General features: G+C 39.1%; 48 protein-coding genes (1 of these 48 running past the window's edge). 24 read left to right on the forward strand and 24 right to left on the reverse strand.

Annotated features, from left to right (window positions below; all coding sequences use genetic code 11):
* A protein-coding gene (locus tag GQR55_RS05050) for a diguanylate cyclase (RefSeq protein ID WP_166419691.1) crosses the window boundary here: on the forward strand, nt 1–319 show its 3' end. Its footprint begins 581 nt before the window's first position; 319 of the gene's 900 nt are visible here — the last part of the coding sequence; the start codon falls outside the window, past its left edge; its stop codon occupies nt 317–319.
* A gap of 64 nt (nt 320–383) precedes the next feature.
* Here the strand turns inward: GQR55_RS05050 and GQR55_RS05055 are convergent, their stop codons facing one another.
* A complete protein-coding gene (locus GQR55_RS05055; protein ID WP_166419692.1) occupies nt 384–764 on the reverse strand; it encodes a DUF3192 domain-containing protein in 381 nt (126 codons plus the stop codon).
* Between the two features lie 185 nt (nt 765–949).
* Entirely contained in the window at nt 950–1894 is a 945-nt protein-coding gene (locus GQR55_RS05060) for a D-2-hydroxyacid dehydrogenase (RefSeq protein WP_166419693.1), read from the reverse strand.
* A gap of 397 nt (nt 1895–2291) precedes the next feature.
* On the opposite strand from GQR55_RS05060, the gene GQR55_RS05065 reads away from it, so the two are divergent.
* Together GQR55_RS05065 and GQR55_RS05070 are read left to right on the forward strand one after the other, a co-directional pair.
* Nucleotides 2292–3425 (forward strand): 1-acyl-sn-glycerol-3-phosphate acyltransferase, encoded by a 1134-nt coding sequence (locus GQR55_RS05065; RefSeq protein ID WP_166419735.1) that lies wholly within the window; start codon nt 2292–2294, stop codon nt 3423–3425.
* A 117-nt stretch (nt 3426–3542) separates the two neighbouring features.
* The gene (locus tag GQR55_RS05070; RefSeq protein ID WP_166419694.1) at nt 3543–3788 is read left to right on the forward strand and encodes a DUF1289 domain-containing protein; all 246 of its coding nucleotides are present in this window, start codon (nt 3543–3545) and stop codon (nt 3786–3788) included.
* Here the strand turns inward: GQR55_RS05070 and GQR55_RS05075 are convergent.
* A complete protein-coding gene (locus GQR55_RS05075; protein ID WP_166419695.1) occupies nt 3785–4483 on the reverse strand; it encodes a transporter substrate-binding domain-containing protein in 699 nt (232 codons plus the stop codon). The two genes, GQR55_RS05070 and GQR55_RS05075, sit on opposite strands and share 4 nt — an antisense overlap.
* A gap of 118 nt (nt 4484–4601) precedes the next feature.
* Here GQR55_RS05075 and GQR55_RS05080 point away from each other — a divergent pair, with 118 nt between their 5' ends.
* Genes GQR55_RS05080 through GQR55_RS05090 form a run of 3 tightly spaced genes read left to right on the forward strand, consistent with a single transcriptional unit; the run spans nt 4602 to nt 9752 of the window.
* Complete coding sequence (locus tag GQR55_RS05080; RefSeq protein WP_002962585.1) at nt 4602–4805, forward strand: DUF3283 family protein; 204 nt, start codon at nt 4602–4604, stop codon at nt 4803–4805.
* A gap of 14 nt (nt 4806–4819) precedes the next feature.
* Nucleotides 4820–5221, forward strand: coding sequence for a GNAT family N-acetyltransferase (locus GQR55_RS05085; RefSeq protein ID WP_166419696.1), 402 nt, complete (start codon nt 4820–4822; stop codon nt 5219–5221).
* A 25-nt stretch (nt 5222–5246) separates the two neighbouring features.
* Nucleotides 5247–9752 carry an EAL domain-containing protein gene (locus GQR55_RS05090; protein ID WP_166419697.1) on the forward strand — a complete coding sequence of 1502 codons (4506 nt, stop codon included), beginning with the start codon at nt 5247–5249 and terminating at the stop codon, nt 9750–9752.
* A gap of 13 nt (nt 9753–9765) precedes the next feature.
* Here the strand turns inward: GQR55_RS05090 and GQR55_RS05095 are convergent, their stop codons facing one another.
* Complete coding sequence (locus GQR55_RS05095; protein WP_166419698.1) at nt 9766–10719, reverse strand: ion transporter; 954 nt, start codon at nt 10717–10719, stop codon at nt 9766–9768.
* On the reverse strand, nt 10712–13387 hold the full coding sequence (locus tag GQR55_RS05100; protein WP_166419699.1) for a bifunctional acetate--CoA ligase family protein/GNAT family N-acetyltransferase: 2676 nt from the start codon (nt 13385–13387) through the stop codon (nt 10712–10714). Before GQR55_RS05100 ends, GQR55_RS05095 begins: the two co-directional genes overlap by 8 nt.
* Before the next feature lie 114 nt (nt 13388–13501).
* Here GQR55_RS05100 and GQR55_RS05105 point away from each other — a divergent pair, with 114 nt between their 5' ends.
* Complete coding sequence (locus tag GQR55_RS05105; RefSeq protein WP_166419700.1) at nt 13502–14218, forward strand: SIMPL domain-containing protein; 717 nt, start codon at nt 13502–13504, stop codon at nt 14216–14218.
* 274 nt (nt 14219–14492) lie between these two features.
* A complete protein-coding gene (locus GQR55_RS05110; protein WP_166419701.1) occupies nt 14493–14936 on the forward strand; it encodes a hypothetical protein in 444 nt (147 codons plus the stop codon).
* On the opposite strand, the gene GQR55_RS05115 is transcribed toward GQR55_RS05110, so the two are convergent.
* The 8 genes from GQR55_RS05115 to GQR55_RS05150 all read right to left on the reverse strand — a co-directional run bounded on the left by GQR55_RS05115 (nt 14919) and on the right by GQR55_RS05150 (nt 21952).
* Complete coding sequence (locus GQR55_RS05115; RefSeq protein ID WP_166419702.1) at nt 14919–15587, reverse strand: hypothetical protein; 669 nt, start codon at nt 15585–15587, stop codon at nt 14919–14921. The two genes, GQR55_RS05110 and GQR55_RS05115, sit on opposite strands and share 18 nt — an antisense overlap.
* A gap of 89 nt (nt 15588–15676) precedes the next feature.
* The gene (locus tag GQR55_RS05120; protein ID WP_166419703.1) at nt 15677–17512 is read right to left on the reverse strand and encodes a DUF885 domain-containing protein; all 1836 of its coding nucleotides are present in this window, start codon (nt 17510–17512) and stop codon (nt 15677–15679) included.
* Nucleotides 17513–17593: 81 nt separating this feature from the next.
* Nucleotides 17594–18730 (reverse strand): radical SAM family heme chaperone HemW, encoded by a 1137-nt coding sequence (gene hemW / locus GQR55_RS05125; RefSeq protein ID WP_166419704.1) that lies wholly within the window; start codon nt 18728–18730, stop codon nt 17594–17596.
* Nucleotides 18727–19326 carry an RdgB/HAM1 family non-canonical purine NTP pyrophosphatase gene (rdgB, locus tag GQR55_RS05130; protein ID WP_166419705.1) on the reverse strand — a complete coding sequence of 200 codons (600 nt, stop codon included), beginning with the start codon at nt 19324–19326 and terminating at the stop codon, nt 18727–18729. Before rdgB ends, hemW begins: the two co-directional genes overlap by 4 nt.
* A gap of 4 nt (nt 19327–19330) precedes the next feature.
* Entirely contained in the window at nt 19331–19774 is a 444-nt protein-coding gene (locus GQR55_RS05135; protein WP_166419706.1) for a DUF4426 domain-containing protein, read from the reverse strand.
* A gap of 64 nt (nt 19775–19838) precedes the next feature.
* Entirely contained in the window at nt 19839–20372 is a 534-nt protein-coding gene (locus GQR55_RS05140; RefSeq protein WP_166419707.1) for a YggT family protein, read from the reverse strand.
* Nucleotides 20373–20399: 27 nt separating this feature from the next.
* Entirely contained in the window at nt 20400–21221 is an 822-nt protein-coding gene (gene proC, locus GQR55_RS05145; protein ID WP_166419708.1) for a pyrroline-5-carboxylate reductase, read from the reverse strand.
* 17 nt (nt 21222–21238) lie between these two features.
* Nucleotides 21239–21952, reverse strand: coding sequence for a YggS family pyridoxal phosphate-dependent enzyme (locus tag GQR55_RS05150; protein WP_166419709.1), 714 nt, complete (start codon nt 21950–21952; stop codon nt 21239–21241).
* 2 nt (nt 21953–21954) lie between these two features.
* Between GQR55_RS05150 and GQR55_RS05155 the strand changes: the two genes are divergently transcribed.
* Together GQR55_RS05155 and GQR55_RS05160 are read left to right on the forward strand one after the other, a co-directional pair.
* On the forward strand, nt 21955–22995 hold the full coding sequence (locus tag GQR55_RS05155; RefSeq protein ID WP_166419710.1) for a type IV pilus twitching motility protein PilT: 1041 nt from the start codon (nt 21955–21957) through the stop codon (nt 22993–22995).
* Nucleotides 22996–23004: 9 nt separating this feature from the next.
* A complete protein-coding gene (locus tag GQR55_RS05160) occupies nt 23005–24141 on the forward strand; it encodes a PilT/PilU family type 4a pilus ATPase (protein WP_166419711.1) in 1137 nt (378 codons plus the stop codon).
* Nucleotides 24142–24229: 88 nt separating this feature from the next.
* On the opposite strand, the gene ruvX is transcribed toward GQR55_RS05160, so the two are convergent.
* The 6 genes from ruvX to GQR55_RS05190 form a co-directional block, all read right to left on the reverse strand.
* Nucleotides 24230–24679 carry a Holliday junction resolvase RuvX gene (gene ruvX / locus GQR55_RS05165; protein WP_149593912.1) on the reverse strand — a complete coding sequence of 150 codons (450 nt, stop codon included), beginning with the start codon at nt 24677–24679 and terminating at the stop codon, nt 24230–24232.
* A gap of 38 nt (nt 24680–24717) precedes the next feature.
* Nucleotides 24718–25275 (reverse strand): YqgE/AlgH family protein, encoded by a 558-nt coding sequence (locus GQR55_RS05170; protein ID WP_166419712.1) that lies wholly within the window; start codon nt 25273–25275, stop codon nt 24718–24720.
* A 115-nt stretch (nt 25276–25390) separates the two neighbouring features.
* The gene (gshB, locus tag GQR55_RS05175; protein ID WP_166419713.1) at nt 25391–26341 is read right to left on the reverse strand and encodes a glutathione synthase; all 951 of its coding nucleotides are present in this window, start codon (nt 26339–26341) and stop codon (nt 25391–25393) included.
* 54 nt (nt 26342–26395) lie between these two features.
* Nucleotides 26396–27130 carry a 16S rRNA (uracil(1498)-N(3))-methyltransferase gene (rsmE, locus tag GQR55_RS05180; RefSeq protein ID WP_166419714.1) on the reverse strand — a complete coding sequence of 245 codons (735 nt, stop codon included), beginning with the start codon at nt 27128–27130 and terminating at the stop codon, nt 26396–26398.
* A 69-nt stretch (nt 27131–27199) separates the two neighbouring features.
* A complete protein-coding gene (locus GQR55_RS05185; protein ID WP_240916826.1) occupies nt 27200–27679 on the reverse strand; it encodes a hypothetical protein in 480 nt (159 codons plus the stop codon).
* 81 nt (nt 27680–27760) lie between these two features.
* Nucleotides 27761–28654: a hypothetical protein gene (locus GQR55_RS05190; protein ID WP_165727194.1), complete on the reverse strand. Its 894-nt coding sequence runs from the start codon at nt 28652–28654 to the stop codon at nt 27761–27763.
* A gap of 77 nt (nt 28655–28731) precedes the next feature.
* On the opposite strand from GQR55_RS05190, the gene glnE reads away from it, so the two are divergent.
* Nucleotides 28732–31527 (forward strand): bifunctional [glutamate--ammonia ligase]-adenylyl-L-tyrosine phosphorylase/[glutamate--ammonia-ligase] adenylyltransferase, encoded by a 2796-nt coding sequence (gene glnE / locus GQR55_RS05195; RefSeq protein ID WP_166419716.1) that lies wholly within the window; start codon nt 28732–28734, stop codon nt 31525–31527.
* An 83-nt stretch (nt 31528–31610) separates the two neighbouring features.
* On the opposite strand, the gene GQR55_RS05200 is transcribed toward glnE, so the two are convergent.
* The 3 genes from GQR55_RS05200 to tolC all read right to left on the reverse strand — a co-directional run bounded on the left by GQR55_RS05200 (nt 31611) and on the right by tolC (nt 34620).
* Nucleotides 31611–32183, reverse strand: coding sequence for a toxin co-regulated pilus biosynthesis Q family protein (locus GQR55_RS05200; protein ID WP_166419717.1), 573 nt, complete (start codon nt 32181–32183; stop codon nt 31611–31613).
* Nucleotides 32184–32224: 41 nt separating this feature from the next.
* Nucleotides 32225–33154, reverse strand: a complete 930-nt coding sequence (gene lpxL / locus GQR55_RS05205; RefSeq protein ID WP_166419718.1) for an LpxL/LpxP family Kdo(2)-lipid IV(A) lauroyl/palmitoleoyl acyltransferase — start codon at nt 33152–33154, stop codon at nt 32225–32227.
* A gap of 110 nt (nt 33155–33264) precedes the next feature.
* Complete coding sequence (gene tolC, locus GQR55_RS05210) at nt 33265–34620, reverse strand: outer membrane channel protein TolC (protein ID WP_166419719.1); 1356 nt, start codon at nt 34618–34620, stop codon at nt 33265–33267.
* 151 nt (nt 34621–34771) lie between these two features.
* On the opposite strand from tolC, the gene GQR55_RS05215 reads away from it, so the two are divergent.
* From GQR55_RS05215 to GQR55_RS05260, 10 genes are all read left to right on the forward strand, one after another.
* On the forward strand, nt 34772–35398 hold the full coding sequence (locus tag GQR55_RS05215; protein ID WP_166419720.1) for an NUDIX domain-containing protein: 627 nt from the start codon (nt 34772–34774) through the stop codon (nt 35396–35398).
* A gap of 50 nt (nt 35399–35448) precedes the next feature.
* Nucleotides 35449–35907, forward strand: coding sequence for a DUF1249 domain-containing protein (locus tag GQR55_RS05220; protein WP_166419721.1), 459 nt, complete (start codon nt 35449–35451; stop codon nt 35905–35907).
* Complete coding sequence (locus GQR55_RS05225) at nt 35894–36679, forward strand: metallophosphoesterase (RefSeq protein WP_166419722.1); 786 nt, start codon at nt 35894–35896, stop codon at nt 36677–36679. Before GQR55_RS05220 ends, GQR55_RS05225 begins: the two co-directional genes overlap by 14 nt.
* Complete coding sequence (locus tag GQR55_RS05230; protein WP_166419723.1) at nt 36664–37224, forward strand: YqiA/YcfP family alpha/beta fold hydrolase; 561 nt, start codon at nt 36664–36666, stop codon at nt 37222–37224. Before GQR55_RS05225 ends, GQR55_RS05230 begins: the two co-directional genes overlap by 16 nt.
* 108 nt (nt 37225–37332) lie before the next feature.
* A complete protein-coding gene (gene parE / locus GQR55_RS05235) occupies nt 37333–39222 on the forward strand; it encodes a DNA topoisomerase IV subunit B (protein ID WP_166419724.1) in 1890 nt (629 codons plus the stop codon).
* A 29-nt stretch (nt 39223–39251) separates the two neighbouring features.
* Complete coding sequence (locus GQR55_RS05240; protein WP_166419725.1) at nt 39252–40346, forward strand: PQQ-dependent sugar dehydrogenase; 1095 nt, start codon at nt 39252–39254, stop codon at nt 40344–40346.
* Between the two features lie 10 nt (nt 40347–40356).
* Nucleotides 40357–42651 (forward strand): DNA topoisomerase IV subunit A, encoded by a 2295-nt coding sequence (gene parC / locus GQR55_RS05245; protein WP_166419726.1) that lies wholly within the window; start codon nt 40357–40359, stop codon nt 42649–42651.
* Nucleotides 42652–42855: 204 nt separating this feature from the next.
* Entirely contained in the window at nt 42856–43569 is a 714-nt protein-coding gene (locus GQR55_RS05250) for a 1-acylglycerol-3-phosphate O-acyltransferase (RefSeq protein ID WP_166419727.1), read from the forward strand.
* The gene (rraB, locus tag GQR55_RS05255; protein WP_007585369.1) at nt 43569–43904 is read left to right on the forward strand and encodes a ribonuclease E inhibitor RraB; all 336 of its coding nucleotides are present in this window, start codon (nt 43569–43571) and stop codon (nt 43902–43904) included. Before GQR55_RS05250 ends, rraB begins: the two co-directional genes overlap by 1 nt.
* A 912-nt stretch (nt 43905–44816) precedes the next feature.
* Nucleotides 44817–46004 (forward strand): polysaccharide lyase family 7 protein, encoded by a 1188-nt coding sequence (locus GQR55_RS05260; RefSeq protein WP_166419728.1) that lies wholly within the window; start codon nt 44817–44819, stop codon nt 46002–46004.
* Between the two features lie 94 nt (nt 46005–46098).
* Here the strand turns inward: GQR55_RS05260 and GQR55_RS05265 are convergent, their stop codons facing one another.
* Complete coding sequence (locus tag GQR55_RS05265; RefSeq protein ID WP_166419729.1) at nt 46099–47070, reverse strand: zinc transporter ZntB; 972 nt, start codon at nt 47068–47070, stop codon at nt 46099–46101.
* Between the two features lie 286 nt (nt 47071–47356).
* Between GQR55_RS05265 and GQR55_RS05270 the strand changes: the two genes are divergently transcribed.
* The 3 genes from GQR55_RS05270 to GQR55_RS05280 are packed head-to-tail and all read left to right on the forward strand — an operon-like array spanning nt 47357 to nt 49744.
* Entirely contained in the window at nt 47357–47791 is a 435-nt protein-coding gene (locus GQR55_RS05270) for an ATP-dependent zinc protease (protein WP_166419730.1), read from the forward strand.
* Nucleotides 47792–47793: 2 nt separating this feature from the next.
* On the forward strand, nt 47794–48699 hold the full coding sequence (gene rimK, locus GQR55_RS05275; protein ID WP_002961977.1) for a 30S ribosomal protein S6--L-glutamate ligase: 906 nt from the start codon (nt 47794–47796) through the stop codon (nt 48697–48699).
* Complete coding sequence (locus tag GQR55_RS05280; RefSeq protein ID WP_166419731.1) at nt 48686–49744, forward strand: succinylglutamate desuccinylase/aspartoacylase family protein; 1059 nt, start codon at nt 48686–48688, stop codon at nt 49742–49744. Before rimK ends, GQR55_RS05280 begins: the two co-directional genes overlap by 14 nt.
* 108 nt (nt 49745–49852) lie before the next feature.
* Here GQR55_RS05280 and GQR55_RS05285 read toward each other — a convergent pair whose 3' ends face one another.
* On the reverse strand, nt 49853–50425 hold the full coding sequence (locus tag GQR55_RS05285; protein WP_166419732.1) for a mechanosensitive ion channel domain-containing protein: 573 nt from the start codon (nt 50423–50425) through the stop codon (nt 49853–49855).
* Between the last annotated feature and the right edge of the window lie 87 nt (nt 50426–50512).

Here is a 50512-nt window from a genome sequence, read left to right on the forward strand (position 1 = left end):
TGTTGCGCAAGCACTCGCAGCACAATGTGAACGAGGTAGTGACTTTATTGCTCGTTATGGCGGCGAAGAATTTGCAGCTGTGCTACCTGGAATGGATAAACATGAAGCTATGGAGTTTGCTAACAAATTACGTAATGCTGTAAACGCTTTGAACATAGAGCATAAAGCCTCATTAAATGCGGACCACATCACTATAAGTATAGGTATTGCTACAACTCAAATGGGCAGAGTGTATGCTGAACAAGCATTACTAGAAGAGGCCGATTTAGGCTTATATGCCGCTAAAGATGCAGGGCGAGATAGAATAGTCGCACGCTAAAAACTTAATATACAAAAACGCCAATATTTATATTGGCGTTTTTGTATCAACTACTTTTTGTCGGTTATTGCGTGATCATACCTAAAGCGGTGTCACCAATGCCCACTAACTTATCATTTTTAAATACAAGTGGCGTACATTCATCTTTCGTTGTTTTAGAATCTGAATGTTTGCTATGAGTTACATAAAAAAGTACTTGGTATACATCGTCATCTTTTTTTAATAGCTCTGTGAAATTAGGCGTTTTTAATTGCGTTAAAACAGATTGATAGCTGCTATCCATTTTTAGCTCTGATATAGCCTCACGATTATTTTTATGTTGTGCTTGCCAACTTGATGAGTTTTTCCCTGCCCAATGAGTCTCAGCTTCACCATCAGATACGGCAATAACACAGCCTGTTAAAAATGGAGCGATTAAAGCGGCTGCTAAAAGTGATTTTTTCATTTTTATTTACCTTAATAAGATTTTTAATTGGTTATTAGCTGTATTAAAGCAAAGAGTAGACCATATTCATAAGTTGTTATGAATCAGTTTGTTAAGTGGAGCAAGCTGTTTTTATCTAATAAAATATTAAATATATTAGTAAAAACAGCCATTTTTTAGCTTATTTGATTACTGCAATAAAATCACTACACCAAACGGTTACGTGATTCGGCTTTAGTAAATGCCGCAATGTTTAAACTTACTTCATTAATTAAACGCACAATAGATTCTGTACTTGCCCATGCTATATGCGGAGTAAGTAATAAGTTATTGCCTTTGTAATTAGCTAGCGGATTGGAAAGCTCTGCAGGTTCTTTAGTTAGTACGTCAACACCAGCTCCTGCAATTAAGTTTTGCTCAAGCGCTGTTACTAAGTCGGCTTCGTTAATAATACCACCACGTGCAGTGTTAATAATTATAGCGTTTGGCTTCATCATTTTAAGTTCATTAAGCGCAATTAAATCACGTGTTTCATCTGTTAGCGGGCAGTGTACACTGATTATGTCGGCTGTTTTAATAACGTCTTCAAAAGGCGTACGACCATCGCGACAAACAACCCCTTTACGCTCTGCAACAATAACATTAGCGCCAAATGCCTCAGCCACTTTAGCAACGCCTTTACCTAGCGTACCACCGCCTATAATGGCAAATGTTTTACCTTGTAAATCATTAAAGCTGTAATCAAGAATGCAAAACATTTCGCTTTTTTGCCACGCGCCTTGCTGGCAATCTGCCTGATAGCGATGTGTGTTACCCAGTAAGTTAGTAATTAAAGAAAACGTATGTTGAACAACAGAAGGTGTTGAATAGCCTGCTACATTAGTTACGGCAATACCAAATTCTTTAGCGGCTTCTAAATCAACATTATTAGTACCAGTTGCACTTACGCAAATTAATTTAAGCTGTGAAAGTTTGCTAATTGTGTCGCGATTTAAAACTGCTTTATTAGTGATTAATACATCTGCGCCTTGGCAGTGTTCAATAACTTGCTCTGGGCTAGTAAGTTCATAAGTCGTTAATTTACCAAGCTGTTCAATACAAGTAAGAGACGTTTTAGCTAACGTAGCGTTATCGAGAATAGTAATGTTCATTATGAGCCCTAAAATAAGTGGATCTAAAAGAGTTAAAATCGTAAAAAGAGGCTTACGATCCAGCAAAAATCTAAAATATGGGCTTAAGGTACTACGAAAGAAAGCCTTTGTTAATGGTATTACTACCAAATGATTAGAGGGTCTAGTATTAGTGGTCTGCCCACTAGCTGATTAAGAACATGGTATTTTTATCAACTGATCAGTTTTTTGCACTTTTAAGCAAGCTCATGGTCATAGAAGCTAATTAAACTCGGCTTTAAATAGATTTTTTAGCGCGTTGCTAAAAATAAAAATCGTTTTTTGGTTATTTCGCATTTTAGATTGGCTGAGTTATAATCGGATATAGACATAAACGGTGCGCTTTGGCGTGCCGTTTTTTAACATTGTAGATGTAGTAATGAGTGAATTAGAAGATAAATACGCAGATATACGCCCATACAACGACGACGAAGTTGCGGCGTCGCTTACTCGTTTAATTAACGATAATGCGTTTATTGATGTAATAGCAAAGTATAATTTACCGCGCTTCTTATCGGCAGTGCCTTTTATTGCGCGCCCATTAGTAAGAAGTCAGTTACGTAAAAAGTGGGGCAAAGTAAGCACCGTTGAAGACGTACAAAACGAAGTGGCGCAATACTTAGATAAATTAGTAAAACGCACCACGTCAAAAGTAACCTTTTCTGGATTAGATCAGTTAGACGCTGATCAGGCCTATTTATTTATTTCAAATCACAGAGATATAGTGCTTGATCCTGCATTAGTTAACTGGGGTTTATATCAACATAAAATGAAAACAGTGCGTATTGCTATTGGCGATAATTTATTGCAAATACCTTACATTACTGAGCTTATGCGTTTAAACAAAAGCTTTATCGTTAAGCGCTCTGCTAAAGCGCCAAAAGAGATGTTAAAAGCACTGACTCAGTTATCGTCATACATTTACGATTCTGTAATCGGTGGAAATTCTATTTGGATTGCACAAAAAGAAGGGCGTGCAAAAGACGGTTTTGATCAAACTGATCCTGCGCTTTTAAAAATGCTGCAGTTGAACGGACGTAAACAAAAGAAAGAGTTTGGCGATTATATTAAAGAGTTGAAAATAGTGCCTGTTTCTATTTCTTATCAATATGAGCCGTGTGCAATTGCTAAAGCTAAAGAGCTTTACCATAAGCAACATCATGGTGAGTACGTTAAATCGGCTGGTGAAGATATTGCGAGCATTGTTGAAGGCTTTAGCACTGCTAAAGGGCACGTGCATTTAGCATTTGGGCAACCAATTGAATCTAAATGTGATAGTGCTGAAGAGCTTGCTAAAACAATTGATCAGCAAATCGTTGATTCGTTTTATTTGCACCCAGGTAATTATATTGCTGGTGGCTGTAAAAAGGCAGTTATTGATTCTCCAGATACGGCTAAGTTTGAGCAGCGTCTAGCACTGGTACCAGAAGAGTTGAAACCGTTAGTACTGGCTATGTACGCTAAGCCGTTTCATCGTAAAACAGAGATAAACACAAATAGCTGCGAGCATTAATACTCATCGCTTAATAGCCTTTAGCTTAATAAAAGTAAGCAGCAATTAAATTGCTGCTTTTTTTTTGCTCAAAAATGACGCTATACTAAGTACCTCTAATTAAACGGTGCTAATGCTATGCAACAAATTGAAATATTTGATATTCCAAGCCCTTGCAAAAGTATTTGTTTAGTTAATAACAGAGGATATTGTAAGGGGTGTTATCGCAGTCGTGATGAGCGCTTTACATGGAACTCACTTACTAACGCCCAAAAAAAGAAGGTGCTTAGTTTATGTCAGCAGCGCTATAAACGTTACCTACAAAAAAAGCAACAAAGTGCAGTTCCAAGTAAGCAGGCTGATCAGCAAGGGTTCGACTTTTAAAAGCTCAACCCATACTTGGCTCTTAGTGCGTATACGGTACCGTTGTCAGTTAGGTTAATTAATGACATTTTAAGTTTTTCTACTAGGTTTTTATTACGTTTATTTAAATAATGATAAAGCGGATACGTACTCAACACTTCTTTTTCAAAGCAACCTTGGGGTGTAGGGAGATCGTTATTTTGCATTATAAAGTTAATCATTAAAGCCCCTTGTACTTTTTGCTGAGCTAGTAAATTAAGCTGGGCATTCATACTTTTAACTTTAATAATATTTCCTGCAAATTGTGTACTTGCTAAATAATGCTCTTGGACAGGGTAGCCATCAACAATTGCGACACTATCGAGTTGTTCTAAACTGCGAGGTAAACAATTTTTATATAATACTAAGTCAAACTTAAAGAGCTCATAATCGACCCTAATTAAGTTCTCATAGTTTTCTTCAACACTTATATCTCTTCCCAATTGTCCATCAAGTACGCCATTATTTGCCGCAAGCAAAGCATTTTGACGGCTAAAGTCGATAATATGTATTTTAAAACCTATATCTGCGTATGCTAATTTTAAAAGCTCTAAGGCATAATCAGCTTGGGGTGTACTTTGCGGGCGGTTAAAAGTGAGGTTGTATTGATGGCTAAAACAAGGTGCAATAAAAAATAAATTTACCAATAATAACAAGATACTAAAACGTCTGTTCATTATCGGTTCCAATTACTACAGAAATAAATAAAATAAGACGCGTATAATAACAAGGAGATTACCTCTTGCCCAGTTTCGGGGTTAATCAATTAACTTTAAAAGCAAATGAGGAAGTATTGTGAGTTTTAATTTATGCCTATTACCGCGCGAAGAAAAATACCAAATTCAGTTAGATTATGAAGCGTCTTTTTGGGCGTATCAGATTAAGCGTAATAAAAAAACGAGAGAGCAAGTTTATAACACAATCCATAGCCGTCCAATGGCTGAGCAAATGGTTTTGAAGCAAAAGTTTGAGCAATATTTAGCGCTAATGCTTAGCTAAGTGTTGATATAAAAATGTATATAGTTGAATTGCTGGATGGGCTAAAAATTCCACTCGTTAATAAATTTTATAAAAAACATAATGTAAGAGGGCGGGCTAATAAACAAGATAAGGTATGGGTTACTTACTATAATAATGAAATAGTTGCGGCGTGTAGGCTACAAGATAAAACAGAATTTTTATTTTTATCTACTGTTTTTGTGGCTCTTGATCATCGCGGTAACGGTGTTGCTACACAATTGCTATCTACACTCTTAAAGTCGCAAAATAAGGTGATTAATACCTTCGCATATAAAAACGTAGTTGATTTATATTGTGCTATTGGTTTTAACCAAATGTTAACATATACTCTTGCTTTACAAGTACTTTTTGATACTTATAAACATCGAAATATAGTCGCTCTAGAGTACCCATAATAATAATTAATAATATGGAATAAGCATGAGTAAATGCGTTAATGGGATCATTAGTTGCTTTGTAGTTTTAATAACTATTCTAAGTTGCCAAGTAGGCGCACAAGTAAAACGTTTATCCCCAAGCGAAGGCTTATCGCAAAGCTACGTCAATACTATGCTTATCGACACTAATGGTTACCTTTGGCTTTCTACTGAGGCAGGGCTTAATCGTTATGATGGCTATCAAGTTATTCCAATAAACGGTCCTAATGGTGAATTAGAAGAAGCGATCATTGATCGTATTTACCAAGACCCCCAAGGACACATTTGGATAGCCTCTTTACTTGCAGGACTATTTAGGTACGACCCCGTAACAGATTCATATCAGCAGTTTTTAGAAAAACCCACCAGTGAAGAAGAAATTATCAATCAGTCTGTTTTTAGTATGGTGGCCGTTGATAAAAAAACACTGTGGATTGGACGCGGGCGCGACTTTGCAAAGCTTGATATAGCAACCGGAAAAATCACAACTATTTTTGAGCTGCCCGCTAAATATAAAAATACCCTGGTAAGAAAGTTATTTGCCTACAATGGTTATATATTTATAGGTACCAGCCATGGTGCGTATGTATTTGATATTACCACAGAGCAAGTTAGACCTCTACAGCACTTAAAAGGTGAGGCTGAGCATATTTACCAAAATAATGTTAAGTCGTTCGCACTCAGTGAAAATAAAAAGTTATTAGTTGGGGCTGTACAAGGTTTATACGAAGTTGATATTAGTAACTTATCAAAAATGTTTGAACGCCCAGATTTACCTTTTAAAAGTAAAGTATTACTCAATGATTTAAATGTGTGGAGCATAGTAAACGAACACGGAAAAATAGATTTAGCCACAGATAAAGGCTTGTTTAAATTTGATTTAAGCACCGGAGAAATGATCAAAAATACCCGAATAGCCCAAAGTAAGTACACACTTGCTGATACCAGTATTATTGATATGGCTAAAGATAAATCGGGTGGTACGTGGGTTGCGACTAAAACTGATGGTGCATTTTACTTATCTCACGACAGCTATCATTTCAATAATGTCGATGGCACTTTGCTCGGAGGCGATGGTTTATCGCATCATTCTATTTGGGGTATTACCGAGTATAAAGACAAGCTTTGGCTTGCAACGCACAATGGTATTACTGAAGTTGATTTAAAAACAAATATTGGCAAAGTTTATTTAAAAGACTACAAAGTCGACTTACTCACCACTGAGTTTACCGTATACGAAATAACGCCTTATAAAGATAATTTATGGCTTTATACAAACCGTGGTTTGTTTATTTTTGACCCTGTAACTCACCAAGTTAGCGAACCTAAAGTGCATGACCCTGCTAATCAAGAGTTGATTACGGGTAGGGTACATGGCGTTACATTAATGCCAAATGGCGATCTATACTTTGTGCACTCAGATCATGGGGTATTTATATACAATATAGATTCTCAAGTAATAACGCGTTTGGGTGGCCAGTTTGATCAATTTGAACCCTTTTTAGCTCACGGCTTTTTACCCGCGCTGAGTAATAAACCAGACTCGCCACTGTTTTTTAATGCAGGTATTTTATATCAAGTAAATCCAAGTGATTTAGCACTAAAAATGATTTACAAAGTGCCAAAGCAGCATGAAAACGTAGCCATTAGCGTGCTTTCTTATTTAATTGATAACAACAATATATTGTGGATATCACTTTCTAATTTTGGCTTGATAGGCCTTGACGCGACTACCTACCAGTTAGTTCATACAATCGATTTAGAAAAAAATAAGCTAGGTACATTACTTTACGATATGGTGCTAGATGACGATGGCATGATTTGGATGAGTAGTCATAAAGGTATTTGGCGATTAAACCCAGAAACACTTCATTTTCAGCAGTTTTCTACATCTGAAGGGTTACTTTCAGCTGAGTTTAATAGTAACGCAATGGCACAGCTTAAAGATGGTCGTATTGCGTACGGTAGCTTAAAAGGCTTTACCTATTTTCATCCAATGGAGAACCAAAATTATCAATCGCTTATTGATCACGTAAATATTACGCGGGTTGATTTAATGTCGCGAGATTTATCGCTTGATTTAAAACAGCCGCTTAATGAAGTGGTGCTAAACCATGATGATATAGGACTTGAGGTGGCATTTTCGGCCATGGCATTTAGCAATCAAGAACGCATTATTTATGAGTATCAACTCGATAACGGGCAAAAAAGTTATACCCGAAATAATAACCGTGTATTGTTCCCTAAATTGAATCCAGGTAATTATCAATTAAAAGTTTGGGCTAAAGATCCGCTAACTGGCGAATATACCTCACCTGCTATTTTAAAAATAAAAGTAAAATATCCGCTTTGGCGCGCACCTTATTTTATGGTGCTTTACGGTATGCTATTTATTGGTTTTATTGCCATGTGGGTTATGCGCCGCAATAAAATTCAACGTATTTTATTAGCGGCAAATAAAGAAAGTAAAGAAAGCGAAGCGCGTTTAAAACTCGCGCTTGAAGGCAGCGAATCGGGTGTTTGGGATTGGGAATCAAGTAACCCAAGTATTTATCAACCTCGTTTAGTAAGTGAGCTAGGCTACGAAAATGAAACAGTAAGCCTTGACGAGTACTTATCTAAAATTCACCCGCAAGACAAACAGCTATTTCGCTTAGAGTGGCTTGAGTTTTTATCTACCGAAAAAGGTTACTTTAACTGTACTTACCGTCTTCGCCATGCGAAAGGTTATTGGCGCTGGTATAAGGACTTTGGAAAAGTAGTTGAGTGGGACGATAAAACACCGCAAAAAGTAGCGGGTACCTACACAAATATGACCCGTGAGATGGTGTTTGAAGAACACGCTTTACTATTTACAGCAGCGTTTGAGCAAACCCGTGACTGGGTGTTTATACTCGATAAAAATTTAAATATTCGGGCTTCTAATAAATCACTACAAACGGCTTTTAATTTTTCTGCTGAGTCGTTATCTAGTCGAGCACTAAATTTAGGTATATCGCGCAGTAATCGTTTTGATTACTTACGCATAATGCAAAAACTGTCTGTTGGGGAGCACTTTTCGTGTGAAGACAGTGTAGTTTTAGCAAATGGTGAGTCACGCCATGTACTTGTGAAAATAAGTGCCGTTGCCGATAACGAACAGCGCCTTAATAGCTATGTTATTATTTTAACCGATATAAACGCTCAAAAATCAGCCGAAAACGAACTGCACTTATTAGCTAACTACGATGCCCTAACTGGCCTGCCAAATCGTACGCTATTTAATGATCGCGTAGAGCACGCCCTTGAGCAAGCAAAATTGCATGAATGCAAAGCGGCCTTATTACATATAAACATAAAGCGTTTTAAATACTTTAATGATTCTTTAGGGCATGAAGCGGCCGATGAGTTAATTAAAGAAGTGGCAGAGCGTTTAAGATGTTCACTGCGTCCATCGGATAGTGTAGCGAGATTTGGTGGCGATGAGTTTGTTGTACTGGTGGAAGATATTCATCAAATAGAGCAAGTACTTATTATATGCACTAAGTTAATGGATTGCGTGAATCTAAATATTGCGATTAATGGCCAAGTCGTTAATGTTAACTTGAGTATTGGCGTGGCTATATCGCCAGATGACGCGCAGCAAGGGCCTGCACTTTTAAAAGCTGCTAGCATCGCGTTATATCATGCAAAAGACTCTTTAGAAGGGCGCTACCAGTTTTATAAGCAAGAGATGAATCAGCATGTTCAAAGAGCACTACATCTTGAATCTCAGCTGACGAGAGCATATCAAGAAGACGAATTTTGCAATTACTATCAGCCTATTATCAATGCTAAAAGTCAAAAAACAGAAGGCTTTGAAGTTCTGCTACGTTGGCCTGAAAATAAGCTGGTGCAAACTCAAGAATTTTTCGTGGCAGCAGAAGGTATCGGCTTAATTACAAAAATTATGCTGCAGACTTTTGCGCGCGCTTTACTAGAGCTAAAAGAGTGGCGTAAAGCCTCACCTCATTTGTATCTTTCTATTAATTTATCGGCCCTCGATTTTGAGTTTGAAGATTTAGTGCCTGAGATTAGAAATGCGCTAAATCATGCGCAGGTATCATCAGAAGCCATTGTTTTTGAAATAACAGAGTCTGTACTTATGCGCGACTCCCATCAAGCTCTGCAAAGCATGGAGCAACTTAAAAAGCTAGGTTGCAGGCTCTACATGGATGACTTTGGTACGGGCTACGCATCACTCACTTATTTAAAGCGTTTTCCGATTGATGTATTAAAAATTGATAGGAGCTTTGTAGAAGATATTGGGATTGATTCTGACGACGAAGCCATTATTCAGTCAATCCTTGCGTTGGCCCACAGCTTAGGAAAAGAGTGCGTTGCGGAGGGTGTAGAAAGCTCGCATCAACTTACCTTTTTAAAGGCTCGAGGATGCAAGCATTTCCAAGGATATTTATTCAGTAAACCGGTACCAAATAACGAAGTGCTGGCACTTATTAATCGCGATTGGAGCGATATTTTCAATCAATAATAGGAATAGAAAATTAAGGGCGTTTACCACAATGGCGACAATAAATATGACTACTGTGCTGATTGAGTTGGGTTTTAATCGCTTTATTGGCCTCAAGTTTACTTAGTCCTAATTTGTAGCGTAGATCTTCTAAGTGTTCGTGTTGGGCTTGGTTAAGTGTGCCATCTTGAATTTGTTCATGCACTGCATCCTCAAAGAATTGGCGGCGTTTACGTATTTGTTCTGAAAAACTAGACGCCAGTAAACCGGTAGGTATCGCAACCATTCCCATGCTAAGTAGTGTTATAACACCGCCGAAAAACTTACCCAATGGCGTTATAGGTACTACATCGCCATAACCAACGGTTGTTAATGTTGCCATTGCCCACCACATAGCCGCAGGAATAGAGCCAAATTTATCGGGCTGTATGTCGTGCTCAATTAAGTAAATTCCGCATGAAGCTAAAATAAGCACGACGGCCATAATAAAAAAAGCAGCCATTAATGAACTACCTTCATCGTTAAAGGCTTTTAAAAGTAGTTGCATAGCGCGTGAATAACGAGAGAGCTTAAATACTCTTAATAATCGCAGTACGCGTAAAAAACGTAAATCGAGCGGGAACAAAAACATCATTAAGCTAGGTAGAATCGCGATTAAGTCGATTAACGCCATTGGAGATAAGAAGTAATGTAATCTACGTTTAGCGTTAGAGCCTTCAATAGCAGTATACTGTATTTTATCCACGCAGGCCCAAAGTCTTGCTAGGTATTCAACAGCAAAAATAGCGACAGAGACAATTTCTAAAACTAAAAATTCGTCATAATATTCAAGCGCTACACTGGGAATAGACTCAATAACAATGGCTATAACGTTAGCCATAATTAAGCTAATAAGCATAATATCCAAAATATGCCCAGCACGGTGATACTCTCCTGTGCCTTCAAATAGGCAAGCCATTTTTTTTCTTAAAGTTTGCGGATTATTCATTATTAAGTTTAAGCACCATATTAATACTGCCTTCTTCAAAGTCGCGACTAATTTTAAAACCCAACTTTCTGGCAAGTTCAATCATGCCGGTGTTCTCTGGCAGTGTTATACCTTCAACCGACTCCACACCTTGGCGTTTGCAGTGGCTAATTGCTGCGCTCATTAGTATGCGACCAAGTCCCAAGCCTTGGCAGTCTGATCGCACTACAATGGCAAACTCAGCATGTAAGTTATCGGGGTCCATAATAACGCGAGACACACCCAGTGTTCGAGTTTTACCTTCAAAGCGTTGGCAAACAATAAATGCCATTTCTCGGTCATAATCAATTTGCGTCATTTTAGCGAGCTGGTCGTGGTTAAACTGTGGTAGCTCGCCAAAAAAGCGTTTGTATCTGTCTTCTTTGTTAAGCGATTCGTCAAATGCTTTATGAGCTTGCTCATCTTCTGGCTTTATCGGTCTGAGTGTAGCTTTGGTGTTGTTTTTAAGGGTTACTACTTCAACAAGTTCAATAGGGTAGGGACGAATAGATAAACGCTTACGATTGCTCTGAGTTTGATAGCGGTTAAGTGTCATGGTGGCATCGAGTACTAAAAACTGTCCGTTGCTGGCAAGGATAGGGTTTAGTTCCATAGAGCTTATATCAGGCTGATCAATCACTAGCTGAGAAATACGCGTTAGCAGTGCACACAAGCGATACTTATCAACCTTTTCGGGTAATATGCGCTCTTTTAATACGCCTTTATCGTGCGCTGCTGCAATTAAATACTTTGCTAAGTTCATATTCAGTGGAGGTAGCGCAACGGCGGCTTGCGCATATTCAAGGCCGGTGCCTGCTTCACCTAATAATATAACCGGGCCAAAGTTGGGCTCTGTTTTAATCGCAATTCGCAGCTCATTTGCGCCTGCTCGTGGCGCCATTTTTTGCAATGAGAACCCTTCAATAACAGCATCTGGGTAAGTGTTTTTAATACGAATGAGCATTGCAAAAGCGGTTTGCTCAACCTCGTTAGCATCATTTAGGTTAAGTACTACACCACCTACTTCAGATTTTGAGGCAATACTTGGGCTAATGAGCTTTAACGCTACGGGGAAACCAAGTTCTATGGCTTGCTCTTTGGCTTCTGTTGGGGTGTAAGCGACCTCAGTTTGAATGCATTTAATACCATAATGGCTTAATACTTGGCTTGCCTGATGAGTCGGTAAGTAGCTTTGCCCGTCATCTATAAATTCATTAATAAGTGTTTTAGCAGCCACTTTATTTATTTTTGCGTCATCAGTGTTCGATTCAGGCGTTTGCGTTAAATGCTTTTGGTTACGGCGATACGTCACCAAGTGCATAAATGCGCCAACGGCTCCCTCGGGTGTTCTATAAGTAGGTATTGCGTTGTTAGAACACACTTTTCTGGCGGCGTAAGATGCATCTTCACCCATAAAGTTAGTTATAACGTAAGGGCGTGCCATTTTGGGTAATTTTTGCAAAGTTTCTACAATAATATTGGCGTAGTCTTCGCTGGGTGCAAGTGCAGACGGTGTGTGGATAATCAGTAAGTTTTTAACTTCTTTCGCATGAAGTAAAATCTCTAATGCTTGCTTGTAACGCCCAGGTGCTGAGTCGCCAAAAATATCCACAGGGTTTGAGGTGGTTTCTGATTGCGGAATTACTTTATTTAGCGCATTTCGGGTTTCAATGCTTAGTTCTGCTAATTTACCGGAGCTTTGAATTAGCTCATCAACGGCCATAACACCCGGGCCGCCACCATTAGTTAAAATAGTCAGTTGCTCTACTTTTAATAATTTGGGGTGCATGGCGAGTGTTTGTGTTGCTGCAAACAGTTCACGTAAGTCATTTACGCGCAGCATACCCGCGCGTTGAAATAACGCATCGTAAACAGCATCAGAGCTTTGCTTTCCGCCGGTGTGAATTTCGGCAGCGAGTGCGCCAGCACTTGTTTTACCTGTTTTAATCGCAATTACAGGCTTACTAAAAGCCGCAGCTCTAGCTGCTGATATAAATCCACGAATATCTTCAATGTTATCAATGTAGAGTAAAATAGCTTTGGTTTTAGCATCGCGACCTAAAAAGTCGAGTAGTTCATTAAAGTTTATATCAAGGCAATCACCCACTGATACAAAATATGAAAAGCCAATTTCTTTGTTTTTAGCCCAATCTAGAATGGTTGAACATACTGCTGCTGATTGCGATACAAATGCAATCTTACCAGGGCTTGCCACGGTATGTGAAAAGCTCGCATTTAAACCAATATGAGGAATTAGTAAGCCCAAACAATTCGGCCCAAGTAAAGTAACCTGCTTGGCTTGAGCGCAGGCTTTAAGCGCACTTTTTTGCTCCCCAGAAAGTCCATCGGCAATAACAATAGCTGTTTTACAGCCAAGTTCTCCAAGCTGCTCAATAATATCAATTAAGGTGTTTTTGTTAGTACAAATAACAGCAAGATCGGGTACTTTTGGCAAATCAGCAATAGAGGGGTAAGCAAGTACCCCGTGAACGGCTGTGTGGTTTGGAGTAACAGGCATTATTGGGCCTTTAAAGCCACCCTGAAGTAAGTTGCGCATAACCACAAAACCAGCACGCGTTGATATATTCGAGGCACCAATAACGGCCACTGAGCTTGGATTAAAAAACTGGGTAATGCGCTTAAGGCTCATGGTTTTTCCTAGGCTGATTAAATTTTGCGTTATTTATAGTCTCAATGTACCCTGTTTACTGTGTTATTTCGAGCGTCTAGATGCTTATTATTGATATCAATCAAGGAGATTATCGTGAATAAAACATCCGGTTTTTACATTGTTATTGCGGCTATTTGTTTAAGTATAGGCTTAATTAGCTTAGGGTTTATTTTAAAGAGCACAGCTCTTAGCGTAAAAGAGATGGAACGTACTGTGCAAGTTAAGGGATTGGCCGAGCGAGAAGTCATTGCCGACACAGTAATTTGGCCTCTGCAATTTAGTGATGCCGATAATAACCTTGAAAAATTAGTAAGCAGAGTTGAGAAAAAAAATGATGCTGTTACTGCTTTTTTAAAACTGCATGGTTTTGACGACGATGAAATAACAATAGGTAGCCAGTCCGTTATTGATAAGCAAGCACGCGAATACAGTAATGAAAATCAGCAATTTAGATACATAGTGCGCTCAAATATTATAGTTTATTCAGATGCGCCAGATAAAGTACAAAACGCGCTGAGCAAAGTAAGCCAGCTTGCTAAACAAGATATCGCGATAGTGCAGGACAGCTACGAAACAAAAGTTGAATACATTTTTACAGGCCTCAATGATGTAAAGCCTGCGATGGTGCAAGAAGCAACTGAAAAAGCGCGAGAGGTCGCTAATAAATTTGCCAAAGATTCTAATTCAAAATTAGGCAAAATAAAAACCGCTCGCCAAGGGCAATTTAGTATTAGTAATCGAGATTCAAACACACCACAAATAAAAAACATAAGAGTGGTGACCAGCGTTGAATATTATTTAAATGACTAGGGCCTGTTGACCTTTCAGGATTAAAATTTGTTCAATCTAGGGGCAATTTAATCGCGGCGTGAGGTTTGTAACCTAGCGGGCTAAGTAAAAACCGAGCAACAAAGAGTAAATTGCCCCTAGGCAGAACCCTTCGGGCAGCGCATGTTTGGCATTTATTCCACGTTATCGCCTATTTATGGGGAAAAACCACACTGCATAGGCTCTGCCTTGCGTAAATACCAAACAGTCTGTTGCAAATTTAACCTCAAAAGATAAACAGGCCCTAGGAAATAATATGTCAGAGTCTAAATATGGTCAGTTTGTACTGGCTCCCCGTTCGTACTTTTTTACTGCTATAGCGAGCGTGGTATTTGCGTTTATAGGCTTCAGTTATAATGCATGGCGAATGGAAGCAAGTGAAGAGAACAACAATACACGTATTGCTAGCTTTCAAATATTACAAGAACTAGCCGAGCTTGAGCTTATAGTATTTGCAGCGCATTACGATAATAACAAAATAGATGGTAGCCCTAGAAAAGGCTGGGTTAAAGTTAACTTAATTCACGACTTAAGCTACTTAGCCGTTGATAAAGTACATTTAAAAACAAAAGACTTACAAAAGGTCTGGCAAACAAATTGGCCAAATATGGTTGAGCACGAAAGTGCTGCGCAATCCATTACACACGCTATAGATAGTGTGCGTATAGAAGTAGTGGGTGAGTTAAAGCGCCTTGATTAGGTGCACAACTTGCGCCGTTGATCGTTGCAAGTAAGCAGCGCTTAGTAAAATCGTGGTTTCGTTAAGTTTTTGTCCTTTTAATACGTTAATAAGCTGCTGTTTTGCATTCGGATTTTGTTTTTGTTCTATTTCCATAAGAGCTAATAACGCTGAGAATTCATGCTTAACTGGTGTGTTAGGTTTATCAGCGTAAGCAATATAGCTGGCAACCGGTGTTAACCCTTGTTGATTTGGCTGCGCAAGCGCTTTAACTAAGTCATCATTTGATTCAAACAACATTAAAGAGCGCACATAGTTAAATGGCAGCTTTGTAGCATCAGCATGTTTAAACACATTGTGCAGTACGTTATTTCCTTGGGTATCTTGTGCTAAAAAGCCTTTATTAAGTTTGAGCGCAGGGGTAAAAAAGCTTAACGCATCAATACTGGTGAGTTGGTTAATAAAAGGAGACGGTGGTGTGTTAGTGGTAAAAATACGCTTGGCAACATTTTGCATAAAATCGTACTTAATGCTTAACCGCTCAGCGCTTTGAAATAAATGGTTAAGTTGCAAAGTTTGCTGGGCAGGACTTAACTGCTTAAAGTCGTTATTGAGCTCATTTAATTGCTGCTTTGAAATACGCGCATTAAGTAGTTGTATGCTTAAATCCATTATTATTTCCAAAATCTTTTTTGCTACTATAAAACAAAAAAGGTCGCAGATGCGACCTTTCATATTTAAACAATTGCTTTAAATTGATATTAAGCTTTTTTGCTTGCTACCCATTCGTTAACAAAGTTTTCTAGCACGTTAAGTGGTACTGGACCATTTTTAAGCACTACGTCGTGGAACTGGCGAATATCAAACTTATCACCAAGTTGCTTTTTAGCGTCTTCACGAAGTTCTAGAATCTTAAGCATACCCACTTTATAAGCCGTTGCTTGTGAAGGCATTACAATGTGACGCTCAACCATTTTAACACCGTCAGATGTTGCATTAGGCGTGTTATTTACGTAGTAATCAATACCTTCTTGGCGAGTCCACTTCATTGCGTGAATACCTGTATCAACCACTAAGCGACATGCGCGCCATAATTCCATTGAAAGGCGACCAAAATCTGAATAAGGGTCTGAGTACATGCCCATTTCTTTTGGAATGAACTCTGAGTATAAACCCCAGCCTTCAATATACGCTGTATAGCCACCAAATTTACGGAACTTAGGAATACCTTCTAGTTCTTGTGAAATAGCTATTTGCATATGGTGGCCCGGAATACCTTCGTGGTAAGCCAGTGCTTCCATTTGATACGTTGGCATTGCTTCCATATCGTAAAGATTAGCGTAGTAAACACCTGGGCGAGAGCCGTCTGGAGCAGGCTGTTGGTAAAATGCTTTACCTGCCGCTTTTTCACGGAATGCTTCAACTGCTTTTACTTTTAAACCGGCTTTTGGTTTAACAATAAATAGCTCATCTAAACGCGTTTTCATTGTATCAATAAGGCCCGTTGCTTCATCTAGGTAGCGTTGCTTACCTTGTGCATCATTAGGGTAGTAAAATTGCTTGTCAGTTTTCATAAACTGCATAAACGCTTTTAAATCGCCTTTAAAGCCCACTTTATCTTTAATTTCACGCATTTCATCATGAATACGTGTCACTTCAGATAGGCCAATTGCATGAATTTCTTTAGCCGTTAAATCGGTTGTTGTAGTGCGCTTAAGTGCGTTGTTATAAAACGCCTCACCGTCAGGTAGCTTCCATGCGCCATCACGATCATCTGCACGTTTTTCAAGCTGTGCTAGGTAATTAATTAGCTTAGAGTAAGATGGTTTAACAGCCGACTTTAATGCATCAGATGCATCGCTGATTAACGAGTCTTTTTCATCTTGGCTAATTTCAAGCGCTGTTACTTTACGTTTAAAGTCGGCAAGTAATGTAGAGTCATCACCTTTATCAAATGGTGCGCCGTGAATAATATTTTTGCTTGAATCAATAACATGTGGGAACACAAATTTAGGGGCAATAATGCCTTTTTCTGCACGTACAGTTAAATCGGTAATTAGTTGATCAATAACACCAGTTACACCATTTAAACGTGAGATGTAGTCTTTAGCTTCTTTTACATTACTAATTGAGTGCTGATTAATTAAAAATGCAGGGATCATAGAATGCGTACCAAACATTTGGTTCACAGGGTAGTTGTGGTAACGCCATTTAAAGTCAGCAATCGAACTCTCAAGATCTTGTTTTTTTAAGTCGTAGCTTACTTTAGTTGCGTCATCTAATAAGTCACGGTTAATGGCTTTTAGTGTAACTAAGTCTGCTTTTGTTTGTGCTAAATCTTTAAGCTGTCTCTCTTCGCTGCCATCGTCCCACTTATCGTAATCTTGCTTAATACCCATGTATGTTTGATATACAGGGCTGCTCATTACGTCGCGGTTAAATGTATCTTCAAAAAAAGCATTCGCTTTGTCTATTTCACTTTGTTGTGATTGAACTGCTTGTGCAATAGGAGCTGAAGTCGCTTGTTGTGTTGTTTGCTGGCAACCAGCAAGTAGTGCAACGCTTACTGCCGCTGCAATAAAAGTAAGTTTACGCATTGTTTTCCCTTTTGTTGTTAGAAACCCATTAGGGTATTTTATATTTATTTTTTTGCTTAATAGAACGTGTAGTATCAAGTACTACACGAACAATTCTAGCAGGTCATTTAAAAAGCGATGACCTTTTAAGCTTACTTGCCAATGGCTGTCTGTTTGAGTCAATAAACCTTTATTAATTGCTTGGTTTAATGCGCTTTGCTGACTTTGCAGTGGCAGTGTTGTTAGCTTATTAAAGTCGTTAATCGGGCAAGGCTCAACAAGGCGAAAGCGATTCATAAAAAATTCAAACGCTAAATCGTCTTGCTCTACATGCCAGCTTTTATACATATACGGTTTAATTAAATCCATATAGCCGCGTGGATGTTTAACCTTTTCGGTACGTGTAATAAGCCCTGTATTTGCATCAGTTACCTTACCATGCGCGCCGCAGCCAATACCGAGATAATCGCCAAAACGCCAATAATTTAAGTTATGTTGGCATTGATAACCTGGTTTTGCATAGCCCGATATTTCATATTGTATGTAACCTGCTTGAGCTAGTAACTCGACCCCTTGCTCTTGAATGTCCCACAGTGTTTCGTCTTGTGGCAAGGTAGGAGGTTTCGACGCAAATTGCGTGTTTGGCTCAATAGTCAGCTGATACCACGATATATGAGGAGGATCGAGCGCTATTATTTGTTTTAAATCACTCAGTGCATCATCAAGTGTTTGGCCTGGTAAGCCATGCATTAAATCAAGGTTAAAGCTGTTTAAACCGGCTTCTTTAGCTTGCTGAGCGGCATAATTAGCCTCGTCGCTGCCATGAATCCGACCAAGTGCTTTTAACTTGTCGTTTTGCATGCTTTGCACGCCAATAGAAATACGGTTAATACCTGCTTTTACGTAATCTTTAAAGCGACCTGTTTCTACCGTGCCAGGGTTGGCTTCAAGGGTAACTTCACAGTGCTCTTCAAGACCAATTAGGTTGTTGACTTCATTTAGTAAACGAGTATAAGCCGCGCCCGTTAATAAACTAGGAGTACCGCCACCAATAAAAATACTGTGAATTTTACGCCCTTGCACTAAGTGCAAATCTGCTTTTAAATCATCAATTAAATGCTGAACATATTCAGCTTCAGGTATTTCACCTTTTTGTCCGTGGCTATTAAAATCGCAGTACGGGCATTTTTGCACGCACCAAGGCACGTGTACATATAAGCTCAGTGGTGGAAGGTTCACAGGCCGCCTTTTTGCTGTAGCTCTAGTAATAGTTTTTGTAGCGCTTGGCCGCGATGACTCACTGAATTTTTTTGCTCTTTTGTGAGCTCTGCACTGGTACAATTTTGCTCTGCTACAAAAAACACTGGGTCGTAACCAAAGCCACCGTTACCATTTTGAGTGAGCGTAATTTCGCCTTCCCAGCTTGCACTACAAATAAGAGGAGTGGGGTCATCTGCGTGGCGCATTAATACCAGTACACACCAAAAACGTGCACTACGAATAGGGTTATTACCCAAACCTACAAGTAACTTATCAATGTTATCTTGATCGCTGGCACCTGGGCCTGCAAAACGGGCTGAGTAAACACCGGGTGCACCATTTAGGCCATCAACTTCTAAACCTGAGTCATCGGCAATTGCAGGCATGCCAGTAATTTTAGCGGCATGACGTGCTTTAATAATGGCATTTTCAACAAAGGTAGTGCCGGTTTCGGCAACTTCACCTACGTTAAAATCGCTCTGTGGAACTACATTAATATTCAGAGGGCTTAGCATGTTAGCTAGCTCATTTACTTTGCCAGGGTTACCTGTAGCAAGTACTAAAGTTTTGGTCATGTTATTAATCTACGTAAAATTTTTGCTGAAACTGTAATTTTTGAAATTGATTGTTTTGTTGTATTTCAATCTCAAAGCGTAAAATCTCTTCATTGGTATAATCAACTTGGGCAAGGTAGTAAATTGAATCACCTTCTTTTACTTCTTTAAAAGTAAGCGTTTGTTTGTTGCCAAGTAGGTTTTTTGCTGTGCCTGTAAGTTTTGCTGTTTGGGCTGTGTTTTCGGCATCATTTTTTAATATAGAAATATTCACAATACCTTTGTATCCACTTCGCTCAAGACCATACGCTGTTGCTATTTTTGGCTGAATAAAAGTAGAAGGAAAAGCAATGTAATGCACTTGCCAAGGCCCAAGCTCTTTATACTGTGCGCCTTGCATTTCTTCACTTTGCGCGTTAAACGCAAATGCTAAACAAGCAATAAAACAAAACTTAATTAAACGGTTCATTATGTATTCCTCAAAACATATAAAAAAGAGGCCTTTGGGCCTCTTTTACTCAAAAATTAAGTGCTTAGACTAAAAAGTCCATAAGCAGCATTTGCAAAAACTGAATACCAATAATAAGCACTAAAACTGATAAATCTAAGCCACCCATTGATGGCAATATTTTACGAATTGGTTTTAGCATTGGTTCAGTCAGCTGGTGGAAAACCGCTTCAATAGGATTATAGCCTTGGCTAACCCAACTTAAAATAGCGCGAATAATAAGTACCCAAAATACTAAATTAAGACCTTCTTTTAGTACAGTTATTAGTGCTTGAATAAGTACTGGTTGTATTGCCCAGGCCTTATATACAAGAAGCATTAAAGTACTTATTTTGGCTACGGCCACTATAAATGCCAGCAACAGAGATGCTAAATCAAGCCCACCAAATCCAGGAATGATTTTACGCAGAGGCTTTACTGCAAACGAAGTGGCTTTAACCACAAACTGGCTCATTGGATTATAAAAGTCGGCTTTTGCCCACTGCAGCCAAAAGCGCAGTAATACCACCATTAAAAATAAGTTAAACAGGGTATCAATCAAAAAGTGCATGGCATTCATAGTGTAACCTTCAATAAAAAAGTGGTTTTAAAGTTCTTTTTCCATTTGCTCTGCACGTGCAATACACGCATCCATAGCATCGCCAACGGTTTTAGTTAAGCCTTCATCTTTTAAGTGCTCAACAGCTGCGTGAGTAGTACCGCCTTTAGATGTTACGTTTGAACGCAGTTGCGAAATACTAATATCAGGCTGGCTAAGTGCCATTTCGGCAGCGCCAAGTGCTGTTTGTTGTACCAGGCGACGAGCATCTTCATCGTTAAAGCCCAGTGCTTTAGCTTTTTCTTCTATTGCTTCCATAAATAAGAAAAAGTAAGCTGGAGATGAGCCCGTAACCGCAATAATATCGTTAATTTGCGATTCTTTTTCAACCCATACAACGATGCCAGTACATTCAAAAACTTGCTGTACAAATTCGTGCTCGCTTTGTGTTTCGCCAGCACCATATAAACCTGATACTCCGCGACCTAATAAAGACGGTGTATTTGGCATGCAACGTACCATTTTAACGTCTTGTCCTAGCATTTCACGCAAACGTTTTACAGTTAGGCCAGCAGCAACAGAAATAAACAGTTTGTCGCTAAAATCTACGCCTGACTCTTGAAACGATTTACATAAATCGCCCATCATTTGTGGTTTAACAGACAAAACAATTACATCAGCATCGCGCAGGGCTTCGTTATTGTCACTGGTGGTTTGCACCTTGAAATCGGCTGCTACCTTTGCAAGCTTTTCTTGGTTGCGGTTAGTCGCAATAATATTACTTGCGTTAAAACCGTTTTTTACCATGCCACCAATAATGGCGTAGCTCATATTACCTGTGCCTATAAATGCGATTTTTTTATCTGACATAAATCTGTTATCACCTTTTAAGTTCGTGTTCCAAAAATGTCTGTGCCGACTCTTACCATGGTTGAACCTGCACTAATGGCAGCTTCAACATCACCGCTCATACCCATCGACAAAGTATCTACTTGAGGATATTGGGTCTTTAGTTTATCAAAGCAAGTTTGTAATTGCTCAAAAGATTGAGTTTGAGCTAACGGATCGTCGCTTTTTGCGGGAATAGCCATTAAACCGCGAAGTGTTAAGTGCTCACATTGGTTAATAAACTCAGCAAGTTCAGAAATTTGCTCAACACTACAACCCGATTTGGCGTCTTCTTCGCTTATATTTACTTGAATAAGTATATTAAGAGGCGGTTTATCGTCTGGGCGCTGGGAATCTAATCGCTTCGCTATTTTTATGCGATCAATACTTTGTACCCAGTCAAAGTTAGCAGCCACTAATGCACTTTTATTTGATTGAATAGGGCCAATGAAATGCCAAATGATGTCGCTATATGACTGCAGTTGAGTTATTTTATCTATAGCGTCTTGAACATAAGATTCACCAAATTCGCGCTGGCCATGCTCATAAGCTGCAATAACATCTTTGCTTGGTTTAGTTTTAGACACTGCGAGTAGAGTGACTTCGTTAGTGTTTCGCTGTGCGTTTTTTGCCGCGTCTGCAATTCTAGCGTAGGCGGATGTGAGTCGTTCTGCTATTGTAACCATATATTTATCAGTTAGTTGTGGAGTCATAAATGGATATTACCGAATTATTAGCGTTTAGTGTGCAACACAAAGCATCCGATTTACATTTATCGTCGGGTGTTTCACCTATGATACGCGTAGACGGTGATGTTCGCCGCATTAATATACCAGCACTAGAAGACAAAGACGTAAACAGTCTGGTTTACGATATTATGAACGATAATCAACGCAAGGACTATGAACAAAATCTCGAAGTGGATTTTTCGTTTGAAGTACCTAATTTAGCACGTTTTCGTGTGAATGCGTTCAACTCTAATCGTGGGCCAGCTGCTGTATTTCGTACCATACCAAGTGAAGTGTTAACACTTGATGATTTAGGTGCGCCAGATATTTTTAAAACAATCTCTGATACCCCACGTGGACTCGTATTAGTGACAGGGCCTACAGGCTCAGGTAAATCAACAACACTTGCCGCTATGGTTGATTACATAAATCAAAATAAACATCACCATATTCTCACCATCGAAGATCCAATTGAGTTTGTTCACGATAATAAATTAAGCCTTATTAACCAACGAGAAGTACATCGCGATACTCATAGCTTCTCAAATGCGCTTCGTAGTGCACTGCGTGAAGACCCTGATGTAATACTTGTAGGTGAGTTACGTGATTTAGAAACAATTCGTCTTGCAATGACCGCAGCCGAAACCGGTCATTTAGTATTTGGTACGCTGCATACTACTTCTGCACCAAAAACCATTGACCGTATTATTGATGTATTCCCAGGTGAAGAAAAATCGATGGTGCGTTCAATGTTATCTGAATCTTTACGTGCTGTTATTTCGCAAACTTTACTTAAGAAAGTAGGAGGCGGGCGAGTTGCCGCACACGAAATTATGATTGCAGTACCCGCGATTCGTAACTTAATACGTGAAGATAAAGTTGCACAAATGTACTCGTCTATTCAAACCGGCGCGTCTGTAGGCATGCAAACAATGGATCAGTGCTTAACTAATTTAGTTAATCGCGGGATCATCACTACTGCCGCAGCGAAAGAAAAAGCACAAGACAAAACACAATTTGGTGGGTAAGAAATTATTATGGCTTTATCTTTAAACGACTTTTTACTCATCATGATTGAGAAAAAAGGATCTGACTTATTTGTATCGAGTCAGCTACCTGTAAGTGCAAAAATAAACGGCGAGCTAACAGCCCTCAGTGACGATAAGCTTACAGATGAGCAATCGCTTGAGTTAGTAGAATCGGCAATGAGCGAAAAGCAAAAAGCAGAGTTTCATGCAACAAAAGAATGTAACTTTGCGATTGCCACTGACGAAGGGCGTTTCCGTATTTCTGCTTTTTGGCAGCGCGATAAAGCAGGCATGGTTATTCGCCGTATTGTGACGCAAATACCTGATGTGAGTGAACTCGGGCTCCCCTCTATTCTTACCGATGTAATTATGTCTAAGCGTGGCCTTGTATTGTTTGTAGGTGGTACTGGTACTGGTAAATCAACTTCACTAGCTGCGCTTATTGGCTACAGAAACCGACATCAACGTGGTCATATACTGACGATTGAAGATCCGATTGAATTTGTTCATGAGCATCGTAAAAGTATAATTACTCAGCGCGAAGTAGGGCTTGATACCGAAAGCTTTGAGTCAGCACTTAAAAGCTCATTGCGCCAAGCACCAGATGTAATTTTGATTGGTGAAATTCGCTCTCAAGAAACCATGGAATATGCACTAAGCTTTGCCGAAACAGGCCATTTGTGTGTTGCTACACTGCATGCAAATAATGCTAACCAAGCAATAGATCGTATCATGCACTTAGTACCAAAAGAAAAACACGATAAACTTAAATATGACTTAGCACTTAACTTACGTGCCATTGTTGCTCAGCAATTAGTCCCTACTGCTGATGGCGAAAGCCGAGTTGCAGCTATTGAAATATTGCTTAACTCACCAATGGTTGCTGAACTGATTAAAAACGGTGATATTGGTGGTATTAAAGAGGCAATGGCTAAATCGAAAGAAATGGGCATGCAAACCTTTGACCAAGCGTTATTTGAGTTGTACAGACAACAACGAATCAATTACGCTGATGCACTGCACCATGCTGATTCACCAAATGATTTACGCTTAATGATTAAGCTGCGTAATAACGAACAACAAGGCGCGGGCTTTTTACAGGGCGTTACAATTGATGGCCTTGATGATAAAAATAGCGATCAATAAACTAAAGATTTCTTATGTAAATACTTAATATAAAAAAAGCGCCCATTGGCGCTTTTTGTTTATATAACGGGTTGTTTATATAGCAGGCTTATTCACCGTAACTAGACTCAAAAAAACTTTCTAAAATAATAACCGCAGACATATTATCTACGTTACCTTTGCCTAAGTTTTTATAGCCACCACTTTCGAAAAGTCGCGCTTTAGCATCCGCAGTCGTTAAACGCTCGTCTTGTGTTTGCACAGGAATGCCATAATGATTATGTAATCTGTTGGCAAACTTTTTTGCTTTAAAGGTAACCTCTTGTGACGTTCCATCCATATTTAGTGGTAAGCCAACAACCATTAAGTCAGGTTGCCATTCAGTCACTTGTACAGCAATATGCTCCCAATTAGGAATACCATCTTGTGCTTTTACAGCCTTGAGGCTAGATGCACTGCCTGTTAGTTCTTGCCCAATAGCAATCCCAATACTTTTGGTGCCAAAGTCAAAGCCCATTACAGTGCGTTCGCCTTGCGGCTTAAGCGATTTTTTTGTCATGTGTATCTTGTTTAAGTTTACTAAGGGTTAAGTTAGTATTATGCGTGACCCGCTTCAGGGCTGAGTTGGCTAATATCAAAGCCCAACATTGAAACTGCTTTTTCCCATCGCTTTTCAACGGGGGTATCAAAAATGATCTTCGGATCTGCTTCTATGATCAACCAGCTGTTATCAAGTAACTCTTGTTCGAGTTGCCCTTGCTCCCACCCTGAATAACCCAGTGTAATAATAAATTGATCAGGTGCTTGTGCAGTGGTTAAGTTTGCTAAAACGTCTTTTGAGGTAGTGATCATAATGTCACTACTAAGTTTTTGACTTGCTGAATAACCCGATTGAGGAGAGTGCAGTACAAAGCCACGGTCCGTTTTAACGGGCCCGCCTGCAAACACACTTACTTTTGCTGCATTTTGAGTTTTGTCGTTATCGATTTCTATTTTATCTAAAAGTTCGCCAACAGTAACATCAATAGGTTGGTTTATTACCAAGCCCATAGCCCCATCTTCGTTGTGCTCACAAATATAGGTAACAGCACGTTTAAAAAAAGGGTCTTGCATCGACGGCATCGCGATTAAAAAATGATTTTCTAATGATTGCATAGATTTCACCCTTTTTAGTTAATGAACTTTGAGTATGGCATAGTTATTTAAATAGACATAAAAAGCCCATTAATTGCATGAAATACATAAATTAATAGGCACTTTACTGTGGTAATTACTTACCTAATTTACGCTCAATAGCATCAAACAAAATACCTGTGATAGAAATATCATAAGCCGCTTCAATTTCGCGTACACACGTTGGTGCGGTTACGTTAATCTCAGTTAATTTATCGCCAATAATATCTAAACCTACAAATATTAAGCCTTTTTCTTTAAGCGTTGGTGCAACAGCTTGCGCTATTTTTAAATCTGACTCGCTAAGCGGACGCGCTTCGCCTTTACCGCCGACAGCTAAATTACCGCGTGTTTCACCATTTTGTGGAATACGTGCTAAACAATACGGTATCACTTCGCCATCAATAACCAATACGCGCTTATCGCCTTGTTTGATCTCTGGGATGTAATTTTGCACCATAGCAAAGCGACTGCCATGCTCAGTTAGTGTTTCACAAATCACACCAATGTTGGCATCGTCTTCTCTAAGGCGAAAAATAGATGCGCCACCCATACCATCAAGCGGTTTTAAAATAATGTCTTTATGCTCGGCTAAAAATTCACGAATTTGTTTTTGGCTGCGTGTAACCAATGTATCTGGCGTATGCTCGCTAAACCAAGCTGTAAATAGCTTTTCATTAGCATCGCGAAGGCTTTGTGGCTTGTTAATTATTAACGTACCTTCTTGCTCTGCACGCTCTAAAATATACGTCGCGTAAATGTATTCAGTATCAAATGGAGGATCTTTACGCATTAAAATTACATCAAGGTCGGCAAGGGCTATAGTGGCTTTTTCTTCAAGCTCGTACCATTTTTCTGCATTGTTGAATACTTGCGCTTTAGACGCTGTAGCGTACGACTTACCTTTACGAAGTGATAAATCATCCATCTCCATATAATAAATTTCGTAGCCGCGTTCTTGCGCTTGCATCATCATTGCAAAACCGGTGTCTTTTTTGATGTTAAATCCACTAATAGGATCAGAAATAATACCTAACTTAATTGCCATGCGCTGTGCCTTACTATAAATGTTACTGTTTATATGAGGGTGCTTTTAGTTATTTCAATTAGCTAAATCGCCAAATTGAAGTTGTAATGCACTTAAGACCGTTAAAGCGGCCGTTTCCGTTCGTAAAACGCGCGGGCCTAAGCGAATATCTACAAATTCTAGTTGTTTAGTTAATGCCATTTCATCGTCTGTAAAGCCACCTTCAGGCCCTACTAAAAAGCGTACGCCATCTTTAGGTACGGTAATGGTTTTAATACTGTGCTCAGCACGAGGGTGAAGCGTGAGCTTAATTTCATTGGTTTGTTGTGCAAGCCACTGCTTTAAATCTACAGGAGGATGAATAATTGGCACAAAATTACGCCCAGATTGCTCTGCCGCTGCAATTGCTATTTTTTGCCATTGTTGGTGTTTTTTCTCAAGGCGATCGCCCATTAGTTTTACACCACAGCGCTGACTAAAAAGTGGGGTGATTTCGGTAATACCCAGTTCAACCGACTTTTGAATTGTAAAATCCATTTTGTCGCCACGCGAAACACACTGACCCAAATGAATTTTAAGCGGGGATTCTACATCGTGAGGATTAAGCTCCAATGGCATTACGACGACTGTTTTTTTTGTTACCTCAATTATTTCACTAAGGTATTCGCCGCCTTCGCCATTAAAAATAGATACATGCTCGCCTACTTTCATGCGCAGCACTCTGCCAATATGGCCAGCAGCATCGTCATCTAAAGCTACAGGGGTGTTTAGGGCAATACTCGATGTTTGATAAATATGAGGAACTCGCATAGGGCGTCACTTACTACTTAGCGTAAAAATATATACTGCTATGGTAAGTAAGCTGGCAGCTGTGCGCAATTATTTATTTTTATTAAGTTGCTCGGCGAGATCTATTAAATCTTGTGGTGTGTGCGCTATATCGTGGTGATTTTGCGAAGGTTCGGTTAATGTTTCGTCAGTAACCCGGCTTAGTGTATAGCCTGTATCATCAAGGTTTATTAAAAAGCGATCTTCATGTAACGAGTTATAAATAAAGCGCTGCTTATCACTTGCGAGTAAGTAATCGGCATTATTAAAAAGTACACCATGTAAATTATGATGCTCTTTTAAATAGTTAATGAGTTCAGATACGCTAATTTCGTTTTCAAGGTCGCAATAACTATAGTCTTTAATAAGCTCATCAAACATCATTTTTACTAACTGACGGGTATTACTGCCTGCTGCAATAAGCGTACTCGCTTTTGTTTTGCCATTATTATTTACATAGTATTCGGCAAATGCTCGGCTAAATTCGTTATCTATGTCGATTAGCAAATAGTTCGTGGCTTCAAGTGGCATAGGGCCTCGTTGCATCTAAGCAAAGTAATTACCTTAATACTTAAATGCAAACGATTTAATCGTTGCACTTTTAGTAAAGGCCTAAAGAGAAAACATACTAATAAGTAAATAACCTATAGCACAAAAAACAGCAAACTCGATACATGCCACACCAATGTTATCTTGGTGGTCTATTTCAAGAGCCGTATCAATATTTGGTAAAGAGATAACTTTTATCACATACGTTAAGCTGTAAAGTAGTATCCACATTACACCGCAATGCATAACGAGTGTAAATATGTTTTCTACCATTTTACCGTTTTGAAATGCAGCACTAGATAAACCAGCGTACACAGCCAGTGCCAAACCAATTGATTTACCTGCGTACCTTATTCCAATAGACGTATTCTCCAGGTTGAAGTTACTTTGCAGTGAAGCACCTTGATTTGCTTTTGCAAAACGGTGCTCTCGTATTTTACTATCAAGTGCAAACATTCCCTGAAGTGTAAAAAAGCTAACGCAAGCAATAAGTAAGTTACTAAACCCTTGGGTATGTGTCCACGTGTATAAACCAAGTGCAATAATACAGTTGGCGATTAACATGCCGGAATCTACCAATGCCGCACATACATTTTGCTTTAATATTGCGGCTTCTTCATTAAACCTGTGGAGTATCCATTTTCTATGAATTAAATGGCCCACTTTTATAAAAGTGAATAAAAGAATAATAATAATTAACACTTTTAATGGATTGGATTGCGCGGTGCTAATGCTTATTTCATCAAACAAAAAGGCCATAGTGGCTATGACAACTGATATTTCAGATGCGAAGCTAATACCCATGGCAAAGTTATCGTGTTGCGCAAGTTCATCTTTAAGCGCTTGTTTTGCTTTGATTTGAGTGACAACTCGTAAACTAAAAATAGTTATACAAATAACCGCAAAACTAATGGCAATCGCAATAAAACTAGTGTTAGATAAAGACAAATATGACATGGTGATCCTAATTAAGTTAACCTTTCTAGGTTTTAATCATTCTAGTACGGTTATTGATGATATAAAAGAGAGGATTGATGAGTAACGTAAAGCAACTTCCTATTCAATTACAAAAACTTGGCTTAGAGCGCTTCGAACAGTTATACCCGCAGCAAAGTAATGAAAGCGAAGTTATACGATTACTCGCCTTGAGCGACTTTGCTTGGCGTTGTTTGGAATCACAACCAACGTTAAAAGGCTGGCTATTATGCAAAGACGAAATACAAAATAGAGTAATAGATTCTCCTTTTAAAAACCTTAATTTAGCTGACATTGATGAAGTGCAGTGCCATAAAGTACTTCGCCAATATCGCGAAAAATACTGGCTTAAAGTCGCCTTTTTAGATTTATGCTGTAATAACCCCATTGCAGATAGCATTAATTACATAAGCCAACTGGCTGATATGCTGATTAATAGTGCTAACCAATGGGCGCATGCACAGGTGGCTAAAGTAAATGGTGAGCCGCTTGATGAGCAAAACCAAGCAATGCCATTAATGGTTTTAGGGATGGGGAAACTTGGCGGACAAGAGCTAAATTACTCCTCTGATATTGATCTTATTTTTGCATATCCGCGCAGTACAAAAACTCAAGGTGGCCGCAGAAGCCTTGAGGCCCAAGTATTTTATACCAAAGTTGCACAAAAGCTCATTGCATCACTTAACCAAGCTACCGGTGACGGACAAGTATTTAGGGTTGATATGCGCCTACGGCCGTTTGGCGAAAGTGGTCCTTTGGTTATGAGCTTTAACGCTATTGAAGATTACTACCAAGAGCAAGGTCGCGATTGGGAGCGCTACGCAATGTTAAAAGGGCGCTTAATTGGCACGCCTAATAAATATTGGGATGAATTTATTAAGCTTTTAAAGCCGTTTGTTTATCGCCGGTATATTGATTTTTCGGTAATTGAATCCTTGCGTAAAATGAAGCTAATGATTGCACAAGAAGTGCGCCGAAAGCGCTTAACTAATAATATAAAACTCGGTGCAGGTGGCATACGTGAAGTTGAGTTTATAGTGCAAGCCCTGCAAATGGTACGAGGTGGGCGAGAGGCTAATTTACAAACTCAATCACTACTTAAAGCATTAAATGAGTTGGCACTCAACCAAGTTATTGATGAGCAAGAAGCAAGCGAACTTAAGCGCAATTATCTTTATTTACGAAAAGTAGAGCAGTACTTACAAATATTTGACGATCAGCAAACGCAAACACTTCCCGATGATGAATTAAATCAACAGCGTTTAAATTTATTATTAGAACAAGCCGATTTTGATGCCACTTTAAGCACTATTGAAAAGGTGATGAAGCAAGTTAACGGTGAGTTTGCACTCGTTATTGGCGAGGAAACTGCGCCACTTGATACCTGTGAAGGCGCATTTATTAGTGCTTGGGATCATGGCGATGTGAGCTTTTTAAAAGAAGCTAGAGATGAGTGGCAAACACCCCTTAACGATTTTAAATTAAGGCTTTCTAAGGTAAATATAGGTAACCGAGGGCGTGAAACTCTTGATAAATTAATGCCTGTTTTATTAAGTCAGTTAAATGACTTTAATGCCAGCGCAGCTGCTTTTACAATGGTTTGCCAAATTTTTAATAAGATAATTTCACGTACTGCTTATTTAGAATTGCTATACGAAAACCAAGGTGCATTAAAGCAACTCGTTTTACTGTGTTGTCATAGCAAATGGATAGGCGAGCACATTTCTCGCTACCCTATATTGCTTGATGAGCTAATAGATCCGGCGGTTCTTTATAAACCGACACCATTAACTGCTTATAAAGATGAAATAAGACAGTATTTTTTACGAATAGAGCATGACGATTTAGAACTGCAAATGGAGTCGCTTAGGCAATTTAAGCAAACGCATCAATTACGAATTGCAGCTGCAGATGCAACTGGGGTTCTTGATGTAATGAAAGTAAGCGATCACTTAACTGTACTGGCTGAAGCGATTGTTGATCAAGCTGTTAATATTGCATGGCATAATACTGTTAAGCGTTTTGGCATGCCCCCTGGCACTGATGATGAAAACAAAGGCTTTGCTGTTATTGCATATGGTAAAACAGGCGGCTTAGAAGTTGGGTACGACTCAGATTTAGACTTGGTGTTTGTGCATAATCATGATGGCTCAAGCCAAACAAATGGTGAAAAACCGATAGATTCTCGGCAGTTTTATTTAAAGCTCGCTCAGCGTTTAATGCACTTATTTAATACTCGTACTGCTTCAGGTATTTTGTATGAGCTTGATACACGACTTCGCCCTGAAGGTGCATCGGGTTTACTGGCTATCAATCTAGAGAGCTTTAATCACTACCAGCAAACTCAAGCATGGACGTGGGAGCATCAAGCACTTGTGCGGGCTCGTCTGATTTTAGGTCAAGACGATCTGATAGATCGTTTTTCACAAATCCGTAAAAATATTCTTTGCCAAAAACGCGACGATGCCGTATTAAAAGCTGATGTGATAAAAATGCGCGAAAAAATGCGGGATCATTTAGCGAAAGGAAATACTGAGCAATTTGATTTAAAACAAGATGTTGGTGGTATGGCTGATATTGAGTTTATTACGCAATACTTAGTGCTTAAACACGCTAATGAATTTGAGCAACTTACCGTTTATTCAGATAACGTAAGAATATTAACGGATGCAGCAAATATAGGGTGCATTACCAAAGAGCAAAAACAGCAGTTGATCAAAGCGTATATTGATTATCGTTCTTGTTATCACGTGCTGAGCTTGGATCAAAAGGGCAAATTGATCTCGCGAGAAACGTTTTTACAAGATATTACTAACGTAACAAATATCTGGAATAGTATTTTTGAATTGAATTGAATTGAATTGAATTGAATTGAATTGAATTGAATTGAAAAACCCAAGTGCTTGCTTGGGTTTTGTGTATTTAAACATTTAAATAGCTAAACGCTTAGTTTTAAACAGTTTGTACGCACAAATTCTGAGGGTAATTGCGTAATAACAGCCGCTCTTTGTTTGTGGCAAAAGTAAGTGTAAACCTCATGCTCAAAGTCGTCATTTATAGCACGACCAATTTGATAAAGTGCAGAAGTAAAGTTACTGTCTACTCTAAAATGATCTTTAACTACGTAGTCTTTACTTAAATACCAGTAAAGCTCAATACCTTCATCTTTTGCGTATTTATTGAGTACATCTTTAAGTGTTGTGCCATTTTCAAAGCGCCTCGGTTCAACTTTTCCAGTCCAACTTGTTGGCATAGGATCGACTGTTCGCGCACGTTCAGCTAATACTCTATCTAAGGTTTGTTCTGGTGTTTTAAGCTTTAAAACAAATTGATCTCGTTCTTTATTACTTTTTACTTGGTTACGAATAGAAGAGTAAAATCGTGACAATCCTTCGGCGGCTGCATTTTTAGATTTTTTAATATCAAATACAGAACCATCACTCAATAAAAAGTATACGGCGAGTGCTATTAACACAACTGCAAATGATAAATGCCTAATCCAAAACCACATGGTTATTATCCACCTTATTTGTTCCTATTATTGTTATACCATTACTTTTTATAAAAAGAAGGGGTATTTTTATCAGGTCGAGTTTTAAAACGACGGTGCAGCCACATGTATTGTTCTGGTGCAGCATTAACTGATTGTTCCATACGTTGGTTAACACGTGTTACATCAGCTTTGTTATCACCGCTTGGAAAGTTTTCAAGTTCAGGTACTACCTCTAAATGGTACTTACCATTTTCGTCACGGCGCGAGATTAAGCTCATAGTCTCGCAGTTTTTACTGCCTGCAAACATGAGAGTACCCGTTGTCGTTGCCGCATCAGGAACTGCGTAAAACGGGACAAATTCACAGCGGTTGCGGCCGTAATCTTGATCGGGTAAGTAATAGCATACCTTTTTATTTTTTAATGCTTTTAGTAAGCCTTTTACATCTTTTCGGCCAATTAGATATTCGTTAGAACGAAGGCGGCCATTAGTTGTAAAGTATTCCATTAGTGCGTTGTTGTGAGGGCGATAAAAACCTAAACCTTGGCATTTCAATCCCATCACACGACTAGCCATTTCAAGGTGAAGAATATGAGGTACAAGTAATAAAATACCTTTACCAGAAGCTTGTACGCGCTCAAAATGCTCTAAACCTTTGATAGAACCATATACACTTTCAACTCGCCACTGCGGCCACCACCATGCCATGCCAGTTTCGACCATTGCAATGCCGGTATTTTCCATATTTTTGAGCACGAGATCTTTTTGATCTGCTTCGCTCATATCAGGAAAACACAGTTTTATGTTTACTTCTGCAATATGACGGCGGCGTTTCATAAACTTATGAACTAAGCGGCCAAGTTGTTTACCCATCGCCAACTGTAGTTTTTGTGGCAACCAAGAAATTAAATATAAAAATAAAACGCCAACCCACGTTAACCAGTATCGAGGGCCTAAAAAAGATGCTTTAAAAGGAGATGAAGTGACCACAAAAATCTCTCTGAGAATAAAAACGATAGTTTAACGCTAAGCGCTGTAAAATACAAAAAGCCAGCATTTAGCTGGCTTTCAATGTGTTCATACTACACGAGTAATGATATTTAAGCGGCTTTTAAACCTTGGTTTATAGCCACTAAATCTTCACTTGTTAGTGTACCCGCCGCTTGTTTTAAGCGAAGGGTAGATAACACATAACGGTAACGTACATCAGCAAGGTTACGCTTTGCATCGTATAAGTTTTGCGTACTTACTAGTACGTCAACAATGGTACGAGTACCTACTTCAAAACCAGCTTCAGTTGCTTTAAGCGCACTTTGAGCTGAAACAACGGCTTGCTCTAGCGCTTTGTATGTAGCAATGTCTGAAACAACTTGGTTATAAGATGTAATCACTGTGCGAGTGACTGCACGGTAATTTGTTTCATAGTCTTGGCTAGCACCTACGTAAAACGCACGGGCCTGATTTGTTGCAGCAACTGTTGCACCACCTGAATATAAAGGTACGCTAAAGTTAAGCCCTACGGTACTTGAGTCTGAACGCGGCTGGTCACCAAAGTTTGTACCATTAATTTCGCGATCCGTTAGTGAGTCGCCGTAACTAGCACTTAGAGTTAGTTTTGGATAATGACCCGCTTTTGCTAATTCAATTTGATCTTTTGCAATATCAACTGTTACTTTAGACACTTGCAGGTTGATATTTTTATCTTCAGCTACTTTAACAAAGTCGCTTGAGCGCTTAGTTGGTTTAGTTGTTGAGAAAGTATCTGTATTTAAAAAGTCTAATTTTTTGTGGTATTTACCTGTAATCTCACGAAGTTGCTCGCGAGCTGTTTCTACAGCATTACCTGCAATAATTTCTTGAGCTACCGAGTTATCAAACTGAGCTTGCGCTTCGTGTACGTCTGTAATGGCTGTTAAGCCTACCGCATAACGTTGTTTTGTTTGCTCAAGTTGACGTTCAATGGCACGTTTTTCAGCTTCAACAAATTCAAGGTTATCGCTTGCACTTAATACGTTAAAATAACCTTCAGCAACGCGTACAATTAAGTTTTGTTTAGCTGCATCGTATAGGCCGCTTGCTTGTAGAGCTTGTTTATCAGCAATATCTAACGTATTCCACGCACCTAAATCAAATAACGTTTGGCTTAAACTTACACCGCGAGTGAATTGGTCTGTGTCACTTTCAACTTTTACTTGATTAGATAAGTCGCCAACGCTTTGGTACGACGTTGAGTCACTTTTTTCATAACCCATAGTCAAACCAATTTGAGGTAGTAGTGCACTCATCGCCAAATCGCTTTGGTAAGACTGCGCATCAGCTTGGGCTTTGGCTTTTAAAACAGTAGGATCGTTAGCTGTCGCTATTTCAAAAACTTGTAGTAAATCTTCAGCTTTCACTGCTGTTGCACCTAGTGCGCATGATAAACTAACTAGCGCCGCAAGAATGTTCTTTTTCATGTGGGGTTCGGTCCTTAGACAATTTTTGTACTAAAAGCATGTTAACCTGTTTTACTCCATAACAAAAAAAATAATTAGTAAAACAGTATGTTCAAGTGTAACAGAATATATTAACGCATTTTAAAGCTTTAGATAAGTAGGAAGTAGGTACATGGTTGATAAAAAACTCGTTCAATTTACCCATAAAGATGTAGATTTAAAGCCAATAAAAAACCTTTATAAAGGTTTTTTTCAGGTTGATTTATACCAGTTTGAACATGCTCTTTTCGCAGGTGGAAAATCTAAAGTAATTAGCCGAGAAATATTAGAACGTGGCGATGCCATTGCAGTACTCCCTTATGACCCAATTTCAGATACTGTTCTTTTAATTGAGCAAATACGTATTGGCGCTATTAAAAGCAAGCATTCGCCTTGGCTGCTAGAGTGTATAGCCGGAATGACTGACGGCAGTACCGATTACGAATCAGTTGTAAAAAAAGAAGCACATGAAGAAGCAGGCCTTGAATTAACTGAACTTGAATTTATGCTTTCATACCTATCAAGCCCTGGAGGTACAACTGAGCGCTTACATTTATATTTAGCGCGTACTGACTTAAGCCAAGTGAAATCAGGTGTATATGGTCTTGAAACTGAAGGGGAGGATATAAAAACTCACATTTTATCAGTTGATGATGCGCTAATGCGCCTCAATAACGGTGAAATGGATAATGCGGCAACGGTTATTTGTATGCAGTGGCTTGCGCTTAATCGCGAAAAAATGGCCAGCAAATGGGCATAAGTTTTTACTAAAACTCTTATTAAAACTATTACTAAAACTATGGCGGTACTTTGACAGCACAATTAGCAACAAAGCGATATATTCAGAGCCTCCCAAAGTATTTAACACTTTGTGAGCATAACTATGTGCGACTATTAAAGTTGTTACCGAGCGAGCGCAATATAGGAAGCATTCGAGAAGTAAAACTTGGCAATAGTGAATTTGCTACAAAAATTGATGGCAGCGCAAAATACACCATGGATATTTCAATTAAGCAGCTAACAGGAATGGTTAAAGGGATTATGCCGCTGTATTTAACGGTGCGTTTGTATCACGATGCCAAAGTGGCTGAAATTGTTCATCACGATTACCATCAACGCATAAAACCATCTTATGGATACCCTAACCCTAAAATGCATCAAAAAGATGAAAAATATCAACTTAATGCTTTTTTATACGACTGGTTAGTAGCCTGTGTAGAGCACGGGCAAGCGACATTAAATTGGGATGTAAATAATGGCTTGGTTTGATGATACGTATACATTTGATAAATCATCTTTGTGCATTGCTCATATTACTGACAGTCATTTATTTGCAGACAAAAGCGGTGAGTACTTTAATGTAAATACCGCAGATCATTTTGAACAAGCCTTAGCACACATTGCTGAGCAGCCAATAGACTGCATTATTTTTGGTGGCGATTTAACGCAAGATCATAGCTTTGAATCGTACTTACTATTTAGTGAACTTATAAATGCCAGTGACATAACTTGCCCTGTATTTTGGGTGCCAGGTAATCATGATGAACTAGCAATGCTTAATCGTATAAGTGGTGGGCAAATAAATTCGGCTAAACATATTATTGCTAATGGGGTTGAGCTACTTCTTATTAATTCGAAAGGACCTACGCCCGCAGGATGGGTTACTGGTGCGCATTTGGATGAAATAACGGACGCTTTAGTCAACTCGAGTAATAGTAAAATTATATTTTGTCATCATAATCCGCTGCCAATAAATGGCTACCTTGATAAACACTTATTAGAAAATGGCCCACAGCTTTTAAATATTTTAGTTAATAGTAATAATGTATCTGCGCTTTTTCATGGGCATGTGCACAATGATTACGAACAAAGTTTTAGAGGGCTGCCCATATATGCGACCCCAGCCAGCTCAATACAGTTTGTAAAGCACACTTCACAGTGGGAGCAAAAAAATACAGGGCCAGCTTATAGAATGCTAAATATAAAAAGTAAAAAAGATAAAGTAGATGTAAAAACGGAAGTAGTATGGCTAAACGCGTAATTTATATTCATGGCTTTAATAGTTCACAAAAATCATATAAAGCTGTGCGCTTTGGTGAGCTTATGGCAAACTATGACGTTGATTATTGTGTACCGAACCTAAACCACGAGCCCCTACAGGCTATCATTGAGCTTGAGCAATTACTAACGCCAAATACCGTTTTATTAGGTAGCTCGTTAGGTGGTTTTTTTGCCACGTATTTATCGCAGCGTTATCAAATTCCTGCAGTGGTTATTAATCCCGCGGTCGCACCCTATAATTTATTACAGACGTTACTTGGGCCTAATTATAATCCGTATCAAGATTATCATTACGACTTAAATAACAGTCACATTGAGGCGCTTACATTACTCGCTGTAGATAAATTAGCACACCCTGAGTTGCTGTACTTATTACAGCAAACAGGCGATGAAGTGTTGAACTTTCAACACGCAGTAAAATATTATTCACAATGTAAGCAATTGATAGAATTTGGTGGCGATCATAGCTACGTTGAATTTGAACGCACCTTTGCAAGTATTGTAGATTTTCTTAAAATCACGTAAAACTAGTTAGCCTGAACTGAGGTTAGTTACTATATTAACGCTTTAGCGCATATAACAATAAAACTAGTAAAACGTATTAGAGCCTTAGCGGATATAAAGACAAAAACTATGAGTGATCAAAATTATAACGCCGAAGCCATTGAAGTACTTAATGGATTAGATCCGGTAAAACGACGCCCAGGGATGTACACAGATACAACACGTCCCAATCATTTAGGCCAAGAGGTTATCGATAACAGTGTCGATGAAGCTATGGCGGGTCATGCTACTCGTATCGACGTCATACTCCACGAAGACAATTCGCTTGAAGTAAGCGATGACGGGCGTGGTATGCCTATTGATATTCACCCAGAAGAAGGTATCCCTGGGGTAGAATTGATCTTCACTAAATTACACGCTGGTGGTAAGTTTTCTAATAAAAACTATCAATTTTCGGGTGGTTTACACGGTGTAGGTATTTCGGTAGTAAATGCGTTATCTACGCGTGTAGAAGTAACAGTAAGACGCGACGCTCAACAATACAGAATGGCATTTGAAAGCGGCGATAAAGTAGAAGACTTAAACGTAATTGGTACAGTCGGTAAACGTAACACCGGCACTACGGTTCGTTTTTGGGCTGATGTTAGCTACTTTGATTCACCAAACTACTCAATTACTAAACTTAATCATTTATTAAAAGCCAAAGCAGTTTTGTGCCCAGGGCTGCGAATTAAGTTTGTTAATAAGCAAACAAAAGAAACCCAAGAATGGTTTTATGAAACAGGCTTAAAAGACTATTTAGTTGAAGCAATTAAAGGTTTTGAAACATTACCGCAAGACCCGTTTGTTGGCGAATTTAAAAGTTCAATTGAAGGCGCTGACTGGGCTGTTGTATGGCTACCAGAAGGTGGTGAATCAATAGCTGAAAGCTACGTAAACCTTATTCCTACCGCGCAAGGTGGTACGCATGTAAATGGTTTACGCCAAGGTTTGCTTGAAGCAATGCGTGAATTTTGTGAGTTTAGAAACTTACTCCCTCGTGGTGTGAAATTAACTCCTGATGACATTTGGGATCGTTGTAGTTACGTGTTGTCGGTTAAAATGCAAGACCCTCAATTTGCAGGGCAAACAAAAGAAAAACTATCATCACGCTCGTGTTCTGCGTTTGTATCGGGGGTTGTAAAAGACTCGTTTAGTTTATGGTTAAATGAACATACAGATACCGCAGAGTTATTAGCTGAGTTATGTATTTCAAATGCGCAAACTCGCTTGCGTGCAGCTAAAAAAGTAGTGCGTAAGCGTGTTACTGCAGGTCCTGCCTTACCGGGTAAACTTACCGATTGTAGCGCGGCCGATAACGACCGTACCGAATTGTTTTTAGTGGAAGGTGATTCTGCTGGTGGCTCTGCTAAACAAGCAAGAGACCGTGAATTTCAGGCTATCATGCCGCTACGTGGTAAAATTTTGAATACCTGGGAAGTTGAGTCAGGCCAAATACTAGCATCACAAGAAGTACACGATATTTCAGTGGCGCTGGGTATTGATCCAGAATCAACCGATATGTCGGCATTACGCTACAATAAAATTTGTATATTAGCCGATGCTGACTCGGATGGACTACACATCGCAACACTATTATGTGCACTGTTTGTTCGCCATTTCCCTGAGTTAGTAAAAACAGGGCATGTGTATGTAGCAATGCCGCCATTATTTAGAATCGATATTGGTAAAGAAGTTTATTACGCACTTGATGAGCAAGAAAAAACCGCTATTTTGGCGCGCATAGAAGCCGAGAAAAAACGCGGAAAAGTAAACGTACAACGATTCAAAGGTCTGGGTGAAATGAACCCGTTACAACTGCGTGAAACCACGATGGATCCAAATACACGACGTTTAGTGCAGCTTACGCTTGATGAAGAAGTAGAAACCTTGGAAATGATGGATATGCTGCTTGCTAAGAAACGATCGCCTGATCGTCGTCAATGGTTAGAAGATCATGGTAACAAGGCACTCGTTTAATTACCTGTGCTTAACACTAGGAGAGGCGAATGAAAAAACTACTAGGAAGTTTGCTGTTACTTGGGCTGACTACCGCTCCTGTAATGGCGAAAAATATACTCGATAAGCTCACCGTAGCACCGGGATTTGAAATAAGCTTATTTGCAAATGATGTAGAAAATGCACGTCAAATAGCTGTTTCAAAAAAAGGTATTGTGTATGTTGGCTCTCGTAAAGCGGGCAACGTATATGCGCTTATTGATCATAATAGTGATGGCGTAGCAGATAAAAAAATTGTTGTGGCTAAAGGCCTAAATATGCCCTCTGGCATAGCAATTAAAGATGGCGATTTATACGTAGGCGAAGTACATCGTATTATTCGCTTTAAAAATATTGATACCCAATTAAAAGATCCAAAATTTGATGTGGTTTATAACGCATTACCGAGCGAGCGTCATCATGGTTGGAAATTTTTACGTTTTGCACCAACGGGCGAGCTAATCATTCCGGTGGGTGTACCGTGTAATATTTGTGCTGAGGATGAACGTTTTGGCCGTATTTTTGCGCTTAATGTAGAAACAAAACAAATAAAAACAATAGCCAAGGGCGTTAGAAACACCGTCGGTTTTGATTTTCATCCAGCTACTCAAGCTTTATGGTTTAGTGATAACGGTCGCGACATGATGGGTGATGATATTCCACCAGATGAATTAAACCGCGTAACGCAAGATGGTGAGCACTTTGGTTTTCCGTATGTTCATGCCGGTGCCATTATTGATCCAGAGTTTGGTGAAGGTAAAAGCATTGCAGATTACACGTCGCCAGCACTTGCACTTCCTGCGCATGTAGCACCGCTTGGCATTCATTTTTACAACGGTAAGCAATTTCCAGCAAGTTATAAGCAACAGTTATTTGTTGCTGAGCATGGCTCATGGAACCGTTCTAAAAAGTCAGGTTATAAAGTAGGGCTAGCAACAATTGAAGTAGGTCGCGTAACTAAATATACGCCATTTATTACTGGCTTTATGAAAGATGAAACAACATTTGGACGCCCTGTTGCATTTGCAGAATTAGGTGACGGCAGTCTGTTAGTAAGCGATGATTACGCCAATGTAATCTACCGTGTAAGCTATAAGAAAAACTAGGTAAGCTTTAATGAGTGATACAGATACCTTGCTAATGCAAGGAATTGAGCAACAAACAATGGGGCGTTTTACCGAAGACGCCTATTTAAATTATTCCATGTACGTAATCATGGATCGTGCCCTACCGCATGTAGGTGACGGCCTAAAGCCAGTACAGCGTCGTATTATTTATGCGATGAGCGAACTGGGTTTATCGGCTAACGCTAAGTACAAAAAATCAGCCCGTACCGTGGGTGATGTACTCGGTAAATACCATCCACATGGCGACAGCGCATGTTACGAAGCAATGGTATTAATGGCGCAGCCGTTTTCTTATCGCTACCCATTGGTAGACGGGCAAGGAAACTGGGGCGCGGCAGATGACCCTAAATCGTTTGCAGCAATGCGTTATACCGAAGCGCGTTTATCTAAGTTTTCAGAAGTACTATTAAAAGAGCTTGGCCAAGGCACCGTAGATTGGACACCAAACTTTGATGGCACGATGGACGAACCTGTTGTACTGCCTTCTCGTTTACCGCATATTTTACTAAACGGTATAACGGGTATTGCCGTAGGTATGGCAACCGATATTCCGCCACATAACGTACGTGAAGTGGCTAGTGCATGTTGTTTATTACTTGATAAACCAAAAACAGAGCTTGAAGAATTACTTGAGCTTGTACATGCACCAGATTACCCAACAGATGCTGAAATAATTACCCCAAAAGCCGATATTCATAAAATATATAAAACCGGTCGTGGGTCTATCAAAATGCGTGCGGTTTATACCGAAGAGCATGGTGATATTGTTATTACAGCGCTGCCGCATCAATGTTCTGGTGGTAAAGTACTTGAGCAAATTGCAGCGCAAATGAACGCTAAAAAATTACCAATGATTGCCGATTTACGTGACGAGTCAGATCACGAAAATCCAACGCGCATTGTAATTATTCCGCGCTCAAACCGCATTAAAGCTGAGCCATTAATGGCGCATTTATTTGCAACCACCGATCTTGAAAAAAATTACCGCGTAAACTTAAACATGCTAGGCCTCGATGGCCGCCCGCAAGTTAAAGATTTACGCTGTATTTTAAGTGAGTGGCTAATATTTAGACGCGAAACAGTGCGTCGTCGTTTGCAGTATCGTTTAGATAAAGTATTAGCGCGTCTACATATTTTAGAGGGTTTATTAGCCGCCTTTTTAAATATTGATGAAGTGATTGAGATAATTCGCAGCGAAGATAAACCAAAGCCTGTATTAATGGAGCGCTTTGATTTAACTGATACACAAGCAGAAGCAATTTTAGAATTAAAACTTCGTCATTTAGCCAAGCTTGAAGAGTTTAAAATTCGTGGTGAGCAAGACGAACTGGCCAAAGAGCGTGATAAATTAGCGCAAATATTAGGCTCAGAACGTCGTATGTCGACACTGCTTAAAAAAGAAATTCAAGAAGCCGCTGAAATGTACGGTGACGATCGTCGCTCACCAGTGATTGAGCGCTCAGAAGCTAAAGCACTTAACGAAAAAGATTTAATTCCATCAGAGTCAGTTACTGTAGTGCTATCAGATAAAGGCTGGGCACGTGTTGGTAAAGGTCATGACTTAGATGTACAAGGCTTAAATTACCGCTCAGGTGATGCCTTTAGAGCCTCGGCTCGTGGTAAGAGTAATCAACCGGCTGTATTTTTAGATTCAGCAGGGCGAGCGTTTGCAACCGATGCCCATAGCCTACCTTCGGCGCGTAGCCAGGGCGAGCCAATGACAGGTCGTTTTAACTTAACACCAGGTGCTAATTTTGAGCATGTGGTAATGAGTGAAGACGAGCAAGTATTGCTTATGGCGTCAGACGCAGGTTACGGCTTTATTACCGACTTTAAAGACTTAGTTAGTAAAAACAAAAATGGTAAAGCGTTGGTAAGCGTCCCTAAAGGTGGAATATTACTTTCTCCTATTAGAGTGAACGATGTTGCTAGCGATTACTGTATGGCTATTTCTAACGAAGGTCGAATGCTTTTATTTCCGCTACGTGACTTACCAAAATTAGGTAAGGGTAAAGGCAATAAAATAATTTCCATTCCGGGTGCTAAAGTACAAGCCCGCGAAGAGTTTGTAAAAGTGCTTGCTGTTGTGCCACAAGGAAGCAGTGTTACGCTTCATGCTGGCAAACGTAAACTAACACTTAAACCAAGCGATTTAGAGCATTATCATGGTGAACGAGGGCGTAGGGGTAATAAACTACCGCGTGGCTTACAACGTGTTGACGAAGCTGTTGTGGAGTTAACACCTCAAGATGATGAGCCTGTAGAAGTAATTAATGAAGAATAATTGATTACTTTTATATGATTAAAAACGGTCTGCATTTGCAGGCCGTTTTTGTTTTAAAACCATTTTAAAACCATTTTAAAACCATTTTAAAGCAATATTAAAACAAGCAGCTTAAATATTTCAGCGTACACTTGTGCGCTATTGACTCGTTTGTGTCACAAAATAACGCTATAATAATCATAATTGATTTTTGGAGAAGCCCATTTGCTAGCTGTTATACGCGTTTTTATTATGCTGCTGTTTATATTATTCAGTTGTATTTTTGGTTTATTACTTTCAATTGTAAGGCCATTTCATCCTAATAATGTACATATTATAGCGGGTTGGTTTGGCTCAATGGCTAAAATGATTGGCGTTAAATTAGTTTTAACACGTCATCAAGATGCCGTTGATCCTGGTCCTGCGGTTTATGTTGCTAATCATCAAAATAGCTACGACTTATTTACAGTGCCAGCCATGGTGCCAAAAAACTGCGTTAGTTTAGGTAAGAAGAGCTTAAAGTGGATCCCATTTTTTGGTCAGCTTTATTGGTTGTCGGGTAATATATTAATAGACAGATCGAATCGCTCTAAAGCGGCAGGAACTATTTCAAAAGCAGCCGAAAAAATTAAAAATAATGGCTTATCTGTATGGATGTTTCCAGAAGGCACTCGAAGCTATGGAAGAGGCCTGCTACCATTTAAAACGGGCGCATTTCACACCGCAATGAGCGCAGATGTACCCATAATTCCGGTATGTATGAATACAACACATAAAACCATTAAGCTAAATCGTTGGGATAATGGTACAATTCACATCGAAATGTTAGCGCCTATACCGCTTGATAAAGAAATTAGCGCGCGTGAGCATGCTAAAAGCGTGCATAGCATTATGGCTGCTAAAATAACTGAATTAGATGCTCAAGTGAGAGAAAAATAATGGAAAACTGGCGTGAAATAAGTGAAGACATCGTAAGTTCACTACTTGAAGATGGGTCAGACCCTGAAATACTTTATGAAGTAGAGCACCACTTTGTGTGTGAAGACTTTCCTAAGTTAGAGCAAGCTGCACTTGCTGCTTTTAAATTGGGTTACGATGTTGAAGAACCAGCAGAGCTTGAGCTTGAAGACGGTAACAAAATTTGGAGCTTTGACATTGTAGTTGAAGCTGAGCTAGACGTAGACGTTATTATGGAAGACGTTGATAAGTTAGCGCAACTAGCCGTTGAGTGCGAAGTTGAGTACGACGGCTGGGGCACTTACTTTCAAGAGTAATGTAACTAACGAGTGTTTAGATTAACTAATTTAAAAGCGAGTGTTGTAAAAACACTCGCTTTTTTGTGCCTATAATTAGGGGAGGGGTTATTTATCGAGGTTAAATAATACCAATCTGCTTATATATGAGGTCTATTTAACGTTAAGAAAATTACGCTAGAACTAGGCAAAAATTTTTGTATCTAGTTGCTCTAAATAAAAAATTTTTAACGACGTTATAGTGCAATTTAATTCGTTAAATTGGTCAAAGATTTATGCAGGTTGGTATAAATATCCTGCTGCAAACTCAACCACCAAAGATCAACACGCCCTAGCTAGAGAGTAATAAGCCTAAATATTTTAGTGTTTTAATATGCTAGTAAATCTCCTAATTAAATCTCCAAATTAAAGCTCCGGTTAGTTATTTATTCGTACTAAATCTATTTTCAAACTAAGCTATATTAACGCTTAATTGGTATGACCAGTTTTCCTCGGTTACAATTTTATCAAAAATAATTTTAGTTTATTCATAAAGTATTAAGCTGTTTATGGAAAATTGGTAATAGAGCTCTTTGTTTGAAGCACTACTGTTTTCTGAAATTTTAAATAATTAGATTCGATAATTTGAAGGTATTCTATTTTCAACTCTATGATTTTGGTTGTTTATGTTTGGTTTTGTTGTGGTTTTTAGAATGTTCCACTGATCCCATGGTAACAATTAACTTGTTGACATATTGGCAACAAAAAATATAGCCTTGTTTTACCAGTTTGGTGAAGGCTTTGGTAATGCTAATTTGAATCGTTTTAATTTATTATTGCTATTACCAATTTTTTGAATCGAAAGTCTGTTTATACAATGCGTTTTAAGTTTGGTATTTACTACCAAGTTAAGTTGTTAGGTTATTTGTATACAGATTTAAAGGAATAAAAATAATGGTTAAATACAAAAAGTTACTTATTTGCTCTGCAATTGCTGCGAGCACTTCTTTTGCGCATGCTGCCACGATTGATAACTCGGGTTTTGAAGATGGTTGGAGCGATTGGAATGAAACAGAGCCAGCAGCACTATCTTCAGACGCATATAAAGGCTCAAAGTCACTGAAAATACAAGGCAGCCCAGGGCGTGTTTACCAGAATGTAGATGTAGATCGAAATACTCAGTACACGTTAAGTGCGTACGTACTTGGTAAGGGACAAATCGGCATTAATGATCTTAATGGTTTGTTTAAAAGTGAGAAATTTAACGTTTCTTCGTGGACAAAAGTATCTAAAACTTTCACTACAGCTAGCACTAATTCATTGCAAGTATTTGCTAAGCATGACAATAGCTCAAACGATGTTCGCTTTGACAGCTTTTCATTAACTAAGGGAAGTTCTTCTGGCGGCGGAGACTCGGGTGGTGGTGATACTGGCGGTGGCGACACTGGTAGTGGTTCCGGCATAGCAAGCAATATCACCAACGGTAGTATTTTTGACCTTGAAGGTAACGATCCTCATCCATTAGTAAATAGCGACACTTTAGAGTTTGTACCTCTAGAAGCGCGTCATATTACTCCAAACGGGAATGGCTGGCGTCATGAATATAAAGTAAAAGAAAGTGCACGTGTTGCAATGACCGAAACCTATGAGGTTTTTGAGGCAACTGTAAAAGTTGAAATGTCAGATGGTGGTAAAACGATTATTTCTCAGCACCACGCTAGCGATACGGGTACTATTTCAAAAGTATATGTTTCAGATACAGATGAATCAGGCTTTGATGATAGCGTAGCGGATAACGGAATTTTTGACGTTTATGTTCGCTTGCGTAACACCAATGGTAAAGAAGAAAAGCATGCACTGGGTACTATCAAAAGTGGTGGTTCATTTAATCTAAAAGTAGTTAATAATTACGGTGATGTAGATGTGGCTGCATTAGGTACTACCTTTGGTATTCCGGTAGAAGATGATTCAGAATCTTACTTCAAGTTTGGTAATTACCTACAATCACAAGACCCGTACACACTAGATGAATGTGGCGAATCAGGTAACTCAGATTCATTTAAAGAGTGCTTTAAAGATTTAGGAATTACAAAAGCTAAAGTGACAATGACTAACGTTAGTTATACGCGTAAAACTAACTAACTAATTAATTATTTAGTTATTAAGTAGTTTAAAAGGCCACTCAGTTTAAAGTTGAGTGGCTTTTTTTAATACTTTTTAAATGTATAAAATTAATTTATAACCATTTTTTATTTTTAAAATACACACCAATACCGCCAGTAAGTACAATCAAAAATATAACAAACGCACTAAATGCATAGGGGCTCTCGGTACCTGGAATACCTCCTACGTTTACACCTAACAGGCCGGTTAAAAAGCCTAAAGGTAAAAACAATGCAGCCACAACCGACATTACATACATACGCTGATTTAATTGCTCAGACACTTGGTTAGTGATTGTTTGCTGAATGATTTGCGCACGTTCAATAGAGCTGTCCAGTTCCTCTAAATAACGAATAAGTAAGTTAGTGGTTTCGTTAAGCTTTGCTTTATCGTCATCTAGTAGCCACGGATAGTGATTATTTACCATTGAGCTGAGTGCTTCTTTTTGCGGTTTTAAATAGCGCTTTAAAGCGATGGTTTGGCGGCGCAATTGCGATAAACCTTGGTTATCAAATTTTTTGCTTGGCTCATCTATTTCTTCTTCAAATTCGTCAAGTGTTTCATCTAGTGAGTCTATAACGCTTTGCATACGTGAGGTTAGTTTTTGCGTTATAGAGCATACAAGCTCAGAAATATTGCATGGGCCTTTATTTTCATTTAAACAGGCCAGTGTATCTTGCACCGATAGTAAACGGCGCTTACGGGTGGTAATTAAAATATTTTCGCTGATGAATAAACGGATTGAAACCATGTCTTCAGGGCTTTGTGCTGGATTTAAATTAACACCTCGTAAAAATAACATGTGCCCATTAGTTGTGGCCGTAATGCGCGGGCGTGTTTCATCAGCAATTAAAGAATCTAGCTCGTAATCGGTTAGGTGAGACTGTGCTTTTAACCAGTCGACGGCTTCACTTTGGCTATAATCCATATGAACCCAAAGTTTACCTTGGCCTGGTTGCCAGCTATTTAGCTCATTAGTGCTTTCAATAGAGCGTGCGCCACCTTTTTCGTCAAGCACAAGGGCATGTAGTAAACCATTAATCATAATTAATTCTCATAATAGTGTATTTTTAATACTGTTAACTATAGTGTATCTACTTAGTTGCTTACAGACTTACCTTTACTTTTAATAAGTTAAGTTTAAATCGCAAAAAATATGCAGAGCCTCTGTGCTGAGTAAAGTGACATAAAGTACTACTTAGCAAGGCACGCATTGTGTGACCAGTTGCTTAAAAAGATCAATTTAATTTACTAATCGACTAGATAAATTTATTTCGTTGGTGTTTTTTTGCCTGTAGCGTATAAGTCACTTTTTTATTAAGGGCACATTTATGACAGCAAAGATCACAGTTGGTTGGCGTGAGTGGTTAAGTTTACCTGAGCTTGGCATCAACGAGATAAAAGCAAAAATTGATACAGGCGCTCGCACTTCATGTATTCATGCAATTAACATTGAAGAGTATGAAGAAGATGGCGAAAAATGGGTTAAATTTACAGCCCAACCACTGCAAGATGATGAGCAAACTCAAATTATTTGCAGAGCAAAAGTTAAAAAAATGAAGTACGTAACCAGCTCAAGTGGGCAAAAAGAGTTACGCTACTTTATAGAAACTACATTGCATGCAGGCGAACATAGTTGGCCGATAGAGCTTACTTTAACAAGCCGTGCAACAATGAAGTTTAGAATGTTATTAGGGCGTACAGCCATGGAAAATCGTATAGTCGTTGACCCGGCTTTATCTCAACTATTAGGTCGTAAGGTTTAACTATGAAAATTGGTATTTTATCTCGCAACAGAAAATTATATTCAACACGTCGCTTAATTGAGGCGGCAGAAGCACGCGGTCACGAAGTTAAAGTGATTGATGCATTGCGCTGCTACATGAATATCAACTCTGAACAACCAGAAATTCACTATCGCGGTGAAAACTTAAAAGAATTTGACGCAATCGTCCCGCGTATTGGTGCATCAGTAACATTTTATGGCTGTTCGGTACTTCGTCAGTTTGAAATGATGGGTGTTTACCCGGTAAACGAATCAGTCGCTATTTCTCGTTCGCGCGACAAATTACGCTCACTACAATTACTTTCGCGTAAAGGCGTTGGTATGCCAGTAACAGGCTTTGCTAGCAAACCAGATGATGTAAAAGACTTACTAGAAATGGTAGGTGGTGCACCGGTAGTAATTAAGTTACTTGAAGGTACACAAGGCATTGGTGTTGTACTTGCTGAAACACGCAAAGCAGCTGAAAGTGTTATTGAAGCGTTTATGGGTTTAAAAGCCAATATTATGGTTCAAGAATATATTAAAGAAGCAGGCGGTGCAGACATTCGTTGTTTCGTATTAGGCGACAAAGTAATAGCCGCAATGAAACGCCAAGCACAAGAAGGTGAGTTCCGTTCTAACCTTCACCGTGGTGGTAGTGCTACATTGGTTCGCATTACGCCAGAGGAACGTAAAACGGCAGTAGCGGCGGCTAAATCAATGGGCTTAAACGTAGCGGGTGTTGATTTACTTCGCTCATCTCGTGGACCATTAGTGATGGAAGTTAACTCATCACCAGGTTTAGAGGGCATTGAAATAGCAACAGGTAAAGATATTGCAGGCATGGTGATTGATTTCATCGAAAAAAATGCTTCAAGTAAAGGAACAGCAACACGTGGCAAAGGTTAAAATTAACCGCCCTTTTTCCTTATTAGGAGAAAGTGTAGGCGTAGGCGAGCGTAAAACGCTTGCCTTAGAGGCAGCTAAACTTTACACCCATTCACCCCTTAATATTCCTATTGAAGTGGTTAACGGTGTAATGGAAGGTCCTGTGCTTATGGTGTGTGCGGCTATTCATGGCGATGAGCTAAATGGCGTAGAAGTTGTACGCCAGTTAATTGCTAAAATAGATCCAAGCCAACTGCGCGGTACAATAATCGCTGTGCCTATTGTTAATGTGTTTGGCTTTATTCATAAATCGCGTTACTTACCAGACAGACGCGATATGAACCGTAGTTTCCCAGGTTCTGAGCGTGGCTCACTAGCTGGGCGTATGGCGTATATGTTTTTTAATCAAGTAGCGGTACATTGTACTCATATTATTGATTTACATACGGGTGCTATTCATCGAACTAACTTACCGCAAATTCGCGCTAACTTAGAGGACGAAGCAACCGCTGAAATGGCTAAAGCATTTGGTACGCCAGCAGTTATAAATGCATCATTGCGCAATGGTTCATTACGAAGTGAAGCTGCAAACCTAGGTATACCGGTTATAACCTATGAAGCAGGTGAAGCACTGCGTTTTGATCCGATCGCAATTGCGGCAGGTGTTCAGGGTGTTGATTATGTTATGCGTCACTTAAAAATGATCCGTGGCAAGCGTCCTAAAAAACTACCAGATCCTATTATTGCAGGTTCAACAAGTTGGATACGTGCTGAAGTTGATGGCATTGTGCGTGCACAAGTATCATTAGGTGAGCATGTAACTAAAGGCCAAGTGCTTGCTTATATAAGTAGCCCACTGGGCGACTCTGAGCTAGAACTTTTAGCGCCGAAAGGCGGTATTGTTATTGGTCAGCAAACTATGCCGCTGGTAAATGAGGGGGATGCAGTATTCCATCTTGCGTACTTTGCTAGTGATAATAGTTTAGTAGAGCAACAGCTAGAGAACTTTATTGACGAGATAAACGATTTAGATGAAGAGCTTAAAACAGCTGAGCTAAATAACTAATAGCTAAACTAAATTCTGTTTAGCTAAGCATTAAAAAGCCGCAGTAGGTAATTAATTACTTACTGCGGCTTTTTTGTGAGTATTGCTTTATAAACGATGCTTTTTAAACTATGTTTTTTTAGGGCCAATAATGCGCTTTATAACGGGAGCTTTTGTTGGCTTTGGTTCTTTATTTAAAACCATGACAGGGCGTGTCACAAATAAATTATTAGGGTAAATTACACGGTGCCCATCAATGTGTTCAAGCACAACATTCATTAAGCCCATTTCAACAATGCGGCCTTCAACATGATTCGCACCATCAATAATGCGTACCCAATAGCCAACACGGCAGTCGTTTTGAATAAACATCAGTAAAAATGCGGTAAGGTTACTCAATAGCGACCACGCGGCAAAAAGTGCTACGCCTAACATAGCGAATAAAGAGGAGCCTAAAACCAATAAGCCACGCAGCTCTATACCCCAAAATACTAAAACTAAACACAGCACGACAAAGGCGAGTATAATTTTTAGTAGCAGCTCTGCACGGTATTTTCGGTGCAAATCTACTTTTCCCTTAATCGCTTTTTCGAGTAAATTTTTGGTTATTTTTAATAGCAGAGGGAAAGCCAAAATAGCGATTATAGTGACAATTAATTTATATTGTGATGCAAACAATTCTAAAAATTCTATTATTTCCACATTAGCCCCCTGTGTCAGGATAGTTGTCGCCTCAATTAATTTACAAATAAACAGGGCGCGGTAAGTTAAAGTAAGTGAATTATCAAA

The organism is Pseudoalteromonas sp. Z1A8 (genome assembly GCF_011378855.1).
GTDB lineage: Bacteria > Pseudomonadota > Gammaproteobacteria > Enterobacterales > Alteromonadaceae > Pseudoalteromonas.

Coding starts and splice junctions, on each gene's coding strand:
- GQR55_RS05090 (WP_166419697.1), top strand. CDS start 5,247: ATGAGTAAATGCGTTAATGGGATCATTAGTTGCTTTGTAGTTTTAATA.
- rdgB (WP_166419705.1), bottom strand. CDS start 19,326: ATGACCAAAACTTTAGTACTTGCTACAGGTAACCCTGGCAAAGTAAAT.
- GQR55_RS05200 (WP_166419717.1), bottom strand. CDS start 32,183: ATGTGGTTTTGGATTAGGCATTTATCATTTGCAGTTGTGTTAATAGCA.
- GQR55_RS05070 (WP_166419694.1), top strand. CDS start 3,543: ATGCAACAAATTGAAATATTTGATATTCCAAGCCCTTGCAAAAGTATT.
- rsmE (WP_166419714.1), bottom strand. CDS start 27,130: ATGCGAGTTCCTCATATTTATCAAACATCGAGTATTGCCCTAAACACC.
- GQR55_RS05150 (WP_166419709.1), bottom strand. CDS start 21,952: ATGACTCCACAACTAACTGATAAATATATGGTTACAATAGCAGAACGA.
- GQR55_RS05215 (WP_166419720.1), top strand. CDS start 34,772: ATGGTTGATAAAAAACTCGTTCAATTTACCCATAAAGATGTAGATTTA.
- GQR55_RS05110 (WP_166419701.1), top strand. CDS start 14,493: ATGTCAGAGTCTAAATATGGTCAGTTTGTACTGGCTCCCCGTTCGTAC.
- GQR55_RS05085 (WP_166419696.1), top strand. CDS start 4,820: ATGTATATAGTTGAATTGCTGGATGGGCTAAAAATTCCACTCGTTAAT.
- GQR55_RS05120 (WP_166419703.1), bottom strand. CDS start 17,512: ATGCGTAAACTTACTTTTATTGCAGCGGCAGTAAGCGTTGCACTACTT.
- GQR55_RS05270 (WP_166419730.1), top strand. CDS start 47,357: ATGACAGCAAAGATCACAGTTGGTTGGCGTGAGTGGTTAAGTTTACCT.
- GQR55_RS05230 (WP_166419723.1), top strand. CDS start 36,664: ATGGCTAAACGCGTAATTTATATTCATGGCTTTAATAGTTCACAAAAA.
- glnE (WP_166419716.1), top strand. CDS start 28,732: ATGAGTAACGTAAAGCAACTTCCTATTCAATTACAAAAACTTGGCTTA.
- GQR55_RS05260 (WP_166419728.1), top strand. CDS start 44,817: ATGGTTAAATACAAAAAGTTACTTATTTGCTCTGCAATTGCTGCGAGC.
- GQR55_RS05155 (WP_166419710.1), top strand. CDS start 21,955: ATGGATATTACCGAATTATTAGCGTTTAGTGTGCAACACAAAGCATCC.
- GQR55_RS05135 (WP_166419706.1), bottom strand. CDS start 19,774: ATGAACCGTTTAATTAAGTTTTGTTTTATTGCTTGTTTAGCATTTGCG.
- GQR55_RS05265 (WP_166419729.1), bottom strand. CDS start 47,070: ATGATTAATGGTTTACTACATGCCCTTGTGCTTGACGAAAAAGGTGGC.
- GQR55_RS05240 (WP_166419725.1), top strand. CDS start 39,252: ATGAAAAAACTACTAGGAAGTTTGCTGTTACTTGGGCTGACTACCGCT.
- tolC (WP_166419719.1), bottom strand. CDS start 34,620: ATGAAAAAGAACATTCTTGCGGCGCTAGTTAGTTTATCATGCGCACTA.
- parC (WP_166419726.1), top strand. CDS start 40,357: ATGAGTGATACAGATACCTTGCTAATGCAAGGAATTGAGCAACAAACA.
- GQR55_RS05170 (WP_166419712.1), bottom strand. CDS start 25,275: ATGCAATCATTAGAAAATCATTTTTTAATCGCGATGCCGTCGATGCAA.
- rimK (WP_002961977.1), top strand. CDS start 47,794: ATGAAAATTGGTATTTTATCTCGCAACAGAAAATTATATTCAACACGT.
- GQR55_RS05065 (WP_166419735.1), top strand. CDS start 2,292: ATGAGTGAATTAGAAGATAAATACGCAGATATACGCCCATACAACGAC.
- GQR55_RS05185 (WP_240916826.1), bottom strand. CDS start 27,679: ATGCCACTTGAAGCCACGAACTATTTGCTAATCGACATAGATAACGAA.
- gshB (WP_166419713.1), bottom strand. CDS start 26,341: ATGGCAATTAAGTTAGGTATTATTTCTGATCCTATTAGTGGATTTAAC.
- parE (WP_166419724.1), top strand. CDS start 37,333: ATGAGTGATCAAAATTATAACGCCGAAGCCATTGAAGTACTTAATGGA.
- proC (WP_166419708.1), bottom strand. CDS start 21,221: ATGTCAGATAAAAAAATCGCATTTATAGGCACAGGTAATATGAGCTAC.
- GQR55_RS05095 (WP_166419698.1), bottom strand. CDS start 10,719: ATGAATAATCCGCAAACTTTAAGAAAAAAAATGGCTTGCCTATTTGAA.
- GQR55_RS05115 (WP_166419702.1), bottom strand. CDS start 15,587: ATGGATTTAAGCATACAACTACTTAATGCGCGTATTTCAAAGCAGCAA.
- GQR55_RS05160 (WP_166419711.1), top strand. CDS start 23,005: ATGGCTTTATCTTTAAACGACTTTTTACTCATCATGATTGAGAAAAAA.
- rraB (WP_007585369.1), top strand. CDS start 43,569: ATGGAAAACTGGCGTGAAATAAGTGAAGACATCGTAAGTTCACTACTT.
- GQR55_RS05075 (WP_166419695.1), bottom strand. CDS start 4,483: ATGAACAGACGTTTTAGTATCTTGTTATTATTGGTAAATTTATTTTTT.
- GQR55_RS05055 (WP_166419692.1), bottom strand. CDS start 764: ATGAAAAAATCACTTTTAGCAGCCGCTTTAATCGCTCCATTTTTAACA.
- GQR55_RS05190 (WP_165727194.1), bottom strand. CDS start 28,654: ATGTCATATTTGTCTTTATCTAACACTAGTTTTATTGCGATTGCCATT.
- GQR55_RS05140 (WP_166419707.1), bottom strand. CDS start 20,372: ATGAATGCCATGCACTTTTTGATTGATACCCTGTTTAACTTATTTTTA.
- GQR55_RS05060 (WP_166419693.1), bottom strand. CDS start 1,894: ATGAACATTACTATTCTCGATAACGCTACGTTAGCTAAAACGTCTCTT.
- GQR55_RS05100 (WP_166419699.1), bottom strand. CDS start 13,387: ATGAGCCTTAAGCGCATTACCCAGTTTTTTAATCCAAGCTCAGTGGCC.
- ruvX (WP_149593912.1), bottom strand. CDS start 24,679: ATGACAAAAAAATCGCTTAAGCCGCAAGGCGAACGCACTGTAATGGGC.
- GQR55_RS05225 (WP_166419722.1), top strand. CDS start 35,894: ATGGCTTGGTTTGATGATACGTATACATTTGATAAATCATCTTTGTGC.